This window comes from Nocardioides sp., assembly GCF_041913365.1.
In the GTDB taxonomy this organism is placed as follows: domain Bacteria; phylum Actinomycetota; class Actinomycetes; order Propionibacteriales; family Nocardioidaceae; genus Nocardioides.
Map to the genome: position 1 here is coordinate 33,160 of NZ_JAYSFM010000012.1, position 50,008 is coordinate 83,167.

The following is a 50,008-nucleotide window of genomic DNA, read 5'->3' on the forward strand; positions in this document are numbered from 1 at the left end:
CCGCGCGGTTCGCCGCGCCCCCACCCCGGGGGGGGGCGGGGCGGTCGGACCCCCCCCCACCGGGCCCGCCGGCCCCCCCCTGGGGGGGGGGCCCGTCGTCGTTCCGCCGCTGGGCGGTGGTCGAGGAGGATTCCGGGGCCGCAGAATCCCCCTCCATCACCGCCCGCCGGCGCGGCGTACGACACGCACAGTGGCGGTGACCCACCTACAGTCGCGCTGACAGAAGTGTGGGTGCACCACCGCCCACCGGCGCGGCGTATGACGACACGCGCGAGCGGTGTTCGAGGAGGATTCCGGGGCCGCCAGATCCCCTGGACCACCGCCCACCGGCGCGGCGTACGACGACACGCGCGCGAGCGGTGTTCGAGGAGGATTCTGCGGCCGCTGAATCCCCCTCCATCACCGCTCGACAGGTCAGCCGTGGTGGGGAGGGACCTGGTCGCGGTACCAGTCGTCGCCCTTGCCCGAGCGGTCCTCGCGGGCGTCGGTGTCGTCGGAGGTCTGGTCGGGACCGCCCTCACCGAAGACCGCGGCCAGCCGCCGGCGGCGCTTCCACTCCGGCTCCTGACCGGAATCGGGGTTGGACGGAGGCGGCACGTCGCTCACGCACAGACTCCGAAGATCCGGTCCTCCGGCTTGGTGGTCGCCGGCGCACTGGGCGTCTCGCTGGGAGTCTCCGTCGGAGTCTCGGACGCGGTCTCGCTGGGCGTCTCGGACGGCGTCTCCGACGGAGTCTCGGACGGGGACTCGGAGGCGGTCCCGCTCGGCGACTCGCTGCCGGACGGGCTCGGCGACTCGCTCTCGGCCGCGGACGCCGGGGCCTCCGCGCTGGTCGAGTTGCCGGCGAGGAGCCTGCGCGGGATCTCCTTGTCCTCGTTGAGCAGCTGCCAGATCTGGTCGGCCTGCTCGGTCCAGTAGACCCGGCCCCAGAACTCCGAGTCGCGCGGGTAGTAGGCGGTCGGGAGGGTGACGAACTTGACCTTGTCGAGACCGATGGACCGCAGCTGCATGGCGATCTTGCCGATGCGCGTGACAGAGTCGAACTCGTCGTCGGTGGTGAGCGCGTTGGTCGCGGCGTCGAGGAACTTCACGACCTTGTCGAGACGGGTCAGCGTGCCGGCCGACTGCACCTCGCGCACCAGGGCGCCGATGAACTCCTGCTGGCGGCGGATCCGCGAGATGTCGTTCTGCTGGATCAGGTCGCCGACGTAGCGCGCCCGGACGTAGTCGAGCGCCTCGTCGCCGGTGAGCAGCGAGGGGTTGCCCTTGGGCACGAAGATCGCGTGCTTGCGGTCGACGATGTCTTCGGGGACGCAGACCGGGACGCCGCCGACGGCGTCGACCATCTTGCCGAAGCTCCCGAAGTCGATCACGACGAAGTGGTCGACCAGGATGTTGGTGTTCTCCTCGACCTGCGCCAGCGTGCAGACCGGACCGCCCAGGTCGTAGGCGGCGTTCCAGATCACGTCGGACGCGGCCGAGCCCTCGCAGCCCTCGTCGGGCCGGTTGACGATCGAGTCGCGCGGGATCGAGACGGCGTACGCCCGCGAGCGGTCCGCGGAGAGGTGCACGAGGATGGTGGTGTCGGAGCCGCCGCCGCCCTCGGCGTCGATGTCGCAGCCCTCGCAGTCGCGGGAGTCCGAGCCCATCACGAGGATGTTCAGCGGCTCACCGTTGCCGGTGTAGACCTTCTCCGGGCGGTCGTCACCGAGCGCGTCGAGGGAGACACCCTCGATGTTGCCGTTGAGGTGGCGCACGAAGTACACCATCCCGAGCCCGGTGACCAGGGCGAGCACGACGGCACTGATCAGGATGACCCTGCCGACGGTGTGCTTCCGCGCTGCCTTGCCCTTGCGTTTGGGCGCGCCAGTGGGAGCCTCCGGGCTCGAGTCGTCGGACACGGGCTCACCTAATGCTTCGCGAGAGTGGGAACTGACCGGATCTGAACCTACTCGACTCCGGCAAGTTTTCCTCAGCCGCGACGCGGGTCGCCTGCCTCCGGGTGCGGGTCGGGGACCGTCCTCGTGGCATCATGCTGCCGGCCGTGTGCGCACGGCTCCGCCCCAGTAGCTCAGTGGATAGAGCAGCCGCCTCCTAAGCGAAAGGTCGCAAGTTCGACTCTTGCCTGGGGCACGCTCAACAGGAGACAGATTACCCCCGTTGACGGGCCAAGTGTAGCCAACCAGTCAGCCAAGTGGCTGACACGGAAGGCCGCAGAGCACCTACCATCGGCTCAACGCACAACCGGGGGAAGACCATGAACAAGCTCGTCGCCGCACTCGCCGCGCTCCTGCTCGGCACCATCCTGTCCACGGCCGGCTGCGCCAATGCCGGCGAGCCGCACCGCGCTGCTGTCGGCACTGCCGTCCCGCGGATCTTCACCGCGGGCGACTCCATCACCGCCGGCGGCCCGCCCTGGGCTCCACAGGAGACGTCGTACCCGGAGGCGCTGGCCGCCGCGTGCGGCAACGAGTGCCAGGTGACGAACCTCGGCCACCCGGGCGCTTGCCTGCTGCTCGACGGCTGCTTCTACCCGACCCGGCTGCGTGAGTCGCTCCGCGAGCAGGCGTGGCCCGGGGCTCGCCCGGGCGACATCGCCGTCGTGATGATCGGCGCCAACGACCTCGGCGGGTTCAACACGACCGACGCCTACGTCGACCGGCTGCGCGACATCCGCCGCGACGGCCGCAAGGCCGGGGTGCGAGTCGTGTTCGGGACGATCACGCCGGCGCACGAGTTCTGGCCGCCGCGGTGCGAGGAGCAGCGGCAGGAGATCAACGCCTGGATCCGCCAGCAGCCCGGCTCGATCGACTTCGCGTCCGTGCTCGAGTCGAGCACCGGCGAGCTGCGCGCCCGGTACGACTCCGGCGACGGCCTGCACCCCAACAGCCGCGCCTACCGCGCCATGGGTCGCTACGCGTGGAAGGCGCTGGCCGCGTGACGCGCCTCGTGGCTGCTGCCGCCTTGGCGCTGCTGCTCGCCGGCTGCTCGAGCGACTCCGACCCGAAGCCCGACGACGCCGCGCAGGAGCCGAGCGCGAGCGCTCTGCCGACCGTCTCGGCGGCGACCACCTGCGGCCAGTTGTTCGACGGCGGCGCTGCGCCCGTCCCGGACGTGATCGACCTGATGAAGCAGCCCGAGACGATGCCGAGCGACGCTGAGGATGCTCGCGGCCTCGCGGACGACCTCGAGCCGATCGGCGCGCAGGCGAACGACGAGCTCGCCCCGCACGTCGCCGTGGTGGTCGACGAGCTTCGAGAGTTCGCCGACACGGTTGACGACCTCGGCTCGTACGACACGGGCGACCTGGTGACGTCGCTGACCGAGCTGAACAACGTCTGTGGCGGCACTCCGCGCTTCTAGACATGACGACAACGCCCCCCGCCGAAGCGGGGGGCGCGTTGTCGATGCCGCGGTGGGGGCTACTGGTTGCGGACCAGGATGGTGAAGGAGCGCTCGGCGGTCCGGCTCTGGTTGGTGGCGATGCGGCAGCCGATCACGTAGTCCTCGCCGTCGGTGCCGCCCTCGAGCCAGATCGTGGCCGTAGTCGTCGTGTTGGACGAGGCCGGGACGCTGCTCTGGGTGATGCCGGCGGGCACTGACCAGGTGACCGAGCTGATGGTCTCCCCCTGTGCGAGCCAGTCGGCCCAGCCGCGCTCGTAGTCGAGCTTGTCGGCGGGATCCTTGACGAACGAGTGCATGGCTTCTCCTGTGGCGATGCGGGATTCGGCGGGGATGGTGCCGCTTCGGGACTCGGCGGGGACGTTCGCAGTCCTGGCTTCGACGGGGCGCGCGCTCGTGCGGGCCTCTCCGGCCACTGAGCCGCGCCGCTCGGGCGGCGTACGGCCTGCGGGCTCGGCTGCGACGCCGCTGGCTGCGATGGTCGCCGTCGCGGACACGCTGGCCGCCCGGGAGACGCCGAGGTGCCCGTCTGCGAAGAGCTGGGCGGTGGCGCCGACGCTGGCGAGCGAGAGGCGCGCGACCTGGCCGGCGGCCGTCACGACGCCCGCCGCGGCGATGGAGGTGCCCGCGTTCGGTCCCGCGCCGGTCGATCCTGCGGCCGTCGTCGAGCCTGTGGCAGCGATCGTGGCGCCCGCGCTGCGAGCGACGACGCCGACGGCGTTCACGGTGGCCGTGGTGCCGATCGTGGCGGCAGCGCTCCCGCCGGCGACGACTGAGCCCGCGGCCGATATGGTTCCTGTGCTGGCGATCGACGAGCTGCTCGCGCGCGCGACGAGGCCGGTCGCGGCGATCGCACCCGCGCTGGCGACGGCAGCGTCTGTGGTGGTGCCGAGCTGGCCGGCCGCCGAGGTCGATCCGGTCGCCGAGATGGTGGACGTCGCAGACGAGCCGGAGACGACGGAGCCGGTGGAGGTCGTGCTCCCGGTCTCCGTGATCGTCGCGGTCGCAGAGAGGCCGACGACGCCGGCCGCGGCGATGGCGACGGTGGCGGCGACGGCCGCCGTGGCGACCTTGCCAACCGCGCCGCCAGCCGCAACGGAGGCTGTCGCCGCGGCCGTGCTGGTAGCGACCTTGCCCACTTCGCCGGCACCGGTGACCGAGGCCGTCGAGGCAGCGGTCGACGTGCCGTTGTAGTTGGTCGCGCCGGAGACGCCCAGGATCTCCACGCCAGCGAGCACCCACCGCTGGTTGCTGGGCGCGGTGAGGCCCTGGGTGATCGAGCCGGCCGCGCCAGTGTCGGCGCGGTACCCGCCGTAGACGGTGTGGTGGGTGGCGTTGGTGAAGTAGACGGTCTCGGTCTCGGCTGCGCCGTTGATGGTGCGCCAGGTGCGAGCGGTCGACCGGGCCTGCCAGTCGTTGACCTGGCAGACGACCGCCGAGTTGGCCGAGCAGGTCGCGGACGCAGACGGCGCGCTGTCGGCGCCGGTGCCGTTGGTGCCACTGAAGGCCACGCCGACGCCGCCGTGAGCGGTGTAGACGGTGGCCGACATGCCCCACCAGAGCGTGGTGTCGCTCGAGGGGCGGTTGAGTGTGACCGTGATGCCGGTCGCGGTGGCGCCCACTACTCCGGTCCAGCACCAGGCTGCCGAGGTGCTGGCGTTGCTGGCGGCCGGCACGCGGGCCTGCTGGGTCCAGGTGACCGATCCGCCCGACGCCGACGGCGTCACGGCCGTCTGGGAGCCGCCGTTCTCCAGAGAGGCGAGGACGATGATGATGTCGCCGGCGGTGACGTCGAACGATGTCGTCGTTCTCGATGTGGCGGTCGACGAGAAGTTGCCCGTCGATGGGGCGTTGTAGCTGACGCGTGTGGGCGGGGTCGCCACGGCTCACCCCTCCTTGTCGAGCAGGATCAGGCCGCGATCGGCGAAACCGAGATCGTGAGCGAGGTCAGGGTGAAGGTGTTCGTCGACACCCATGCCTGCGAGGATGACAGCGCGCCGGAGCCGTTGAACGTGCCGGCGCTCGACGCGGTCCACAGGCTGATGTGGGACAGGGTCTCGGAGGTGCCGCCGTTGGTCCACGGGCCGACCGAGGCGGACGCGGCCTTCGAGCCGGCGGAAGCGCTCGCCATCGTGGCCTGCTTGCGCGTGGTGTCGCCGGCGGCAGCGGCGGTCGCTCCGGCCGCGCCAGGGTCGGCGGTGTGGAGCTTGACCCAGCACGTCGCGGTGGCGAAGGTGCCGTCGAGCCATCCGTTGACGACGGAGGCGGCGAGTCCAACGGTCATGAGGGGTCCTCTCCTAGGAGTGCGCGCGCCTCTTCGGCGGTGCAGGTGATGGTGCTCTCCACCGGGACGGTCTCGAGCAGGTTGCCGTCGGCGTCGCGTACTTCGCCGATGGCCTGGATCTTGATCTCGAACATCTGGCCGGCCATGCGCGTCAGTCCTGGCGGGTGAAGGTGGCGGGCGTGTGGGTGGTGGCGGTGCCGAAGCCGAGGGAGCCGAGCAGGAGGCCGGCGAACTCGAGCCAGTCGCCTTCGGCTGCCTTGTAGGCGGCGAGCGCGAGGGCGGCGAGGGTGAGCACGGCGTAGGCGTACTTCCGGAACCGTGCGGGGATCGCTTCGAGCGGGTTCATCGGTCGTCCTTCGGGTAGAGGAGCCCGCGGCCGTCGGCCGCGTTGGTGAGGTAGTGCGCGAGGGGGAAGACCCAGGCGGCGAGGCCGGCGCCGGCTGCGAAGCCGAGCGCGAAGCCTTGCCGCCCGGTCATCAGGACCGCTGGTGGTAGCAGGTGACGTTGGTCCAGTTGCCGATGCTGGTCCAGCCGTTGGTGTTGAAGTTCTGCCAGCGGCCGTCGGTGTGGATGCACAGGACGTTGAAGCCGACGCCGTCGTAGATGGCGTCGACGTCGCCGCAGGTGGCGCGCTGGCCGCGTGCGAGGGACTGGAGGGCGCCGGTGGAGCAGCGGACGAAGAACGAGCCGGCGTAGCCCGAGTCGTCGGCGGCGTGGGCGACGATGCCGCCGGGCCAGCCGGCCTGCGCGGGCGTGGTGCCAGCGACGAGGCCGGTCAGGGCGAGCAGGAAGGCGGCGACGAGCGCCGCGAGACGGGAACGGATCATGGGGGGGTGCTCCTGGTGCTACGCGGCCTTGGGCCACACGACGCGGGCGCCGTGGGCGTTGTGGCCGTCGATGGTGAGGTTGAGCGTCCAGCGCTCGGTGACGACGACGCGGCGGCCCTGCGGGGCCCACGCCTTCGCCTTGTCGATCCCGGCGTCGGTGACCGTCTTCTCGCCGGGGACGATGGTCGGCCAGCCGTGCCGCGTGTTCGTGTCGGCCAGCCACGCGCCGGCCTCGTGCTCCTGGGCGCGCGCACGGAGCGCCTGCCGGCAGTCGGCCCGCCGGTCCTGCAGCTGCTCGCGTACGTCGTCGCTGGCGTCGTCGGGGAGCCGCGGCAGATGGGTGTTGAGGATCGCGGGCGCGTGGTTGCGGCCGAGCTGGATCACGGCCTCGGTGACCACCCGGTTCGGGGTGAACTTCGCGAGGCCCTTGCAGGCCGGCTCGAAGTGCGCGGAGAACAGGCGGAGGTGGAACGGGACGAGGATCGGCACGGCGGTGTGGTCGCCGATGATGTGGTGCGTCATCCGGACTCGCTGCCGGATCAGGTCCATCTCCTCCGGCGCGTCGGCCTCGTCGATCTCCTGCAGCGCGTAGACGGCACGGCGGCCGCCTCGCTCGAGCAGCGCGTCGAGGTTGCGGAGGAACTCGGGCACCTCGACGCCGCGGCCGAGGTTCGCCTGCACGACCCTCACCGCTGGCCCTCCTTGACGCGTGCGCAGAAGCCCGTCAGGCCGTGGAGGAAGCCGAGCAGGGTCAGGCGCCAGTAGCCGTTGTCGTCCGGCTCGATGTCGTCCGGCGTCTTGCCGGTGTAGGGGAAGCGGCTCCGGTCGACCTTCTCGGCGTCGCTGCAGCGCCACACGGTGACGCGCAGCACGCGGAGCAGCCTCGGGCCCACGGGGAGCGTCCAGTGCCTGTGCCCGGCGGTCACTGGCTCAGGCCCTTCAGCTTGTCGCGCAGCTTCTTCAGCCGGCCTCGGATGCTGCGCGCCTCCGCGCGGGCCCGCTCGAGGTCGGCCCGCTGCGCGGCGATCCGCGCCTCGAGCGCCGCCCGGTGCTGGTCGTTGCGGAGCGCCTGCACGGTGTAGCGGACGTTCCCGACCCACCCGGGGTCGAGGTCGGGGCCGTTGCCCTTCAGCCCGTCCCGGTGGTTGAGGTACGCCGTGGTCTGCGCGGCGGCCGTCGGCGCGAGGTCCGGGTGCCCGATCAGCACGGCGTGGATGTGCGCCGACCACAGGCCCGGGATCGCCGGCCGGAACCAGGCCGCGAAACCGACCGCGCGCAGCGCCCGAACCTTGTTCTCCCGGTCCCACGGCATCAGGTCGACGGTGCCGCCCTTGTCGTGGGTGCCGCCCGACGCCCGAACCTTGCCGGGGTTGTAGGAGCCCTGCACGATCGTCAGCGAGTAGCCGAGGATCTTCTCGGCCCGCTTCAGGGCGCCGTCGGTGAGCGCATCGACCTTCTTGCCGTCGCGGACGAGGATGGCGAGCGGATCCGTCACGCCGCGCTCCCGAGCAGGGCGTCGAGCTCGAGACCCGGCGTCGGGTTGTAGTCGTGCCCGCCGAGCACGTCGTAGCGTGCGGCACGGTCCGCGAGGGCCGCGACCTCGGCGGCGCTCAGCGCCACGGTGGCGCTGGTCGTGGTGATCCAGTTCATGGGTCGGCTCCTCAGGGGTAGATGCCGGTCGGCCGGTGCGGAGGGCACGGGCACAGAAGAGGGACGGACAGCTCGTCGTCGTCGACGGCCGCCGCGCTGCGCTCGGCGTGACAGCGGGTGTAGACGTGCTCCTCGTGGTCACACAGGCGGCACGAAGGCTGACGGGAGACGAGCGGCGCAGACATCGGCCGCCACGGCCTACTGCCCGTAGAGGGCTTGGGCGAGGACGAGGAGCAGCGCGATCGCCGCGACGATCGCCGACAGCACAGCCGGCCACGACGTCTTCGGCGGCTTGGCCGCCTCGATCGCCGCGAGGATCTCGGCGCGCGACTCCTTCGCCTCCTGCAGGCTGCGATCCACGCGATGGCTGAGCCCGTCGATCGCGGTCCGGGTCACGGCCTGCTCGATCTCCACGGCACGCACGCGCTCGTCGATCTTCAGGTCCGCCTTCAGCTCGTCACGGACCTGGCCGAGGGTCGGCTCACTCGGAGGGTTCATCGGCGAAGCCCACCCTTCTTCCGGTCGTTCAGGAGCAGCACGAGGGCGTCCTCCGTTTCCTTCGGGTCGGAGTCGAGCGCGAGGGTCGCGACGTTGCCCTCCGACTGGTAGTCGACGGCGAAGATCCGGAAGATCCCGACGCCGTCGTTCGTGGAGGCGTTGAAGGCATCCGGGTAGGCCTCGACGCCACGGACTCGGACGAGCTCGCCCGCCTCGATCTCCCACGGCATCACCAGCGCGCCTGTGATGAGGTCGCGGATCGGGCGGGCGATCGTGAGGGTGCCGCCGTTCTTCGGCACGTTGTGCGAGTTGAGGAACGCGTCTCCGGCGGCCTCCGCCTGTGCGAGGGTGCCGGCCTCGGAGCCGAGCGCGATCGTCTCCGTGCGCGTCAGCCCCTGCGTGTCGAGCACCTTGCACGCCTTGGTGCGGAGCGTCGTACGCGTCCGGCCCACCTCGTCGCGCCAGCTGACCCACACCTGGTTGAACACGCCTTGGGTCGACAGCGGGAACGAGCCGCCGTCGTCGAGCGTTGCCTCGTAGCGGACCGTCGTCGGCCACAGGTCCCAGGAGAACTGGTACTTCCCGTCGATGTTCCGCGCGGGCTTGGTGTACCAGCGGTACGCCGGCGCGAACGTCATCATGTCCTCGAGCACCTGCGCAGCCGTCGTGCCATCGGGGTACACCAGGTGGGTAATCGCGAAGCTGCTGCCCTGGCTGACGGTGGCGTTGGTGCCGTCGAACTCGGGCAGGACGCGGCCGAGCAGGTCTTCGACGATCTTGTGCGGGACCGCCTGCCCGCCGTACCCGGCGGTGATCTCCGCGCCCGTCTTGTCGAGCCTCAGCATCTCGACGACGGGGATGATGAACGCCCAGGTGACCGCGCCCGTGACGGTCGCCGCTCCGCCGCTCCAGAAGGTGCGGAGGTCGACCACGTTCCGGCCGTTCGCGAAGTTCGCGACGACGATCGCGGCGCGGCTGCCGCCTGCAGTGTTGAACGAGTCAGCCGTGCCCGTGTTGGACAGGCCCCAATTGCCGTCGTTGGAGTAGACGGCGTCGATGATCCAGCCGGGGGCTGTCACGCCGGCGCCCCAATTGTAGGTGACGTAGGCGAGCTTCATGCCGGCCTGCATCGCCCGGTCGTAGCGGGACGCGACGAGGCTGTTCGTGACGACCGCAGTGCCGTCCTGCCACGACGCCAGGAGTCCCTGCGTGCCGCCGGTGGCGCCCGGGAAGGTGCTGCCGTCGAAGTTGACGCCGGCGGCGGTAGCGTTGTCCACGGCAGTCAGCCGCCAGCCGTCGAGCGACTTGTCGACGTACACGAGCGGGCGCCGGATCTCCGACGGGTGCTGGGCGGGGCCGAACGCGACAGGGCTCCACTGCTCGCCGGTGTCGGTGCTGGCGGTCCTACCCGTGTCCCCCAACCGGGCCTGCGCGATGCAGGTGCCGTTGCGGCCATCGTGGACGTAGACCTTCGACAGCGGATCCAGCCCATTCAGGTCGGTGAGCGGACGAGACAGGTCGAAGGCGATCGACCGGACGCCGCCGATCGCCTCCTTGCGGAAGGACAGCGCCTTGACCTGGCGGGTGACCCGACGGTTCCCGACCGTGACGTCGAGCGGGACTGGCAGGCTCACGTCGACACCGGCCGGACGTGCAGATAGCGGGGCCAGTAGTAGATCGTGATGGCGTTCGTCTCGGTCTTGACGTGTGTCCGCAGGCCAGTCGAGTCGTAGGTCGACGACGTGAGGAAGAAGAGCCGTGACGTGTTGTTGGGCCGGACCTGCGGGATCCGGCCAGCGACCCGCAGCGGGCCGGCTTCGGTGGCGAAGGTGGTCGGGTTGCCGCCACCGATGATCGCCGACGCGCGGTCGGCGACGCCATCGAACACGTCGTCGTCGCCGGCGGCGGTCGACGTGGCGTACGACGTGGCTTCCAGCATCGCGGAGTCGGCCGGCACGAAGAACAGGCAGTCCCACTCGAGGTTGCCGGTGCCGCTTTCGCGCTGCGCCCAGATCCGGTACAGGTTGCTGCCCTTGACGCGGCCGGCGAAGTTCTCGGTGCCGTCGGTGCTGAAGCGGCCGACGCGGACCAGCTGGCGGGCCGTGGACAGCGGGACTGTGGTCGTGTCGTCGGGCGCGGACGCGGTCGAGGCACTGCAACCGACCTTGATGACCGACGTCGCGTCGGTGCGGCGTACGGCGGCGTAGATCACGAACGAACCGACCTGGCCGGTGATGCCGGTGTTGATGTCGCCGGAGAGGCGGGACGCCATCGTCGCGCCGCTGAACGTGGTCCGCACGTAGTTGTTGGTGCCGGTGCCCGACATGGCGGCGTCCGGGCCGCCGCCCGGGTTCGCGGTGTCGGTGCCAAGCGTCAGCGACTCGCACTGGATCCACGGCCGGATGTCGCTGAAGGCGTCGTGCCGGATCGCCATGAGCGTGGCGGCTCGATTCGCGGTCTGGTTCCAGAAGATCGCGTCGGCCGCGACGTCGCCGATGACGCCGGAGATGTCGACATAGCCCGGGTTCGAGCCCGCAGCCGGGTCGTTGTTCACCGTGAACGGGCCCAGCGTCTCCATGAGGCCGACCGCGTGCGACTCGGCGAGGACCTCGATCGTGAAGGTCCGCATCGCCGCCTGGGCGACGACGTCCTCGAGTCCGGAGGTGTCTGAGCGCATGGTGCGGAAGAAGACCGGCTTCGTCGCGCCGGCGGGCTGGTACTGGAGCCAGTTGCTGGCTCGGTCGAGCTCGCGCCACAGCTTCTGGATCTCCGTCGCCGCGGCGTCCTGCGTCGACTTGCGGCACTCGAGCTCGATCACCAGCGTGCGCGAGTCGTACGACGCCGAGCCCACGTAGACCCCGTCGCGCATCGCGTTCGACGACATCGAGCGACGTAGCCGCGGCGGGGTCGCGGTGACCTTCTTCACCCAGAAGGACGTCTCGTCGTTGAGGTCGAGGCGGACCGTCGGCGAACTCGCGACCGAGGCTACGAAGCGGATCACGTCGGCCACGACGTCACCACGCTCCCTGGATGTGAGCGACCTTGCCGGCGCTCTTCCCGCCGGTCAGCTCGAGCTTCAGCCCCTCGAGCTCCTTGCGGATCTTCTTCGCCTGCTTGTCCGGGACGTCGTCCTTCAGCGCCTGGATGAGCTTGCCGATGTGCTGCTCGAGCGCCGCTTCGATGCGGTCGCCGAGGACAGCCTGCGCGGTCTTGTCGCCGATCCGGCCGGCAGCGGCGGCGTTCGCGTCGAAGGACGCCGACGCGGCCGCCGCGGCCGCGGGATCGTTCCCCAGAGCGGTCGCCAGGCCGACGTTTCCGGACTGCATCAGCGCAGACAGGAAGTTCTTCGACACCGAGCCCCTGAGCCGCTCCCAGACGGCCTCGAGGCCAGCGAGGGCCGACCCGTTGCCGGTAAGCGAAGCCATCAGCTCGGCGATCCCTCCGCCGAAGTCGGTCTGGTTGATCGCCGAGGCCACGGTCTGCGACATCGAGGCCATCTCGTCGCGGATCGCGCCCAGGCTCTCCCGGATCTTGTCGCGCCCCGACTTCAGCACCTTGTCGACCTTCTTGCCGCCGGCGTCGAGCCCGTCCGCGATGGCCTCCATGACGCGCTGCGCCATCGGCTTGGCGGTCTGAGCCATGCGCGGCAGGTAGGAGTCCGGGGAGTCGTCTCCGTCGCTGCTGCGGGTGCCGCCGACCCCACCCTTACGGCCGACGTACCTGTAGGCGACCGTGACGGTGACCGTCTTGTTCGGGATCTTCTTGATCCCGGCCGCCATCGCCTCCGCCTTGTCGGCAGCCTTCCCCATCGCCTCGGCGGCGTCCTTCGCCCACCCGAAGCCGGGCACCTTGCCGAGCACGGACAGCATCGACGACCACATGTCGAGGATCGACGCGACGCCGGAGACGATGAACTTGAACGTCGGCTGCAGGGCGTTGTTCCACAGCCACACGCCCGCCTTGGCGAGCAGGTCGAAGCCCTTCTTCACCCCGTCGAGCGCCGTGGTCACGACCGAGCGAAAGGTCTCCGACTTCTTGTAGGCCACCACGAAGCCGACGCCGAGGGCCGTCAGCGCCGTGATGACGATGCCGATCGGGTTCGCGCGCAGCGCCGCGTTCAGCGACCAGGTCGCGCCAGTGGCGCCCGCCGTGCCCGCGGTCTGGATGGCCGTCGCGGCAGCGGCAGCCAGGGTCGCCACCTTGTATGCCGTGAGGCCGGACACCACGACCCCCAAGGCCGGGGCGATGGTCCCCAGGTTGTCCTTCACGCCGGTGAGCACCGCGACGAGCTTGCCGCCGGCGCCTTCGCCGTTCTCCATCTGGCGGACGAAGGCGAGGGTCTTCGTCGCACCCTGCTCGAGGACAGGGATCAGCTTCGCGCCGATCGACTCCTTGGTCTCGTCGTAGATCAGCCGCAGCCGAGCCATCTTGCCCTCAGCGGTGCCGGCAGCAGCTGCGGCCTGGCCGCCGTGGAGGTCGGCGAGCTCCTTCGTCACCTGGGCGAGCGACTTCTCCTCACCGGCGGCGTCCTTCGTCGCCACACCGAGACGCGACAGGCCGCCGAGGCTGCCGTTCTGGGCCTTCTGCAGGGCCTCGGTGACGGTCTTCAGGCTCTTCCCGGTGCCAGCGCTGACATCCATCGCCAGCGAGGTGAGCTTCTGGGCCTTGCCCACGTCCCCGGTCACCAGCGCCAGCCGGGCAAGCGCCGGCCGAAGCTCGTCGTCGGCGACACCCTTCGCGACGCCCTGCTTCGAGATCCAGTCCTCGACCGCGCCGATCTGTGTCTTGGTCGCACCCGTCGTGTTCTGCAACGTCCGCGCCAGAGCGGCCTGCGACTTCTCGTCCTCGACGGCGGCCTGCGCCATGCCGATCATCGCCTTGCCGGCCATGACCGCGCCCGCGCCGACGGCCGCCGCCCCGATCAGCGCCCACTTCTTCAGGCGCCCAGACGAACGGTCGGCGGAGTCGCCGACCTTGTCGAAGGTGTTCGAGGCGCGGTCACGGGCGAGGATGTCGAAGGCGATGGCGCTCACAGGTCGCTACCCCCTTCCGCTTCGGCCTTCAGGCGCGTCTCGACGTACTCACGGACGAGGTCGTACTCGTCGACCGTCAGGCGGTCGACGGCACGCGGGTGCAGGTTGAGCTGCAGGAACGGGATCAGGAGTCGCTGTCGCTCGAGCTCGTGCTCGCCGGCTCTTTTGGGGCGTCGAGGTCCGCGGCCTGCTCGCGGCGCAGCTCCTCGAGCGCGTTCAGCTCGTCGTCGCTCAGGTCGCCGGTTCGGGCCTCGAGCGCTTCGATCGCCTGCGCCCGCTCCTCGGCGGTCGCGTCGAGCTCGTAGTCGTCCTCGCAGAACTCGACCTGGTTGATCTTCAGGTCCGAGATCTCGCGCTTCAACAGCACGAACAGGAAAGCCCGGGTCACCGCGGTGTCCTCCATGAACAGCCGGCCCTTGACCTGGGCCCACGTCATCCCGGTCTCGCGCTCGATGACGATCCGCTCGGCGCTCATGAACCGGCCGAACGAGATGGTCCACACTCGGGGCTCGGCGCCCTCGGGCTTGTACGTGATCTTGGGCATCAGCCCTCTACCTTCCGTGCGATGTCGTCGAGGACCCGCTGAATCCCGCGGGCGACCTCCGGCTTGCTCTTCTCGAATGACTCGTCCAGAAAGCCGGGGTCGACACCCTCGGTTTGCTGCACCCAGGCGCCCCGGTTGCCGAAGACGGGGTGACGCAGGCGGCCCTCGTTCATTCGACGCAGGTCGTAGTCGCGGTGGCGTGCGCGGATCCGTACACCGGCGCTGCGACCCGACGCGGCCTGCGTGGTCAGCGAGACCCGGGCCATGACGAGCGCCGCCAGTCCGCCGCGCGAGGGCAGCGACGGGCCGATGCTGGCCTTCATGTCCTCCCGGACGCCCTTCGTGACCCGGTTCAGGCCAGCGTTGAGCTCGCGACGCAGGGCCTTCGCGTCCGCGTGCGTGCGGATGCGACGGACCAGGGCGTCGACGTCGTCGGCGCCCCGGACCTCAAAGTCGCCCACGATCAGACGGCGGTGTCGGTGCTCATGTAGGCCGCGGAGACGACGCCGTTGGTCTCGTCCAGCTTGGCCTTGAACGGGATCGAGCCCTTGATGACGTCGGGGCCGCCGACCTCGCCGATCCCGGAGCCGAACTTGACCTTCGGGCAGGTGATCCGCAGCGTCGGGAAGAACGTCGACGCGATCGCCGTCGGGCCCACCCACTCGACGACAGCCGAGGTTGCCGTGTTGCCGGTCCAGCGGTCGTGGAAGTCGGCCTTCGTGACGAAGTCGACGTCGAACGAGCCCGACACGTCGATGAAGTCGTTCCAGATCGGCTCGGACTTCGACCCGCTGTTGCCGCCGTAGAAACGGTCGGTCGCCTGCGGACGGGTCATCGAGATCGTGACACCACGCACGCCCTGCACCGCGGCCTCGGCGCCGAACGTGCCGAGCTTCACGGTCATCTCGCCGAAGTGGAACGGCGGGTTCGACGTCAGGTACGACGGGGCGGCGAGCGCCTGCGCCTCCGTGTACGTCTTCCCGTCGATCTCGATCGTCGCCTGCACGAGGCCGTCGAGCTGGCAGGACAGCTCCAGCTTGGTGATCTTCGACCCGGTCGCCGTCATCGGGTTCACGGTGCCGGCCGCGTTGGGCAGCCCGCCCTGCATGGTCAGCGACTTGCCGAAGTTGTCGCCGAGCGCGTGGGTCTGCAGGTAGGCCGCGGTCGCGCCCTGCTGCACAGGGGTGGCCGAGGAGCCGAGGAACTGCGCGAGGATCAGCCCGAAGCCCTTGCGGAGAACGTCGAACTGCGCGCCGCCGGTCGCCCAGCTGGTCGTGACCACGTCGTCGACAGGGGCGGAGCGGCCCGCGGCCACCCCCGACGCCTCCACGACGTTCTGGCCCTTCTGGACGTTGAAGTTCGACGCCGGGAACCAGCGCGTCGGGGCGACGTACGTGCCGTACGTCGACTCAGCGGAGAAACCCACAGAGGAGCCGAGTCCAGATCCGATCGCCATGCGTCAGCCCTCCTGGCCGTAGGTGTCGCGCAGCTGGTCGCGCGACATGTCCTTGATGTCGTCCTCGGTCGCCAGCTCGGCGGCGAGCACGTACTCGGCCCACGCCTCGCGAGAGGCATTGCCGGGCGGCTTCGTCGGCTCCTCGAGCGCCGCGAGGGCGGCCTCGTGCGCAGCCTTCGCCTCGTCGTCAGCCGGAGCCCAGTTCGGCTCCTGGCAGGTGTAGGCGTAGACGTCTTCGACCTCGATGTCAGCGCCCGGAAGTACCAGGCGACCATCGGTGATGCGTGCCTCTCCGGACACGTTCTTGACCTTCACGATGGGGCTCCTTCTCAGATTCGGGCGCGGTAGTGGATGCGGAAGACGATCAGGGCCGACGAGCCGCCGGCGCCCTGCGCCTGGGACAGCTGCGAGGACGTGCCGAAGCTCGTCCACAGGACCGTCGGGAGGTCCAGCGAGGGATTCGCCCGTAGAGCCGTCTCCAGTGCGTCTGTGATGGCGTACACGGCGTCTCGCGCGGCCTTCTGGCCCTCGCTCCCCGACTCGCCGACCCAGCCGAGCGCGACGCAGGTGATGTCGCCCTCCTCGTCGCGGGCGGTGTAGTTCGCGGCCGCCCACTCCTGCTTGACGTCGGCGGAGAACGCGGCCCCCTCGAGGTCCGGGTCCTCGACGCCGACCATGAGGAAGTTGCCCGGGTCGTCGGTGACCCCGATGCCGTCAGAGACGATGACGCCGGAGAGGTTGGCGTTGGCGAGGGACACCAGCGCGTCGATCACCTCGGGAATCGCGGAGGTTGCCATCGAACCTAGTTCCCGACCTGAACGTACGGCGCGACCAGTTCCGTCACCCGGAACGGCCAGGCGTGCGCCGCTCCCGGGATGGTGTTCGCGGCGCCTTCCGAGGCGCGGGAGCCGGGCCGCATAGTTGGTCCCCGCTGCGTCTCCCAGAAGTGGCGCACGAGCTCGGCCACGCCGAGCAGGAGATCCTTGGGAACTTCGACCCGGCCGGCCTGATAGACCACGACGTAGCGCCCGCGGGTGAATCGCTGGCCGTTGGCCCACTCGATCACACCCGCCGACTCGTCGATCTCCAGTCCGCTCAGCGAGTACGCGCTTCCGCCGACCGGGGTGACGCTGGTCAGAGCGATGACCGGGGTCGTGCGCAGCACCAGCCCTCTGCCACCGGAGCTGGCCACTCGTTCGGTCACTTCGACCGGCGTCAGCGGTCCGCACTTCTCCTTGATCGCACCTTCGGCGCGGTCGATGAAGTCCTGCAGTTCGCCGTCGTGCCCAGTGCCTGAGATGTTCAGGTGGGCCTTCGCCTTGGCCAGGTCGAGGACGGACACGGTCGGGTCAGACCTGCTCGGACTTCGGCCCGCTGTCCGACTTGGCCGGCGCGTCGGCGGACTTCTTGGCAGGCGTGGCAGCCTTCTTCGCCGCCGGCTTCTTGGCGGTGGTCTTCTTGGCGGCCGCCTTCTTCGCCGGACGGCTGCGCTCGCGGCGCTCACCGGGGGCGGCGGTGGCGGACTCCACCCGACCGCGGGACGGGATCGCCTCGGCGGGCTGGAAGTGGTGCTCCCGGCCCTTGACGACGGGGTCGTTCTCGTCGACCAGGCGGCCCGGGTTGTAGACCTCGAAGGTTCGCATGTCGGCGAATCCCTCGGTGACAGTGAGCAGAGCCATGGCTCAGGGTTCCTCTCTGATGAAGCGGGGTGCAGCGGGGTCGTGCCGGGGGACGCAGGGCGGGCCTCGCGGCCCGCCCTGCGCCGTGGTGCTCGATCAGGCCGCGGAGGGCACGTCGAGCAGGCGGAACGCGGCGTCGTTCACCGAGTCGGCGCCGACCCGGTACCAGGCGTGCCATCCGCGCTGACCCGACGGGCGGTTGTTGCCCGTGTGGAACAGCGTCTGGATGAACTCCACGCGGGTGCCGACACGGTCGGCGATCACGTAGTTCTGGAAGTTGCCGAACACGAGGGCGAAGTTGCTCACGGCGCCGGTGGTGGTGATGGTGCCGTCCATGGCCTCGGCCTCGAGGACGGGCTTGCCGAGCAGCGCCTCGGGGCGGTCGCCGTTGAGGTTGGCCCAGAAGCCGCCGCCACCGGCCGTGTCGAAGGCCCGGATCAGCGTGTAGATGCTGTTGTTCGCCAGCCACGACGCCCGGGCCCGGTGCTTGCCCGGCAGGGCGTTGTAGAGCGACCGCACGTCGGCGACCGCGAACGTGTCGTCCGCCGCCGCGTTGATCTCCGACGACGTGCCGGCGAGCGCGGTGACGATGCCCGTCGGCTGGCCGGAGCCGGTACCCAGGGTGAAGGCCACGGCCTCGAGGTCGTCCTTGCCCTCGGCGAGCAGCCGGCCGATCTCCTGCGTCACGTTCGCGGCGTCCTCGAACGCCTCGATCGAGATCGGCACGAAGCCCTGGGCCTTGTGGATCGGGATCGAGGGCTGGGCGAAGGTCGGAGCGTCGTCGCTGACCTCCGCGCCCTCCGCGTCCCACGACCACGACACGGCCGGAGCCGACACGCCGTTCCACACGTCACCCGTCGCGACGACCTGGCGGGCCGCCTTCCGGATGTCGTTGACCGACCCGTTCGACGTCACGATGACGCTCGGGTCGAGCTGGAAGGGCACGAGGTAGCCGCCGGCGGCGTCGGTGAGCGACATCGCGCGCTGCTCGTCCGCGGTCATCGTGTGACCCTTGCCGGCGGCGAGCTTCGACCAGCCGCGCAGGTAGGCCGGGCTCGAGGTGGTGAGCACCTGCCGGGCGAACGCGGCGGGGTTGTCGGCCCGCTCGAGCATCGACTGAGCCGCCTGGCGGATCTCGTCACTGGTGCCCTGCATGCGCTCGATCGCGCAGGTGGCGCGCGCCTGCAGCTCGGTGGCGAGCTCCTCCTCGGAGCGGCCGAAGGTCCGCACCTCGGTGAGGTCCCACGGGTTGCGGAAGCGGGCGTCCTCGATCGAGTCGGGCTCGAGGACGGCGTCCCGGTCGTAGTCGCCACGACCGCCGGCAGCGCCGCCGACCGTGCGGGTGTCATCGCGACGCGTGCCGCTGCCGCCCTGGACGCCGGTCGCCATGGAGCGGATCTCGGCCAGGTCCGCAGCGCGCTCGAGCTGGCGCCGGTGGAGGTCGAGGGCCTTGTAGGTGTCGCGCAGGTCGGCGAACTCCTGGTCCTGCTCCGGCGTGGTGTCGGTCAGGTCGGCGAAGCGCTCGAGCTCCGCGCTGATCTCGTCCATGCGGGCGAGGGTCTGCGAGTGCGTGAGCGCCGTCGGGCTCTCGAGCTCCATGACGAAGCCGGCGTAGCGGGCCTTGTTGCGGGCCATGATCTCGTCGACCTTCGCGGCGATGTCCGCCGGGACGATGGACGAGGTGGTGACGCGGGGGCGCGCCGAGGCGTAGACGGCCAGGCCGACCAGCACCAGGGCGAGCACGAGGAGAAGCAGCGAGGTCATCGCTTGTTCCTTTCGTGGATTCGGGTCTGGTTCGCACGCACGAGCTCGAGGTCTGCCTCTCGCTGCGCGCGGCGTGCTGCCGACTCGTGCTCCTCGGCCGCGCTGCGCGCGGTGATCGGCGGCGTGTCGTTCGACGGGTCGGAGTGCTCCTCGGCCTCGGGGGTGAGGGGCGGCTCTTCACTGTCAGCCCGGTCCGCCATCAGGACGGCCTGGGCGAGCTTGGTGCGCTCCTCGGGGTCTCCGAGGTTCGCGAGGTCGATCACGACGGTGGTGGGCTCACCGGAGCGCACGCCCACCGAGGTGTCGACGTAGGCCGGCCACACGACGGGGCCGAGCTCAGGGACGCGGAGCTCCTGCAGAGTGCGGCGCAGCAGCTCCTCGTCGGGAACATCCTCGAGCCACGAGCGGCGCAGCAGCTGCCGCAGCTCCTCCTCGTCACGGATGACCTTCCCCGTGTGGTCGCGCCACTGCTCGCGGACCACCGAGAAGCGGAACGACATCCCGTCGATGGTCCCCGAAGCGATCGCGTCTCGAACCGGCTGGATCAGCCAGTTGTCGTGCAGCCGGGCGAGGACGTGCGCGCCACCCTCGGGGGCGAGCACGGGGTCGACCTCCTCGCGGGGGTAACCCTTCTCGAGCTTCGCGATCGGAATGGAGCCGATCATCATGTGCCGGCCGTGGTCGAACTGGACGCGCGGCGGGTTCTCCCGGAACGACTTCTTCATCGCGCCCGGGGCGATGTCCTCCTTGAAGCGGCCCTCCCAGGAGTCGATGATCGTCTCCCGATTGAAGACGGCGGCGTAGCCGTCGAGGGTGAGACCGTCGCCGGCCTCACCGTCGTCCTCGGCACGCAGCGTGAACGGCGCCTCGCGGCACAGGTCAGCCAGCGGCGGGCGTGCTGCCCGCTGGATCGCTTCGGTGGTCATGTCGTCACCTCTCCTGCCGGTGTCGGTTCGTTGGCGCCCGGCCGCTGCAGCTGGACGGAGAACAGGCCGGTGTGCTCGAGGACGCGGAAGTCATCGGCGGTCATGAGGAACTTCGCCGCCGACTCGGGCGTGTACCCGGCCTGGACGAGCGACGCGAGGGTGGCCGCCCGGATCTGCGTGATCGCGGCCGCGTCCTTCTCGTCCTCACGAAGGAACGGGATGTCGTCAGCGTCGTACCAGAGCCGAGCGCCGGCCTGCGTGGGCATGATCTGCCCGAGCGCGCCCGCGGCCGACATCCACAGCGGGTGCATGGTGCCGTCGGCGAACCGCCGGCGGGCGAAGGGGTACTCCGCGTACTTCGCCTCCGTCAGGCCCAGCAGCACCGGCGGCACCTGGGCTGCGGCGGCGATGCGCGTCTCGCCGGCACCCTGAACGGCCGCGAAGTCGAGCTGCTCCATGTTCGACCCGACGACCGTCGCGTCCGCACCCGGGTACAGATTCAGGGTCTTGCCGGCGTTGTCGATGCCACCGTGCTCCGCCTCGAGCCGCTTGGCGAAGTCCAGCACCTTGTTTCGGTCCGCGCCGACCGGGTGCTTGATGATCATGTTCGGCGTCGCGCCGTTCTCGAAGAAGCGGCGCTTGTGCATGTTCATCAGCCCGTCGTTCTCGATCTCGCGGGCGACTGGCGTCAGCCAGGACATGCCCCGGAAGGTCGCGAGCGGGTCGGGGATCGGGGCGAAGTGGGCGACCTCGTCGAGGAGCAGCGGGACCGGGTCGTTGCCCGAATGCTTGCCGCCTTCGGTGTAGACGTAGCCGACGCGCTCCCAGCCGAGTTGCCCGTCGACGCGCATCCGCTTGCGCACGACGATCTCGATCCAGTCAGGGCGCAGCCGCAGGACGTTCTTCGACCTGTCGTCGCCACCGAGCCTGGTCAGCGGCGTGTCGAGCACCTGATAGGCGTTGCCGGCGAGGTCGGCGTCCTGGATCATCCGCGACAGCAGGTTCTGGGTCGTCTCGCCCGCGCCCGGGACCTCGAGCAGGGTCAGGTCCGGGGTGCCGAACATGTCCGACGGCTTCCCGTCGCGCAGCCGCTGGTAGCGCAGCCGCACCGACGAGAACACCAGCTGTCGAATCGCCATGCACGAGAACAGGACCGAGTTTCCGTACATGCCGCCCGACGCGTGCCCGGCGTACGACGTCGGCAGAGACTCCGCGCTGATGTGCGGCATGCTGCTGTTCACGCTCGGCTGGAAGCCGTACTGGCTGACCGCGGCGATGTAGTCGTTGATCGACACCACGCTGCGCTCGCTCGAGGACGGCGCGGCAGTCATCCGCCGCAGAAGGCTAGTCAAGGTCAACCACCAGGCCGGCGACGATCGCCACGATCCCGCCGACGAGCAACGTCACACCGGCACCTGCCCCCGGGTGCACGAGATCGGCCACCAGGTAGAGACCGGCGAGGGCCGCGACGAAGCCGACCAGCACCGCGACGACCGGGACGGCGCTCACGGGGATCCGCTTGAGTCGGGTCATGTCCACGCCTCCCAGGGGTCGAGGTCCAGACCGGCAGCCCACAGGGCAGCGATCCCGGCTTCCAACATGTCGATGTCGCCCGACGACGCCTTGCGTCCCGGGACTCGTCGGCCGTCTCCCACGGACCGCCACTTCGCTGCGACCACGGCCGCGTCGAGGTCGTCGGTGCTCTGATGCGTGACGCGCTTGTCCTTCGTCCGCTGGACCAGGTCGGAGGTCGTCTCGACGAAGTGCGCGAGGGTCATCACCTGCACGGCGACACCGGCCTCGATCAGCGCCGGCAGCAGGCCAGCGTCGGGGCACTTCTCGTCGAGCGCGACTGCGCACTCGCGTTCCTCCTGGATCCGCTTCGCCTCCGACACCATGTAGCTGCGCGAGTAGACGCGGCGCTCGACGGCGCCGAGGTTCACGCGGCCGTCCTCCCACACGCGAGCGGAGCAGATCGAGCCGAACTCCTCGCCGAGCGAGACAGCGAGCCCGATCGCGGTGACCTCGTCCGGCATCTCGTCGGTCTGGCACGAGGGCCACTTCGGGAAGATCAGCTTGTGGTCGGCATTGTCATACTGGCCGGCGCCCTCGCGGCAGAAGGATGCGGAGCCGAGCTTCTTTCGCATCCGCAAGATCGCCTCCCGCGGCGTGTCCTCGGGGAACGACGGGTTCGCCTTCGCGATCTGCTTCCAGTCGGCTTCGCTCAGCGGAGCAGGCAGCGGCGTGAACTCGTGGTCCTCGTCGGCCCCGAACTCCACCCAGCCCGTGTCGTCGTCCTCGCCGGACAGCGCCTCCTCGCGCATCCGCATCCAGACCTCGGACGGGTCGGCCGGCTTCGGCGGCGTACCCATGAACAGCAGCAGCGCCGACTCCGGCTGGCGCGACTGGTTCGTCGCCGGGATCATGTCGTCGAGTGCCGCGTCCGTCAGAATCTGCGCCTCGTCGAAGATCAGCACGTCGACCTCGTCGAAGCCGCGACCGAAGCCCTTAGCTCGAGCGCCGAAGAGGATCCGAGATCCGTTCCGGAAGGCGATCTCCTCTTCGCCCGAGCCCAGCACGATCTTCTCGACGTACGGCGCCACGCGGCGCCGGCCAGCGAAGGCCTGCATCTTGCCGAAGGTCTCCTCGGCCGTCCGCACCCGGTGCGCCGTCCAGATCACTGTGAGCTTCGGACGGAGCAGGCACAGCGCGAAGACGATGGCGCCGACCAGGAACGTCTTGCCCACTTGGCGCGGGATCGACAGGCCGGTGCCGCCGATGGTGGACGCGTACTTCCCGTCGGCCCGCTTCGCCAGGATGATCTTGCCGATCGGCTTCTGCCACCACCGGAAGCGGACACCCAGGTCCGCAGCCTTCGACTCGACCGCCGGCCAGCCGGTCGACACCGCGCCCTTCGGCGCGACAACGTGCCGAGCGACCTCAGAGAGCTTCGGAGTCGAATGCCTCGTCGGACTCGCCGGTCGCTTCGCCACTGCCGGCCTCCTCCTCGGCCGCCGCGGCGGCCTCAGCCTCGAGGGCCGCGATCTCCTTCGACAGCAGCGCGATCTGCCGATGCATCGCAGCCAGCGCTGGGCCGCTAGCACCCTTCAGGTCCGCGACCATCTGCCGGCGCTGCGCCTTCAGGATGTCGAGGTAGACGCCCGACTCGATCGCCTCGAGCAGCGTCTGCACCTTCGGCGGGTCAGGCTCCGGCGGCGGCTCGTCCGGAGGTACGGCCCGAAGGTTGGTCTTCGTCGCCTTGCCCGCCATGCCGCCACCCCCGCGCCGCGCGTCAGAAAAAAGCTCGTAGATAGGCCACGCGCGACTGCTGGGGTCGTTCGCGTCGCCGTGGTCGTGGTTGACCCCACCCCCCTTGTTCAGAGGACTTCGCGTCGCAGGCGTGGGGGTCGGTGGCGTCTGCGTCCGCCGTCGGCTTCGTTGCACCATTGGTGGGCGGGTCCGAGGATGACGGTGCCGGTGTCGTCGTGTGCGACGTGCGCCTTGTCGGTGGGGGCGATGTCGCGGGTTGGGTGCATGCAGATGTCCTGCACGCACCAGAGCCACTTGCCTGCCTTCTGGTCTCGGACCAGCTGGCGGTAGGCGGCGCGGTACTCAGGCGTCCGGTGCTGCGGCCCGGCCATCGTCGGTGTCGTCCTCGATGGTGACGGTGGGTGGCTCGGTGGTGGTGGGCATGTCTGCCCAGCTGATGATGCTGCCGTCGGTGTGCTGGATGAGTCCTCGGCCTACGTCGAGGTAGCGGACGCTGCAGCCCTGCGCGAGGCAGGCGAGCCAGGTGCAGGTGGGGTTGGTGTCGGGGCAGTGTGGGGTGAGGGGCTGGCTGCAGCTGGTGCAGCGCACGGTGCCTCGGGCCATCGGACTACCTCCTGACATGCAGGACGCCCGGACCTCCTCGAGGTCTCGGGCGCTGTCAGGGGACGCTTCCGCCACGTCCACTAGCGACAACGGTAGCGCGCTCATCCCACGCGCTGGTGGTAGGTGCGCTGCACCAGGCGTGTCGCGCCCTCGGTGGCGAGGGTGTCGAGCACGTCTCCGAGGCGGTAGAGCTTGGGGCCGATGGGGTCGCCGTCCTCGTCGAGGCGGCGGGTGGTGGGGATCTTGGGTGGCGTGGTGAGGGTGATCTCCTGGCCGTCTCGGATGACCTTCCGCTTGCGGGTCTCGCCCCACTTGCTGATCCGCTTGTAGAGCCGGTCGACGGAGTGCTCGGTGTCGACGAGGACGACGACGGCTTCGGCGATCTGGCGGGGCGGGGCGGTCCAGTCGCGGGCCTCGGTGAGGACGACGTCGACGTGGGCGGATGCGTGGGTGGTGGCGCCGCATCGGTGGCAGGTGACCCAGGTGAGGCCGGGGACGACGTAGGTGTTGGCGCCGCAGACGTGGTGGTTGCCTTCCATGTCGCGGCCGGCGGGCTGCTGGCAGGTGCCGGCGTACCAGCCGGGGACGATGGTCTCGGTGAGGTTGCGGAGGGCGTGCTCGTGGCGGGCGATGTCGCGGACGAACCGGCCGGCGCCTTCGTGGGCGGCGATCCTGGGCAGGGCGTGCTCGAGGCGTTCGCAGAGGGCGGCGAAGGTGTCGGCTTCGGTGGCGGCTTCGGGGATGCTGAGGCTGAGCTTCTCGGCCCAGGTGTGGAGGGTCGCGGAGGCGCGGGCGAGGGCGGGCTCGATCGCGCCGCTCTCGGCTTCGCCGCGGCGGAGCATCCACTGGCCGGCGGTGCCGAGGCTGCCGTTGGGGCGGCCGGGGCGGCGCCAGCGGGCGAGGTTGGCGTAGTAGATCGGGAGGAACTCGAGGTAGGTCAGGACTGCGGCCTGGGCGGTCTCGCAGAGGCCGAGTCCGTTGCTGGTGGGGGCTCCGCAGTGGAGGCATTCGGTCACGGGAGCTGCTCACCTCCGCAGACCCAGCAGGGCTCGTCGCCGCGCCAACGGACGCCGCAGGTCGCGCAGGAGCGGGTGTAGTCGCCGGGGCTGGCGCCTTCCTCGGCGGGCGGGCGCCACCAGGGCGGCGGGGTGCCGGTGTCGGCGGCGAGGATGGCTGCGCGTTCGTCCTCGCGCATGAACACGTTGGCGAAGCCGCTCGTCCCCTGGTCGGGGGCGTAGGGGTTGGGGTCGCCGGGCTCCCACTCGACCTCGGCGGCGCTCATCGGTTCCTCCGTCGGCGTGCGTACTCGTGGCCGTTGATCGGGAGCGGCCTGGGGTGGTGCTGGTCGTAGCCCTCAGCGAGGTCGACGAGGCGCTGCAGCTGCGGCCAGTCGACGCGGGCGAGGGCTTCGGTGACGCGGCGCATCTGGCGCTCGAAGTCAGCGGCGGCCGCGATCATCCGGACCATGGGGCTGTCGGTGGTCATGCGTGGGTCTTCCTCTTGTGCATGCGGCGGGCGAGGGGGCTGTAGAACGGGTGCTCGGCCTTGCAGGTGCGGGCCTTCGCGCGGGCTTCGGCGGTGAGGCCGTCGTGCCCGATGTGCCAGTGGTCGCCGCACGGGTAGGCGGCGATCGTGGTGCATCCGGGCGCGGTGAGCTTGTGGAGCTCGACGGCGTTGTCGGCGAGCATCTGGGAGAGGTAATCGACCTTCTCGACGTCGTCGCACATCACTGCTCCTCGTCGGCGTCTTCGCAGTGGCGGCCGTGGTTGCCGAGGTCGTCGGATGCGGCGGTGTGGGTGCCGCCTCCCCATGTGGGTGAGTCCCAATCGACGGGGCCGGTGGTGGTGGGTCGGGTCACCTCCCGGGCGATGCGAGCGACGAGGGTGTCATCGAGAGCGTCGAGGATCCGTGCGCGGACGGCGGGGGCGTAGAAGCCGTCTCTGTGCAGGCGCGCGTTCAGCGTCTGCCGCTCGTCCTGGCTCAGCGGCTCACTCGCGCTGGTGCTCGCGGCGGGGAGCGGCGGGCAGGTGCAGCGTGCCGACGACTTCAGGCCGCGATCCTCGTCGTCGTGGCGGTCGCATTCGCCGATCCGCCGCTCGCTCGCGTCCCCGGCGTCCGGGGTGGCGGGGAGGTCGAGCAACGTCGCGGCACCATGCAACGCGCCCGCCCAGCCATCAATGATCGAGCGCAGCGCCTCGTCGGACACGTCGGTCTGGTGCAGCATCCGGTCGGCCATGTGCCGCAGCACCTTCGCCACCCGCTCGCCTGCCGTGGGGTCAGCCTCAGGGGCGAGGTACTGCCGGATCAGCGGGTACGGGCAGGGCTTGCCATCGCCGAACGGTCCATGAGCCTGACAATCGCCGCTGTGGTCGAACCAGCAGTCCTCGCCCGCGTCAGCCTCGCAGGCGCGGCGCAGGAGCGACTTGAGTTCGTCGATGATCGAGTTCAGGTGCAGCGTCTCGCGGTTCGTGCGCTCGACGTGCTCGGCGTGGACCTGCCATCCGGTCGCCTGGTGCTCGTCAGCCTCGGAGGCAGGGTGAGCGGCGAGGAGGGCGCGGAGTACGGTGGCGGCATCCTCGGGCGTGCCCTGCACCTTCGGGCCGGGGCGCTCCCACTCGTCGGCCAGCGCCTCCACGGCCTCTCGCAGCCCGCCCGCCTCACTCATGCCGTGCGCGCCCGGTGCGTGCCCTCGGGGCGGCGGGTTCAGGTCGTCGACCTGGCGGTCGCTGGACTCGTTGCCGCGGCTCATCGCTGCACCCAGGGCCAGGCGCCGGGGACGACCCGGACGCGGTCGGTGACGCCCCTGCAGCCGGGCCGCACGCAGACCTCGGCGCGGACGTCGTACGGGCGGCCGTGGGCGGCGACGTGCTGCGTGTAGCCGAGCTGCCAGTCGTGGAGGCCGAGCAGGCACAGCAGCGCGCCGAGGAGCTCGACGAGCCAGTCCCACGCGCGCCTCATGACGCGTGGGCCTCTCCGCGGAGGTGGGCGAGGGTCTTCACGATCGCGCCGAGCCAGTGCATGCGGAGCACGTCGCGGGCGTCGTCGGTCGACGCGGTGAGGATGCCGTTCACGCACGCCCAGGCGGCGCGATCGGCGACGCGGATCATCTCGTCGTCGGTGGCGGTGGACTGGTGGCAGACGTCGATCGGCTGCAGGTAGCCGCCGGCGGCGCCGAAGCCGCCCTGATGGAACGCCTCAGGGGTGATGTGCCGCGGGGGCTCGCCGGGGTTGAGGGCGATCACGGCCAGCTCGTGGGTCGCGCCGGGGAAGTGCAGCTTCGCCGGCGCGACGCCTTCGCGCTCCTCGAGGGTGACGACGGTCAGGCTGAACTGCTGCCAGAGCGGGTGCCAGAAGCCGGTCAGGAGCCACCAGGCGATGGTGGTGTGGTCGTCGTTGACGGGCGAGGTGGCGACGTCGAGCTCGACGGCGTTGCCGAGGGGGCCGGCGTGGACGGTGTTCACCGGACGTTCTCCGCGCCCGGGATGGCGTCCCAGATCGCGCAGCCGAAGGGCTGGACGACGTGGCCGTACTGCGCCAGCTCGATGAAGCCGCCGGCGTTGAGCTTGGCAAGCTCGGCCTCGGTGGGGCGGAAGTAGGCGTAGAAGCGGCGGGCGACGAAGCCGGTCATCTGCTCTTCCTCGCCAGAGACGAGCATCTCAGCGGTGCCGCACTCCTCGTCGGGCACGCCGGGCGGCGGGCCCATGCTGACGACGCGGCAGTCGGGCCGGGCGCGGCGGGCCTCGATGGGGATCTCAACGGGGTTCATGTGGTGCTCCTCTGCTCGGCGGCGCGCGTCATGGCGGCGCGCACTCGGTCGTGGTTGATGTCGGCGGACGTGAACCGGCGGGGCGGCTCGGGGCTGGGCTCGGGCCGCGTGTGGGCTCGTGCGCGCTCGTTGGCCTGCAGGCGTTCGATCAGCGCCTGGTTGGCGGCCTGCTCGTCGAGGGCGATCGCATCGGCCCTGCAGCGGTCGCAGATGCCGTCTCGGGTGGGCCGGAAGCACCCGGGCGCGAGGCAGGCGGTCTCGGGGCGGTCAACCGGCCCGGGTTGCGGGGACGTCTCCCTACCCGGGCCGGCCGTTTCGGGGGTGGCGGACGCGATGAGCGCCTCGCCGTACTTCGTCAGGCCGAGCGGGGCCTGACGGCGTGCGCGGATCTCGGCGAGCAGGGCGCGGCCTGCAGAGCGGTCGTCGTCGACGAGCTCGACGTCGCCCCACTGGCTGGGCAGCACCTCGACGGCGCAGGCACGGCAAGAGCCGACGTACTCGCCGGGGTGGCGCTTGCAGTCCTCGCCGGCCTTCGCTGGCTGCCGGCGTGCGGGTTCGGTATCGCGCTTCGGGATGAAGGGCCGGCGGATGGAGCCCGGGGTGCGGGCCTCAGGGTCGAGGGCGTGGCCGACGACGCGGTGGACGACCTCGCTCAGCGACTGGCCGCGGAGCTCGGCGAGGACGGCGTAGGTGCCGTTCTGGTCCCACTTGCCGCAGCCGGGGGTGTCTTCGCGGAGACGGGTGGCGAGGTAGGTCAGCGCCTGGGCGTCGCGTTGCGTGAAGGTCACGATCCGCTCCCGTCGACGAGGTTCGACGTGGTGTCGATCCAGTGCTGGAGGAGGGAGTCGGCGATCGCCGTGGCCGCGTTCGCGTGGCAGGGGTGGTCGGTCCAGCCGTCGGCGCAGGCGCGGATCCAGGCGATGGTGTCGCTGATCGAGATCATCAGCTCGCCGTCGGCGTTGATCTCGCCGTCGATGGCCTCGTGCTGCTCCCAGCGGCTCATGATCGACCTCCGAGCATCGCCGCGAAGCGGCCATCCATGAGCTCGGCCGACCCCCTACCTGAGGTCATGGATGCGGCCTTCGGCCGGTTCTTACTCCCGCTCCTCCTCCTACTCCTACTCAGGGCAGAAGTTCTCCGGAGGAAGTCGTGAGGAATTCGTGAGCGCCTCATGAGTTCTGCCCCGCTTCCTCGGGAGGCGGGATGGTGCTCGGCGTCGGGTGCGGCGGAGTCTGGTGGCGCGCCCAGCCGCGCAGCCAGCCGTAGGTGCCGCCGTTCACCCGGTAGACCACGACCATGCCCTCGGCCTCGATCTCGGCCAGCCAACGCTTGATCCGAGCTGGAGGCAGGTCGTCGTGCGGGTAGATCGCTCCACCGATCGCCTGAGGTGTCGCGAGGAAGCGACCCTCGTCGTCGGCGTGCATCGTGATGAGGCCGGCGAGCGTGAGCCGTGCGTCGCGGGACAGGCGGCAGACCTTGTCGTCCGACCAGAACGACGTCTTGAGTGGGCGGGACTTGCGGGCCATCAGACGTCTTCCTCGGTGGCCAGGATCTGCTTCGCGGTCTCGTGTAGCGCGGAGACCTTCCTCCAGCAGACCCCCATGAAGTAGTTGAACGGGTCGTAGATGCCGGTCGCCTTGCCTGCGTAGTGCGCAGCGGCGCACATCTCTTCAGCGGGCAGCCCGGCATCGAACAGGCGACCTAGGCTCCACTCGGCCTCGTCCGGCACCGAGAGGCCGCTCGGCTCCCACGCCAGCACGAACCAGGCGTAGTAGTCGGCCCGCTTCTCGCGTTCTGCCGCCAGTACCTCGGCGGCGCGGGCCATGGCGGCGGCCCATTTGATGTCAGCCTGCTTCACGTCCTCGACGAGAGCGGCATCGGGCGTCGTGCTCGACTTGCCCGCGTTGCAGTCCTTGCAGGCCGCGACGAGGTTGCTCGGATCGTCGGTGCCGCCGAGCGCCACGGGGGTGACGTGGTCGACGGTGAGCACGACGTCGGGCGCCTTGCCGCCGCAGTAGCGGCAGGTGTGGTTGTCGCGGCGAAGTACCTCGTAGCGGGTGCGCTTGCTGACGGCCATCAGGCGGGCTCCTCGAGGTACTCGATGTCGGCGCACGCGCAGTCGCCCGGGTGGCCGGCGGGGAGGCAGCAGGTGAGCCGTGCGCCATGCGGGCCGACCTCGGGCCAGATGGCGGTCTTCGGGCAGGTCATGCGGCTTCCCTCCTGGCGACAGTGCGGCAGTCCTGGCAGAGGTCGCCGCGGCCGCGGTAGACCTCGCGGACCACGCCACAGCGCGCGCATGCGGCGTGATCGGCGCTGTCGTAGGTGCGCTCCCTGGCCGGCTCTCGCGTCGCGACACCGATCCCTGACGCGACGGCTGCGGGGTCGTCGATGAGGTCGTCATCCCACGCGAGCGGTGGCGGCCAGCCTTCCCGTTCAGCGTGCCCGGCGATCCGCGACGACCAGCGCGTCCATGGCGGGCGCTTCATGCTCAGCTCGGCGTACGCGAGTGCAACACCGTCCCGCAGGTCGTCGCGGCCCACCCATCGCCGCGCGTCATGGTCGCGAAGGCGGGCGATCGTGGTCGCGGGGATCCCGGCGACGTCTGCGATCTGAGGGCAGGACCATCCGAGTCGAGCGAGGGCCCGGACTCGGCGGACGGTGCCCACGTCGGTGGGGATGCGCACGGAACGGAGCCGCGCGATCGTCTCGGGGTAGGCGCGCGCCTTCGCTCCTCGCTTGCGCATGTTCTGCAGGGCGCAGATCGAGACGCCGGCGCGCTGCTCGAGCGTGCGGTCGCTGTAGCGGTCGAGGATCACCCAGACGTCATCGGGGACGGGACGGAGCGCGGGGCCGAGGACTCGGCGCCTCTTGTCGTCGCGGAGCTTGGCGCGCGTGCAGTCGTCGCACGGCCGCTGACCGGCGCGGCCGTGCGCGGAGTAGCCGGCTTCCGTGCCGTGGCGGGGGTCGTCGGGGCTCACGTGGACCGACCTCCGGCCGCGGCCCATCCCTTGTCGGTGAGCCAGTAGCGGACCGACTGGCGCTCCTCGGTGTGCCTCGGGCGGGTCGAGGTCTCGACGGTGTGGGCGGTGTCGCGGACGTGCTGCTCGGCAGCCTTGTCGCCTTCGCCGCACGCGGTGCAGGTGCGGCAGTACCAGTGGATGGTCATGACTCCTCCTGGGCGTCGGCTCGGATGGCGTGCTCCCAGCAGGCGCCGCATCCGACGCCGCCGACCTTCGGCGAGCCGCGGTGGCTGCAGATGCGGCGGACGGTGCTGGCGAGCGGGTGGGTGTCGCCGAAGTACGGCTTCGTCTTCGCGCCCTTCGGCCGGCCGACCGGGCGGGCCTCAGCGCTCTCGCGGCGGCGTTCGGCCTCGCGGGCGTTCCTCACCAGGTGTTGGGCGTGCGTGATCGTGTAGTGCCCGGCCCGCAGCTCCTCCTGCTCCTCGAGGGGGAGCTCGAGCAGCATCAGCCGGTTGGAGACGTGCGAGGCGGCCTTGCCGACCCTCTTGGCGGTGTCGGTGATCGTGAGGCCGCTGCGGACGAGGGCGCGCAGCGCGCGGGCCTCCTCGATGGGGACGACGCGGATGCATCGGGGGCTGAGCTTGAGGAGGCATCGTGCTTTGCCGGGGCCGAGGTCTTCGTCGAAGGTGGCGAGGAGCCAGGTGCGGCGGCGCCGGCGGGACTCGTTGTTGCCGCGCTTGTCGATGTACCCGGGCCGGCTCATCGCTGCCACCACCTACGGCGCGGCGGGCCGGCGAGGTGCGCGGCGAGCGGCGCGAGCGCACCGACGAGTCGCTCGCCGAGCTGCTCCTGGACTGCGAGGAGGTTGCGCGAGAGGCTCATGATCCGGCCGGCGACGTCGACGCGGAGTTCGACGCGGTCGCGGTGCCGGCGCTGGCCGAGGATGCAGGCGCCGAGCTCGCAGGCGATGACGTCGTGCGCCTCGGGCGTGTGGTCCTCGACGGCGCTCACGACTCGCCCTCGATCCACTCCGCGAGACGCATCAGGTTGTGGGCGTTGTCCACGACGGCGTGGGGGTTCTGCAGCACTGCCTTCGCGGCCTGCAGCGCGCCGATCCTTCGCTGCTGGGCGACGGTCATCGTCGAGCGCGGGATGACGTCTCGCACGTCGCTCACGACTCGGCGCTCGCGGGCTGCTCGACGACCTCTCCCTCGACGGGTTCCTCGTCGGGCGGCGGCTGCTCGGCGTTCAGGGCGGCGCCCAGGCCGCCGGTGCGCCGCGAGGCCGGCTGCCGCTGGTCGCGCTCGAGCTCGTCGGTCGTGTAGACGCCGGCGAGGTCCATGGGGAACGCCTTGCGGAGCGCGAGGGCCTCGGCGCACTTCGCGAGCTGCCCGGCACCGCGGGTCGCCCACATGTGGGTGACGTTCCCGTCGCGCTTCGTCTGCACGTACTCGCGCCACAGCGCGGTGCCGGGGAACGCCTGGCCGTTGCGGTAGACGGTGACGCGGGCGGCCGCTGGCGGGCCCTCAGCGAGCCACACGTCGCGCCACTGGCCGTCGTCGGCGCACCACTCGGAGGGCCCGATCGCGAGGGTCTCGCCGGCCCGGTCGACCGCCCGGCGGGCGACCAGGCGGAAGCCGTCGATGCCGGTCTGGATCGTCCACTTCCCCTGCCGCTCGATCATGTGGATCTGGCGGGCGAAGGGGTCGAGGCCGGTGCGCTGGGCGACGTGCATGAAGACCGCGAGGTCTCCGTTGGAGGCGCCGGCGACGCCGAGCTGGCCGAGCGCGGCGATCTGCTTCTCGCTCCACCACGCCTGGTCGGTGGTCAGGGTCAGCTGGGAGCCGCCCCGGTGCTGTTCGATCTCGCTCATCAGATGACTTCCTCGTAGTAGGTCTGGTCGGTGAGGGACAGCCGGGCGGCGGTGTCGTCCGGCAGGTAGGCCGGCCAGCGGTCGGCGGCCGTGCAGTCGCGGAAGCGCTCGAGGGCGGCGCGGTTGTGCTGGCGGGCCTCGGCGAGGTCGGCGTCGTCGACGTAGGCGACGGTGACCTGGTAGGGCGGCGTCTTCTCCTGGAAGATGAACGCGAAGGCGGCGGCGGGGTGGTCGAGGGCGCGGGCGAGGTCGGTGTACCAGGCGGCCTGGCAGTCGTAGCCGTACTTGTGGACGGTGCCGTAGCGGCCGGCGAGGTCGCGCGGGTTGGCCGACGCGCACGTCTTGTAGTCGGTGAGCACGACCGGGCCGAGCCAGTCGAAGCGGCCGCGGCGGAGGACGCCGGTGTCTTCGTCGAGGGCGTATGCGGAGACCTCGGGCTCGCCCTCGGCGAGGAGCCGCATCGCGAGCTGGTGCTCCTGCAGTCGGGCGGCCATGGCTTCGACGACGGCGTACTCGTCGGGGAGGAGGAGCACGGCGCCGGTCTTGCGGGCGGCCTCCTGCTCGGCCTTCCACGCATTGGTGGCCTTCGGCGACTTCACCTTCTCGGGGTCGTACTGGTGGACGATCAGCTCGGCGCCGACGCCGAGGGCCTTCGCGTGGGCGGCCGAGCCGAAGTCCCAGACCTTCCGGTAGGTCGGGTGGTCCTGCTCCTGGCGGAACAGGGCCGGCGATCGCATGAGGAGCTTGGCGCCGGACACGGAGAGGCTGCCTCGGTCGGCGTGGTAGGTCTCCTCGTCGAGGTCGCGCACGAAGCCGTGGCGGTGGTCTGTGGCGCCCTTGTGCTGCTGGTCGGCTTCGCGTCCCTCGGACAGCGTCTCAGCGTCCGGCGCGCCGCCCGGACTCTCATTGTGGGTGGGCTTGCGGGAGGTCATTACTCGCCTCGCTCTCGGAGGACGCACGCCTTGTGCGCCCAGCCGGCTCGCATCTGGATCAGGGGGTTGGTGCGCTGGTTGCCGCCACCGAGGGGCTGGTCGCAGAGCACGCAGGTGCCGTCGAGCGGGTGGTCGGCGAACACGCGGCGGGGGCGTCGGCGCGGGGACTGGCGGGCCATCAGGCCGCCCTCCATCGGGTCTTCGGGCCGGTCGGGTGCTTGTCGACGCGCTCGCGGTTCGGGCGCGCCCACGTCTCGGCCTTGACCTCGACGTCGCGGACCCACCCGGCCGCGTGCAGCGACCGCCCTTCCTCGGTGGCGAGGGTGTAGGTGAAGATCCGACGCGGCGGGTAGCCCAGGTTGATGGCCGCCCGACGCATCGCGCCGTAGAGCTTCGAGCAGGCGTTGGGCGTGCCGTCGGTGCAGCAGCGGGTGACCTCGAAGCTGATCCCGTCATCGAGGCCGCGGGCGACTGGTCGGCCGCCGATGGCGACGCCGTGCAGGCCGTGCTCTTCGCAGCCGACGCCCACGCTGATGCGATGCCCGACGACGGGTCCGTGGTGGCGGTGCTCGCGGCCGACGAAGGCGTTTGCTTCGCGCAGGGTGACGGGGACGAGGAGAAGGCGGCAGGTCATGACCGCTCCCGCATGGCGTCGAAGGCGACCTGCTCGGCGCGGTCCTCGGCAGCCTCGAACCGCTTGTCGCGGGTCAGCCGGTCGTCGTCGACGCGCTTGACACAGGGGCAGCGCCGGTCGACGTCCTTGCCGTGGGGCATCGGGTCGCGGGTGCGGATCGTGTTCCCGCAGGCGCCGGCGTGGGGACGGTGTCCGCACCAGGTGCACGCGCCGGGCTCGATCCGCCGGTAGCCGGTCTCGGTCATCGGACGGCCTGGATCCGGTAGAAGGCCCGCAGGTTGGGGTACTTCGCCCTGGTCGCGGCGTCGAACGACTGGGTCACGATCTGGCGGTGGCCGGTGGCGCGCGCTCGGGCGTTGGCCTCGGCGATCGCGGCCTGGTGCCCGTACTTCGTGGCGTCCGCGTGCTCGTCGTACGGCGGTCGGCTCTCGGCGAGGGTCTTCGGCTCGGGGCCCAGGAGGATCATCAGAACCTCCCGGGCTTGCGGTTGCTCGAGCTGCGCGGCCGCGCGATGTAGCTGGCAGCCTCGGCGTCGAGCCGGTCGTGGTTGCTGCCGAGCTCGAGGCGCTGCCGCTTCGGCCGCGCGAGGCCGGCCTGCAGCACGATGAGGAGGGCGGTCAGCGCCGCGCCGAGAACGACGCCGACGCACAGCGCCTGGATCTGGTCGTAGGTGAGGTTCATGACGCGATCACCGTCACGAGCCAGATCAGGAAGGCGCACTCGATCACGCCGCCGATCGCGTCGGCCCAGGTGTAGTGCCGGGTGCCCTGGGTGGCGCCGCGCCAGAAGATGACGATGCCGGCGAGGGCGAGGTCGGCGATCAGGATGATCGCGGCGATGTGCGGGCTCATCGGCGTGCCGCCTTCCGGGCGCGGATCCGGGCCTTGCCGCGGAGCGTCCGGTCGCGGTCGGCGTTCCGGTGCGGGCGCTGCCGGCCGCGGCGGTCACGGTCGACCTTCTGTACGGCCGCGCGGGTGACCGGACTCTCGACGCCGAGCTGCTCGGCGAGCCGCGCGAGGGCTCGGAGGCGGCCGCCCTGGGGGCCGGCCTTCCGCTTCTCCTCGCGGGCCTCGGCGGCGCGCTTCTCGGCGGCCTGGACGCGGCGCTCGTGCCAGTCGCGGTTGGCGGCGGCTGCCTCGCGCTGGGCGGTGAGACGGCTCCGCTGGCTCGGCGTTTCGACGCCGCGCTGTCGCTTACTCAGGGTTGTGCGCATGAGATACTGCCTTTCGGTTGGGGCCAGTCGTCGGGGTCGAAGTCGCGCGGCTGGCTCTGCTGTTTTGACTGCTGGGTGACCCAGCCGCCGCGGTCGGGGGATCGCCGCGACGGCCGGGCAGATCAGGCGTCGTCGAGCTGGTCGAACCAGGCGTCGAGGTCCTCGACGCGGTACCGACGACGGCCGCCGAGCGTCTTCGCACGGAGAGTCCCCGCGGCCTCGGCTCGACGGAGAGTGGCTTCGGAGACGCCGTACATCTCCTGCGCTTCCTTGCGGGTCACGACGACCTTCTTGACGGTGGTGCTCATGCGTTCACCGCCTCGGTGGAGCCGACGATGTCGAAGAGCTCCTCGAAGGGCTGCCCGCTGACGTCCATCAGGCCGGCGATGAACGCCGGCGACGGCTCGACCTTCCCGGCATCCACCCGGTAGGCGGTCGACGTCGCGACCTTCATCCGCCGAGCGAGTTCGTCGCGGCTGATGTCCAGCCGCTTCGTGACGCCGTAGAGAGCGCCTTCTCGGAGAACGATCTTCCTCATGTCTGATGATATGCATGCACACATGCATGAGCGCAAGGGCTCAGGCATCAGTAGTTCCACTTATATGCACGCATGCACACGAGCCCCTACGCTTGACGCCATGGATGCACCGAAGATCTGGGCGCACTACGTCCGGACCGTCGCCGAGAGCGAAGAGCCCGGCTCCGACCAGGCGGCCATCGCCGCACGCGTCGGTGTCTCGCAGGGCACCGTCAGCCGCTGGCTCGGCGGCCGCTACCTCCCCGACAAGGCCGCTGTCGTCGCAGCGTTCGCGAAGGCGTACGGCCACAACGTGCTCGAGGCCTTCGTCGCTGCCGGCATGCTGACCGAGCTAGAGGCGGGCCGCGGCCTCCCGGCCACCAGCCGGCGCTTCCTGCAGCAGTTGTCGGAGGGGACATCTACCGTCTACGACGCGATGGCCGCTCACCCGGACCAGGGTGACATCGCCGGAGAACAGGATCGCCACCACGAGACGTGAGATTGGATCTGCTGTTCGCCCACTGTTCCGACTTGGGTGTCGAGGTCGAGTGGGAGGACTTGGGGGAACGGGACCGAGGCTTCTACCTGGACGATCGTCGGGTGATCGTGCTGAACCGGCGGCTGACACGGGCGCAGGCGACAGCAGCGCTCGCGCACGAGGTCGGCCACGCGGTCTTCGGCGACCGCTGCTCGACGCCGCGGCATGAGCGGCGAGCGAGTGAGTACGGCGCGTCGCTCATCATCACGCCGCGCCAGTACGCCGCGGCCGAGGCGCTCGTGGGTCACCATCTGGGCGCGCTTGCGGCCGAGTTGGGCGTCACGCCACACCTGATCGAGGCGTGGCAGCGGTGGGCGGACCGCCGCCTCCCCCTCGAGCGGCGGCGACGTCTGGGGATTGAGAAGACGCTGACAGCACCTTGAGAATTCCTCCTGTGTGATTCGGACCAGCGTCAGTCACGCTTGTTCTTAACCGAGACCGCAGGAAGGGGGTGAGAGCAGTGAAGGGTGACATCGAGACGTACCACGAAGGCGACCAGTGGAAGAACCGGGCGCAGGGCAACGAGCGAGCGTCCAGCACACACAGCACGAAGGCTGAGGCGCAGCAGGCCGGCCGAGACATGGCCAGGTCACGCGGCGTCGAGCACGTCGTGAAGAAGATGGACGGCACCATCGGGGAGCGCAACAGCTACGGCAACGACCCCCGCAGGAGCAAGGGCTGAGCCCTGACGCGAGAAGAGGCGCTGGTCCCGACCAATCGCAGTGGTCGGGGTCAGCGCCTTCGCACATGCTTGGGGGCGTGTGCCCGGGTGTCAAACCCCGCGCTAGACCAAATCCGCTGTCGGTGGCTTCACCTAGCGTTCCCACCATGGCCGAGTTGAACGACGAAGAGCGCGCGATCCTCGACTTCGAGGGCGGTGGCTGGTGGAAGCACGCCGGCGCGAAGGAAACCGCGATCCGCGAGACGTTCGGCGTCTCGGCGACCCGCTACTTCCAGCAGCTGAACGGGCTCATCGACCGGCCCGAGGCGCTGCCGTACGCGCCCCTCCTGGTGAAGCGCCTGCAACGGCAGCGGGCCGCGCGCGCCCGCCAGCGTGACGCGCGCCGCCTCAGCGTCTAGCCGAGCTGGAGCCGCTCGCCGACGCGCTGCATCGCGTCGAGCAGCGGCCCGCGTCGACGGGTGCGGTAGCGCAGCGACGTCGCGACCGTCGAGTGGCCCAGAAGGTCGGTGACGACGTGCTCGGGCACCTCGGCCTCGAGGAGCATCGTCGCGGCAAAGTTGCGGCACTCGTGGACGTGGTACGGCCGACCGGACGGGTGCGCGACCTTGGCGCGCTTCTGCAGCTCGTGCCACTCGGCGCGGTCGTGCTTGTCGTTGCGCGGCCTGCCGTCGGGCCCGGGCCAGACGAGGTTGTGGGGTGACTCGGGCGCGACGTCGCGCCAGGCGAGCAGGGCGTCGCGGACGGGCGCGAGCAGCGGCGCCACCCGGTAGCCGGCCCGGGACTTCGGCCGCACCAGGTGGTAGGCGTCGACGAGGTGGATCGACTCGTGCCCGTCGGGGACCCGGAAGCGACGCCGCGGGCAGGAAGCCGCGCGCTTCTTCCCGCACGACGGGGCAGCATCGCCGCCGTCGCAGCCGTGCTCGTAGGGCAGCGGCTGCAGCTGCCACTCGATGACGGCCTCGCCGAAGGGTGCGTCGTCGCGGCCGTGGAAGTCGACGGCGTCCCACGTCAGGCCGAGGCACTCCCCCAGGCGCTGGCCGTAGACGAGCGTGAAGAGCCAGCGCACGCCGTTCGGCATCCGGCTGGCCTCCTCGATGCACGCGAGGCCCTGGTCGATCGTCATCGCCTGCCGGTCGGACTTGCTGACGGTCGGGGCGTCCATGTGGAGCAGCCGTTCGGGCACAGCGTGGCCCTCCTGGATCGCGGCCTTCAGCATCGTCTTCAGCACGCGGTGGGTGTCGGCGGGCTGACGGCCGGCGGCGCGCTGGGCGTCGGCGACGGCGCGCACGTCGGCGGGGGTCAGCTGGGCGAGGCGACGGTGCCCGATGGTCGGGACGACCCACTTCCGGATCGGCGAGGCCGCGGCGTTCCAGCCCTTCGGCGAGAGCTCGCGGCGTCGCATCTCGAGGTAGGTCTCGGCCCAGGCCTTGACGGTGGTCCGGTCGGAGGTGCCGACCTCGCCGCGGTCGACGGCGATCTTCTTGTCGCGCAGCTTGCGCTTGATCTCGGCGCGGTGAGGGCACTTCGCGGCGCACCCGCCTGCGCAGCCCTTGCTGGTGGCGGTGGCGCGGCGGCGGGTGCCCTGGGCGGTCCAGCCAGCCTCGAATGTACCGACCCACCGCCAGTCGGACGAGCGCTGGTAGAGGGAGCCCTCGCCGTAGTCGCGGCGCTTCCCTGTCTGACCCTGTCCTGTCACGCCTAGTCACTCCTAGAAATGTTAGCCATTCCTGTAGCCAAGTTCAGTCAGAGTCAGGTAGGCTCAGTCACGCTCAGCAAGGTCTACGCGGGCCCCAGGACTCCATCGAACACGGGTATCCTATCGCCTCCTAAGCGAAAGGTCGCAAGTTCGACTCTTGCCTGGGGCACCGGGTGCCCGTCCCGCCCACGTCAGGGCGAGGTCGGGTCGTCCCGCTCGAGGAGGTCCAGCAGGGCGCGCGCGGCCGCGTCGGCGGCACCGAGGTCGACGTGCTCGTCCTCGCCCTGCCCGGTCGTGACGCGTACGACGTGCCCGCCGGACCGCGCGGTGAGGCTGACGAAGGCCCGGCCGAGCAGGTCGATGAGCTGGTCGAGGCGGGGCAGCCAGATCGCCTCGTGCTCCTCGACGTCGTCCAGCGCCCACTCGGTCGTGCCGTTGAAGGCGAGGACGCGGCTGTGGGGGTGGTCGCGCACCTCGACCACCATGTCGCTGACGGTGAACACCATGTCGTCGAGGTCGCGCTCAGGCACCCAGAACTGGTCGCCGTTGCGGGGCGACCAGGCGACGCCGGCGTCGTGCAGTCGGCGGGCGAGCTCGAAGCTGATCACCTCACCAGTGTGACGCCGTCCCCTCGGTCGGCCAACGAGGACGCCGGCCCCCGGTCACGCCAGCGGGCCGCCGTCCGGCTCGCGGGGGTCCGACACGTCGGGGAGCACGAGGTTGAAGCGGCGTCGCTGGGCACTGATGACGACGTCCTCGGACTCCGCGACCCCGGTGCGCGGGTCGAGCGCGGTGAGCACGTAGCGGCCGATCGGCGGCAGGCCGATCTCGTAGTGGCCCTCGTCGTCGGTCCGGGTCGCCCCTGCGGACTCCCCCGACGAGTCGGTCAGCACCACGAGCGCGTCGGAGATGGGCCACCCGTCGCGCGAGATGACCCCCGCGACCGTGAGTCGCCGGTCGAGCTGCAGCACCGGCACGGCGTCCGGGGAGAGCTGGCGCAGCTCCGACCGCGCCGCCCAGCCCTCCGCCGAGCAGACCACGAGGTACTCGCCGGCCCCGGGCAGCACGACGGACCAGCGACCCTCGTTGTCCGCACGTGCCCAGTCGGCCTGGCGTCCGGTGGGGTCGAGCATCGAGACCACGGCCAGGCGCGCCGGCTTGCCGTCCCCGCGCTGCACGCGACCCCGGACGACGACCTCGGCCCCTCCGGTCCGGCGCACGGTGTCGCCGCGTACGGCGGCAGGGGGCGCCCCGGGGTGGACGGCAGCGCCCGCGAGGACCGGGGCGGTGCGAGCCGGGATCAGCGACCCGACGGCGGCGGCGAGGAACGCCGCGCCCGCGGCGAGCCAGCTCATGGAGTGCAGTGCCGCCTCGGAGGGGTACGCCGTGCCGGCGACGGCGCCGGCGGCCAGGACCGCCGCCACGGTGGCCGAGCAGGTGGAGGTGCCGATGGAGCGGACCACCGTGTTGAGCCCGTTGGCCGCGGCGGTCTCGCTGATGGGCACCGACTGCATGATGAGCACCGGCATGGCCGCGAAGCTCACCGCGATGCCGATCGAGACGATGCAGACACCGAGCACGAGCTGGGCGAGGGTGGCGTCGAGCAGGACGCGGACGACGTAGCCGAGGCCGGTGACGGACAGCCCCGCCACCAGGGTGGTCCGGGCACCGAAGCGCCGGGTGATCGAGGCTGAGGCCGGGGCCATCAGGACCATCAGCACGCCGCCGGGCAGCATGGCGAGCCCGGCCTGGGTGACGTCGAGCCCGAAGCCCACGCCCGTGGCGGTGGGGATCTGGAGCTGCTGGGTCGCGACGAGCAGGTTGGTGAACATCGCGAACCCGGCGAGGAGCGAGGCGATGTTGGTGAGGAGCACGGGCCGGCGCGTCGAGGTGCGGAGGTCGACCAGCGGATCCCCGGTCCGCAGCTCCCACGGTGCCCACAGCGCGAAGAAGAGGATCGCGACGGTGAAGGACAGCAGGGTCCACTGCGACGTCCAGCCCCAGGCGCCGCCCTTGGAGATGGCCAGCAGGAGCGCGGTGAGCGCGACGGACATCAGGACGGCCCCGGTCCAGTCGAAGCTCCCCGGGGTCCTGACGCCGGACTCGGGCACCACGACCAGCACCAGGAGGAGCATCACCGCGGCCATCGCCACGCTCCCCCAGAACACCGCCTGCCAGCCGAACGCGTCGTAGATGACGCCCGACAGGGGCAGCCCCACGGCGCCGCCGATGCCGAGCGTCGCGCTCATCAGGGCGACCGCACCGCCGATCCGCTGCGGCGGGAGCTCGTCGCGCATCATCGAGATGCCGATCGGGATCAACGCGGGCGCGAACCCCTGCAGGCTGCGAGCGGCGATGAGCACGGCCAGCGAGTCGCCGACGGCGCCGAGCAGCGAGCCGACGAGCAGCACGATCAGGGACACCACGACCATCCGCCGCTTGCCGTGCATGTCGGCCAGGCGGGAGAGGATCGGGGTGGCGACCGCGCTCGTCAGCAAGGTGACGGTGACCAGCCACGACGCGTTGTCCGATGTGGTGTCGAGCAGCCGCGGGAAGTCCGGCAGGAGCGGCACGACCAGGGTCTGCATGAGCGACACGGACGTGCCGCAGAGAGCCAGCACCAGCACGATCAGGCTCGAGCGACTCGACTGCGCGCGCTGCGTCCCGGCGTCGGGCTCGGCCGTCACGGTCACCGGCAGGACCGCGCTTCAACACGCATGGAGCCGACCCTAGTCGCGGCCCTCCGCCTGCGGGGGCGGCGGGTCGAGGCCGTCACCGGCGCAGCGCGCCGAACCCGCTGCGGTGGAACACCAGCGGGCTGCCGAGGCCCTCGGGCTGGTGCAGGGCGTGGAGGCGCAGCAGGGCGAGCACGTGGTCGCCGGCCTCGACCTCGCGGTAGATCGTGCAGTCGAAGCTGGCCAGCCCGTCGTCGAGCGTCACGGCGCCCTCGGGGGTCGTGGAGTAGGCGATCTCGTCGAAGCGGTGCTCGACCGGGCCGGCGAGCGCGCGACAGACCTCGGCGTGGTGCTCGGCGAGCACCGTGACGCCCAGGTGGGACGACCGACGCAGGTCGGGCCAGGTCTTCGAGGTGGTCGCGAGGCTGACCGAGACCAGCGGCGGGTCGAGGCTCACCGAGGTGAACGAGCTCGCCGCCAGGCCGACGGGTCGTCCGTCGATCTCGGCGGCCAGCGCCACCACGCCGCTCGGGAAGGTGCCGAAGGCGTCGCGCAGCAGACGCGGGTCGAGGTCCTGGTTGGTGGTCAGGCTGGTCATGACAGTCATCGGGATCCGTTCGAGGAGGCCAGGAAGGCGGTGACCAGCGGCCGGGTGGCCGCCAGCCAGTCGGCGTACGCCGTGGGGTCGTCGTGCCGGTCGTCCACGAGGTAGAGGGCCCGACCGGGGACCGTGCCGCCGATCTCCGTGAGCACCGGGCGCAGGGTCGTCTCCGGTGCGAGCGCGTGGGCGGGGCTGCCCCCGAGCATGAGCGGCACCGCGAGGCCCGAGAGACCGGTGCCGCCGGCGAACCGGTCGAGGAAGAGCTTGAGCAGCCCGGTGTAGGCGGCCTTGTAGGTGGGGCTGGCGACCACGACGAGGTCGGCCGCGCCGACCTGCTTGACCAGGTCGGCGACCTCCGAATCCGACCAGTCGAGGACGGCCGGTCCCAGCGTGGCCAGGTCGACGACGAGGTTCGGCTCGGCGCCGCTGAGCTCGCGCGCCACGTAGGTCGCCGCCGCGAGGGTGCGGCTCGCGGGCTTGGGGTTCCCGACGACGACGGCGGTGACGCTCATCGTGCTGCCCCCGCGGGCACGAGCACGGGCGGCAGCTCCGCGCCCAGCTTGAGCGACTCGAGGAAGAGCACGACGGTCGCGGCGACCGAGCGGTGCGAGACGTCGTTGAGGATGTCGTGCCGACCGCCCTCGACCAGCCACACCCGGGCGTCGGCGGCACCGAGGTAGGGCTCGGTCGCCGCGGCTGCGGAGGTGATCCGGTCGGCCGTCCCGTGCACGACGAGCACCGGCTTGTCGGGCGCGGACAGCTCGACGGTGGCCCACGGCAGCGGACGGTCGAGTGCGTCGCGGTCGAGGAGCAGGTCGCCGTCGAGCACGGAGCGGTGCACCGGACACGCGGTGCGGGCGTCGACCTGCTCCTCCCACGTGCCGTCGGCGGTCGAGCCCGGCAGCGCCACACCAGCTATCACCGCCGCGTCGGCGGCCACCTCCCCCACGAGGGTGGCCGCCAACGTGGCCCCGGTGTCGGCCCCGACGAGGACCTTCGGCGAGGGCAGCGACTCGTCGGCCAGCACCTTCTCGACGCGCTCACGCGTCGCGGTGAGGTCGTCGAGGTCGACGGGGACCAGGCGCACCTTGTAGGCGTCGGCGGACAGCCGGGTGCCGAAGCGGGCGTACGACGCGTCGGTCTCGCCGCGTCCGGGCAGGACGACGAGCGTGCCGCGCGGCGTGGCGCCGGCGGGCTCGTCCCAGGCGGTGACAGTCATGAGCGATCTCCTTCTGTCCGGCGGGCTCAGGCCCAGCGCGAGGTGAACCAGTGCACGGCACCGGTCTCGGGGTCGTAGCTGCGGCGCGGGAGGGTCCCGATGTCGGCGCCGTAGACGTGGATGCCGACGACCGGCTGGTCGCCGCCGCACCGGACCTGGTGCACGTCGTCGTCGGTGGTGCAGCAGACGGTCACCTGGCCGGCACCCCACTCGTCGGTGCCCTGACCGACCAGCGGGACGTCCGGGGTGGTCGGCTTCTCGTAGCGGGTCTCGACCTCGACGCCGGAGTAGATCCCGACGACGCCCCAGGTCTCGTGCCCGTGGACGGGCGTCCCCTGGCCGACGTCCCAGACGGCGCTCGCGATCGAGAAGCTGCCGTCGGCGGCCACGTGGAGCGGGTACATCACGTAGCGCACCGGGTCGGGAGCCACCTGCTCCGCGGGCAGCTCGAACCCCTCGGCCAGGGTGCGCTCGAGCTCGGTGCGGACGGCGGCGGTGAGCGCCTGCTCGTCGAGCCCCTGGCCGATGAGGTCCTCGACGGTCTGGGCGAGCGCCGCGATCGCGGGCACCTCGCTCTGGACCGGGACGATCTCCTGCTGCGCGGTCATGCGATCTCCTTCTTCATGGTCTGGGCGGCGTACGCCGTGATGCGGGCGTGGAGCCCCGGGACGGACACGGAGCGGGCGAGCGCGCTCACCTCGGCATCGCTGTCGTGGTGAGGGCGGGTGGGTCGTGGGGCGGTGAGCGCGGCGTCGAGGTCGGCCGGCACACCGGTCGACCACGCGCCCGCGAGCTCGGCCCGGCGGACGGTCCCGAGCGCGACGCCGAAGGCCGACCCGGGGAACCGGAGCGTCACCGACGTGTCGACGAGCCGGTGGTCGCAGGCGAGGACGAGGTCCGCACCCGCGCCGACGGCGGCGCCCTGCACGACCGCGACGGTGGCGTACGGCGCCGCGATCAGCCGCTCGAGCAGGTCGGCGATCCGCAGGAACCGCAGGGCCAGGGTCGCGTCGGTCTCGTCCTCGAGCCCGCCGAGGTCGAAGCCCGCGGCGAAGTGCCGCGCGTTGCCGCGCAGCACGAGGGCGTCGGGACGGGCGGCCTCGGCCTCGTCGAGGGTCGCGTGCAGCGACTCCACGAGTGCCACGGAGAGGGCGTTGGCCCGCTCGGGTCGGTCGAGGGTGACGGTCCACACCGGGCCGCGGTCGACGATGATGCTCACCGGCTCCACTCCTCCGCCCACTCCTCGAGGACCTCGGGGTGCGCGCCGAGCCCGGGCGCACCGCGGTCCAGCCGGGGCGCGTGGCCGGAGATCCGCACCGGGAACACCACGGTGGGGGTCTCCCCCGCCACCGGCACGTCGAGCCGGGCCACCAGGCCGGTGGACTCGACGTGCGGGTCCGCGAGCGCCTCGCCGAACGTGTTCACCGGCCCGCACGGCACGCCGCGCGCACGGAGCTCGGTGAGCCAGTGCTGCCGCTTCTCCTGAGCCAGCTGCTCGCCCAGGAGGTCGGCGAGCTCGCGCTGGTGGGTCACCCGGTCGCCCTGTGTCACGAAGCGCGGGTCGTCGACCAGGTGCGGCAGGCCGACCACCTCGGCCACGGCGGCCCAGAGCCTGTCGTTGCCGGCCGCGATGGTGAGGTCGCCGTCGGCGGCAGAGAAGCCCTGGTAGGGCGCATTGCGCGGGTGCGCCGTGCCGAGGCGCTGCGGCTCGCGGCCGGATCCCCAGTACTCGCTGGTCTGCAGGGCCGAGACGCCGATCAGGCAGTCGAGCATCGGCACGTCGAGCCGCACCGAGGTGCCGCTCGCGCGGACCTGCGGCAGCATCGCGGCGATCGTGTACGCCGCGTAGAGGCCGGCGGTGAAGTCACCGACGGGCACGCCCGACTTCACCGGGTTGCCGTCGGGCTCGCCGGTCACGCTCATCAGGCCGGACATCCCCTGGATCACGACGTCGTACGCCCCGTCGTTGACGTAGGGGCTGCTCAGCCCGTAGCCGGAGATGGAGGCGTAGACGAGACCGCGGTGGTCCGCGGACACCTCGTCGTAGCCCAGGCCCAGCCGGTCGAGCACGCCCGGGCGGTAGTTCTCCACGACGACGTCGGCTGCGGCGATCAGCGCGCGCACCTCCGCGAGCTGGCCGGGGTCCTTGAGGTCGGCGGTGATGCTCCTCTTGTTGCGGTTGACCGAGGCGAAGTTGTGGCTGAAGGACGCGCCGTCGTCGGCCCGCGCGAACGGCGGCCACGCGCGCATCTGGTCCCCCGTGGGCGGCTCGACCTTGACGACGTCCGCGCCCATGTCGGCGAGCAGCATCCCCGCGAAGGGGCCGGCCGCGACGTGGGCCAGCTCGACGACCCGGACTCCGTCCAGCGGGAGGCGAGGCTGCTCAGGAGGCACGGGCGGTCCCGGCGCGGTGGGCGAGCTCCTGGCGGACCAGCGGCAGCAGGTCGCGGCCGTAGTCGATGGCGTCCTGCAGCGGGTCGTAGCCGCGGATCAGCACCGTGTTGACCCCGATCTCGACGTAGTCGAGGATCGCCGCCGCGACGGTCTCGGGCGAGCCGACCAGGGCGGTGGAGTTGCCGCCGCCACCGACGGCGGTCGTCGTGGGGGTCCAGAGGCACCGGTCGTGCACGTCGCCCTTCTCGGCGACGGCGAGCAGCCGCTGCGAGCCGGCGTTCTGCGGGCCCTTGCCCTGCGGGTGGATCCGCCCGACCTTCTCCTTGAAGGCCGTGCCCACGGCGCCGTTGATCGTGTCGAGGATGCCGTGGGCACGCTGCCACGCCTCCTCGTCGGTGCGGCCGAGGATCGGGCGGAAGGAGACGGAGATGCGCGGCGGCGTCGTACGCCCCGCGGCCGCGGCCTCGCGCGCCACGGTCGCGATCTGCTCGCCGGTCTCGGCGAGCGGCTCGCCCCACAACATGTAGGTGTCGGCCCGCTTGGCGCCGACGGTGTACGCCGCCGGGGAGCTGCCGCCGAAGAACAGCTCGAGGTGGCGGTCCTCGTAGGGGTGGACCTGCGGGTCGAACCCCTCGAAGCGGTAGTAGCTGCCCTCGAAGTCCCGCGGGCCCGTGGTGTCCCACGACTGGCGGAGGACCTGGAGGTACTCGTCGGTCCGCGCGTAGCGCTCGTCGTGGGGCAGGTAGTCGCCCTCCCGTCGCTGCTCCGTGTCGTTGCCGCCCGTGACGATGTTGAGCGCGACGCGCCCCTTCGAGAAGTGGTCGAGGGTGGTGAAGGTCCGCGAGGCCAGGGTCGGGTGCACGACGCCGGGCCGGTGGGCGACGAGGAGGCCGAGCCGCTCGGTGTGGGCGGCGGCGAACGCCGCGACCTGCGTGCCCTCGCTCCAGCTCGAGCCGTAGCCGATGAGGACCCGGTCGAAGCCGCCGTCCTCGTGGGCCTTCGCGAAGCGGGCCGTGTAGTCGGGGTCGACGACGGGTCCGGAGGCGGGCCGGATCTCGGAGGCGTCGGCGGTGCCGATCATGCCGAGGATCTCGACGGAGTCGTAGGGAGCGGGAGTGGTGGTCATGTCATTCCTTCTCTATGTCGGTGATCTGGGCGCGCCACTCGCCGGCCACGTGGCACGCGGCCTCGCGGTCGTCGGACAGCGCGACGGGCCGCGGCTGCACGGCGCACGCGTCGTGGGCGAAGCGGCAGCGGTTGGCGAAGACGCACGCCTCGGCGGCGGTCCACACGCGCGCGCCCGGAGCGGGTCGCAGCTGGTCGGGCCGGAGGCGGTCGACGTGGGTGACGCTCGGCGCGGACGCCGTCAGCAGGCCGGTGTAGGGGTGTGCGGGCCGTTCGAGGACGGCCTGGATGGGTCCTTGCTCGACGACGCGGCTGCGGTAGAAGACCGCCACCCGGTCCGCGATCCCGGCGAGCGAGCTGAGGTCGTGGGCGATGATCACGACCGCCAGGTCGAGCTCGCGGCGGAGCCGGTCGAGCAGGCTGAGCACCAGGTTGCGGTTGGAGACGTCGAGCGCGGAGACGGGCTCGTCGCAGAACAGCAGCTGCGGACGGGTCGAGATGGCGCGGGCCAGCGAGATCCGCTGGCGCTGGCCGCCCGAGAGCTGCCGCGGCCTCCGGCCGAGCATGGAAGCCGGCTCCAGCCCGACGAGGCGGAGCGACTCGGCCACGCGCTCGTCCCGCTCGGCGCGCGACAGCGTGCCGGCGATGTCGAGCGGCTCACGGACCAGCTCGGCGACGGTGAGGTCGGGGTCCAGCGAGCGCAGCGGGTCCTGGAAGACGAGCTGGACCTGGCCCGAGCGGCGGAAGTCACGCAGGGCGCGGCCCTTGAGGGAGCCCATGTCCTGGCCGTTGAACTCGATGCGGCCCGCCCGCGGCCGGACCAGGCCGACCGTGGCCCGCGCCAGGGTCGTCTTGCCCGAGCCTGTCTCGCCGATGATCCCGACGATCTCCCCGGGACGGACCTCGAGGCTGGCCTCGGTCAGCGCGGCGCCGGTGCCGAGGTGGGTGCCCTTGCGGGGTCGGGCGTAGGACACCGACAGGTCGGTCACGCGCAGCAGCGGGGCCACGCGTGCCTCGGACTCCTCCACCGCACCGACGTGCTCACGGGTCGCGGTCATGCGAGTGCTCCTTCCAGGACGTCGACGCGGGCGCAGCGCGCCGAACGGCCGCCGCCGAGGTCGGCCAGCGGGACCGGTCCCGACGTGCACTCGTCGGTGGCGTACCGGCAGCGGGGGGCGAACCGGCAGCCGGGCATGTCCTCGCCGACGGTCGGCGGCTGGCCCGGGATGATCTCGAGGGAGCGACGCTCCCAGGTCCCGATCGTCGCGACGCCCATCAGCGCCTGCGTGTAGGGGTGCCGGGGACGGGCCAGCACCTCCTCCGTGGTGCCGCTCTCGACGATCTCGCCGCCGTACATCACCAGGATCCGCTCGCACGTCTCGGCGACGACCGCGAGGTCGTGGGTGACGAGCAGCAGCGAGAGGCCGTGGGTCTCCCGGAGCCGGCCGAGCAGGTCGAGGATCTCGGCCTGGATGACGACGTCGAGGGCGGTGGTCGCCTCATCGGCGATCAGCAGCTCGGGCTCGCAGGAGACCGAGATGGCGATGAGCACGCGCTGCTGCATGCCGCCGGAGAGCTGGTGGGGGTACTGGTGGAAGACGCCCTCGGGGTCGTGCAGGCCCACCTCGGTGAAGAGCTCGACGGCGCGGCGGTGGGCCTCGCCCCGGGACAGTCCCCGCTTGACGCGGAGCTGCTCGGCGAGCTGGTGGCCCACGGTCAGCGACGGGTTGAGGTAGGACGCGGAGTCCTGGAAGACTGCGCCGAGGCGGGTGCCCCTCACCTCGTTCCACGTACGCCGGCTCGCTCCGGTCAGCTCGGTGCCGCCGAGCACGATGCGCCCGTGGTCGACCTCGCCGGTCTTCGGCAGCAGACCGAGGACCGAGCGGCAGGTGAGGGTCTTGCCGCTGCCGGACTCGCCCACCAGGCCGACGGACTCGCCGCGGCCGATCGTGAAGGAGACGTCGTGCACGGCGACGAGGTGGTCGCCGACGGACACCTGCAGGCCGGTGACCTCCAGGACCGGGCTGGGGATCGGGCTGGCGATCGGGCTGGGGATCGGGTCAGGCATCGATGGTCTCCTTCCGCGCAGCCCGCGGAGCGGTGCGCGACGGGGTACGCCGACGGGGTGCGTCGCCGGTCGCCTCGCGGACCGCGTCCGCGAGCAGGTTGAGGGAGCCGACCGTGGCCATCATCAGCAGGCCGGGGAACACCGGAGCCCACGGCTGCTGGGCCAGGTAGTCCAGGTCGGAGGCGAGCATCCCGCCCCAGGTGGGGGCCGGCGGTGAGACACCGAGGCCGAGGAACGACAGGGACGCCACGACCAGCAGGGCGGACCCGGTGGCCTGGGCCGAGGTGACCGCGACGTTGGGCAGCACCTTGCTCCAGATGTGCTTGCGCAGGGTCCACCACTCGGTGGCGCCCATCAGCTCGGCCGCCTCGACGTACTGCTGGCGGCGCATGCCGAGCGCGACGGCCCGGGTGACGCGGTAGAAGATCGGGCTGATCAGCACGCCGATCGCGAACATCGCCTGCTGGAGGCCGTTGCCGAGCGTGCCGGCCACGGCGATCGCGAAGACCGTGAACGGCAGGATCACCAGGGTGTCGCTGATCCGCAGCGTCATCCACTCCAGCCGTGGGCCGAGCCACGCGGAGGCGAGGCCGGACGGCACGCCCAGCGCGCCACCGATGAGCACCGCCTCGAACGCGCCCACGACGGAGAGCCGGGTGCCCGCCATCAGCCGGCTGAGCACGTCGCGGCCGACGTAGTCGGTGCCGAGCCAGTGAGCTGCGGACGGTCCCTCGAGGACGTGGTCGGTGTACTGCTGGAGCGGGTCGTGCGGGGCGAGCGCACCGCCGAAGAGCGTGAGGAAGGCGATGCCCGCGAGCACGACCAGCGCGAAGCGGGCCGACGGGATGCGCCACAGGTTGCGCACGGCGGTCATCGGAGCACCCCCTGGCGGCGGACGGTCGGGTCGAGCGCCTTCTGGAGGACGTTGACCACCGAGCTCGCGACCACCACCACGACGGCGGTGACCAGGAGCGTGCCCAGGACGACCGGCACGTCACCACGCTCGGCCGACTGCAGCGCGAGCTGCGCGACGCCGGGGAGGCCGAAGAGACGCTCGGTGATCACGGCACCGCCGACGATCAGCGGGATCGCCAGGCCGATGACGGCCAGGGTCGGGCCGGCTGCGTTGCGGAGCACGTGCCCGAAGAGCACCCGGGAGCGGCCGTAGCCACGCATCTC

80 protein-coding genes and 2 tRNA genes (1 of these 82 cut by a window edge) are annotated in these 50,008 nt (G+C 71.3%); 9 read left to right on the forward strand and 73 right to left on the reverse strand.

Going from position 1 to position 50,008, the window contains the following annotated elements; translation table 11 throughout:
- Nucleotides 1-414: 414 nt before the first annotated feature.
- Both ACE3QY_RS19355 and ACE3QY_RS19360 read right to left on the reverse strand, forming a co-directional pair.
- Nucleotides 415-606 carry a hypothetical protein gene (locus tag ACE3QY_RS19355; protein WP_374457691.1) on the reverse strand — a complete coding sequence of 64 codons (192 nt, stop codon included), beginning with the start codon at nt 604-606 and terminating at the stop codon, nt 415-417.
- Nucleotides 603-1,901, reverse strand: a complete 1,299-nt coding sequence (locus tag ACE3QY_RS19360) for an LCP family protein (protein ID WP_374457692.1) — start codon at nt 1,899-1,901, stop codon at nt 603-605. Before ACE3QY_RS19360 ends, ACE3QY_RS19355 begins: the two co-directional genes overlap by 4 nt.
- Before the next feature lie 159 nt (nt 1,902-2,060).
- On the opposite strand from ACE3QY_RS19360, the gene ACE3QY_RS19365 reads away from it, so the two are divergent.
- From ACE3QY_RS19365 to ACE3QY_RS19375, 3 genes are all read left to right on the forward strand, one after another.
- A tRNA-Arg gene (locus tag ACE3QY_RS19365) sits at nt 2,061-2,133 on the forward strand.
- A gap of 124 nt (nt 2,134-2,257) precedes the next feature.
- Nucleotides 2,258-2,941: an SGNH/GDSL hydrolase family protein gene (locus tag ACE3QY_RS19370; RefSeq protein WP_374457693.1), complete on the forward strand. Its 684-nt coding sequence runs from the start codon at nt 2,258-2,260 to the stop codon at nt 2,939-2,941.
- Nucleotides 2,938-3,363 carry a hypothetical protein gene (locus ACE3QY_RS19375; protein ID WP_374457694.1) on the forward strand — a complete coding sequence of 142 codons (426 nt, stop codon included), beginning with the start codon at nt 2,938-2,940 and terminating at the stop codon, nt 3,361-3,363. The genes ACE3QY_RS19370 and ACE3QY_RS19375 overlap by 4 nt, the downstream gene beginning before the upstream one ends.
- A 59-nt stretch (nt 3,364-3,422) precedes the next feature.
- On the opposite strand, the gene ACE3QY_RS19380 is transcribed toward ACE3QY_RS19375, so the two are convergent.
- The gene (locus ACE3QY_RS19380; protein WP_374457695.1) at nt 3,423-4,952 is read right to left on the reverse strand and encodes a hypothetical protein; all 1,530 of its coding nucleotides are present in this window, start codon (nt 4,950-4,952) and stop codon (nt 3,423-3,425) included.
- Here ACE3QY_RS19380 and ACE3QY_RS19385 point away from each other — a divergent pair.
- Nucleotides 4,951-5,259, forward strand: a complete 309-nt coding sequence (locus ACE3QY_RS19385; protein ID WP_374457696.1) for a hypothetical protein — start codon at nt 4,951-4,953, stop codon at nt 5,257-5,259. The genes ACE3QY_RS19380 and ACE3QY_RS19385 overlap by 2 nt on opposite strands.
- 52 nt (nt 5,260-5,311) lie before the next feature.
- Here ACE3QY_RS19385 and ACE3QY_RS19390 read toward each other — a convergent pair whose 3' ends face one another.
- From ACE3QY_RS19390 to ACE3QY_RS19665, 56 genes are all read right to left on the reverse strand, one after another.
- Nucleotides 5,312-5,686, reverse strand: coding sequence for a hypothetical protein (locus ACE3QY_RS19390; protein WP_374457697.1), 375 nt, complete (start codon nt 5,684-5,686; stop codon nt 5,312-5,314).
- Nucleotides 5,683-5,832, reverse strand: a complete 150-nt coding sequence (locus tag ACE3QY_RS19395) for a hypothetical protein (RefSeq protein ID WP_374457698.1) — start codon at nt 5,830-5,832, stop codon at nt 5,683-5,685. The genes ACE3QY_RS19390 and ACE3QY_RS19395 overlap by 4 nt, the downstream gene beginning before the upstream one ends.
- Before the next feature lie 5 nt (nt 5,833-5,837).
- On the reverse strand, nt 5,838-6,032 hold the full coding sequence (locus ACE3QY_RS19400; protein ID WP_374457699.1) for a hypothetical protein: 195 nt from the start codon (nt 6,030-6,032) through the stop codon (nt 5,838-5,840).
- Entirely contained in the window at nt 6,029-6,163 is a 135-nt protein-coding gene (locus ACE3QY_RS19405; protein WP_374457700.1) for a hypothetical protein, read from the reverse strand. The genes ACE3QY_RS19400 and ACE3QY_RS19405 overlap by 4 nt, the downstream gene beginning before the upstream one ends.
- Entirely contained in the window at nt 6,163-6,513 is a 351-nt protein-coding gene (locus tag ACE3QY_RS19410; protein WP_374457701.1) for a hypothetical protein, read from the reverse strand. Before ACE3QY_RS19410 ends, ACE3QY_RS19405 begins: the two co-directional genes overlap by 1 nt.
- Nucleotides 6,514-6,531: 18 nt before the next feature.
- Nucleotides 6,532-7,203 (reverse strand): hypothetical protein, encoded by a 672-nt coding sequence (locus ACE3QY_RS19415; RefSeq protein WP_374457702.1) that lies wholly within the window; start codon nt 7,201-7,203, stop codon nt 6,532-6,534.
- Entirely contained in the window at nt 7,200-7,385 is a 186-nt protein-coding gene (locus tag ACE3QY_RS19420) for a hypothetical protein (RefSeq protein ID WP_374457703.1), read from the reverse strand. The genes ACE3QY_RS19415 and ACE3QY_RS19420 overlap by 4 nt, the downstream gene beginning before the upstream one ends.
- A gap of 50 nt (nt 7,386-7,435) precedes the next feature.
- Nucleotides 7,436-8,008 carry a hypothetical protein gene (locus ACE3QY_RS19425; RefSeq protein WP_374457704.1) on the reverse strand — a complete coding sequence of 191 codons (573 nt, stop codon included), beginning with the start codon at nt 8,006-8,008 and terminating at the stop codon, nt 7,436-7,438.
- On the reverse strand, nt 8,005-8,163 hold the full coding sequence (locus ACE3QY_RS19430; RefSeq protein ID WP_374457705.1) for a hypothetical protein: 159 nt from the start codon (nt 8,161-8,163) through the stop codon (nt 8,005-8,007). The genes ACE3QY_RS19425 and ACE3QY_RS19430 overlap by 4 nt, the downstream gene beginning before the upstream one ends.
- A 198-nt stretch (nt 8,164-8,361) precedes the next feature.
- Nucleotides 8,362-8,661, reverse strand: coding sequence for a hypothetical protein (locus tag ACE3QY_RS19435; RefSeq protein WP_374457706.1), 300 nt, complete (start codon nt 8,659-8,661; stop codon nt 8,362-8,364).
- On the reverse strand, nt 8,658-10,295 hold the full coding sequence (locus tag ACE3QY_RS19440; protein WP_374457707.1) for a hypothetical protein: 1,638 nt from the start codon (nt 10,293-10,295) through the stop codon (nt 8,658-8,660). Before ACE3QY_RS19440 ends, ACE3QY_RS19435 begins: the two co-directional genes overlap by 4 nt.
- The gene (locus ACE3QY_RS19445) at nt 10,292-11,671 is read right to left on the reverse strand and encodes a hypothetical protein (protein ID WP_374457708.1); all 1,380 of its coding nucleotides are present in this window, start codon (nt 11,669-11,671) and stop codon (nt 10,292-10,294) included. The genes ACE3QY_RS19440 and ACE3QY_RS19445 overlap by 4 nt, the downstream gene beginning before the upstream one ends.
- A 4-nt stretch (nt 11,672-11,675) precedes the next feature.
- Nucleotides 11,676-13,694, reverse strand: a complete 2,019-nt coding sequence (locus ACE3QY_RS19450; RefSeq protein ID WP_374457709.1) for a hypothetical protein — start codon at nt 13,692-13,694, stop codon at nt 11,676-11,678.
- 124 nt (nt 13,695-13,818) lie between these two features.
- Complete coding sequence (locus tag ACE3QY_RS19455) at nt 13,819-14,238, reverse strand: hypothetical protein (protein ID WP_374457710.1); 420 nt, start codon at nt 14,236-14,238, stop codon at nt 13,819-13,821.
- Nucleotides 14,238-14,699: a hypothetical protein gene (locus ACE3QY_RS19460; RefSeq protein WP_374457711.1), complete on the reverse strand. Its 462-nt coding sequence runs from the start codon at nt 14,697-14,699 to the stop codon at nt 14,238-14,240. The genes ACE3QY_RS19455 and ACE3QY_RS19460 overlap by 1 nt, the downstream gene beginning before the upstream one ends.
- Nucleotides 14,700-14,701: 2 nt before the next feature.
- Nucleotides 14,702-15,664, reverse strand: coding sequence for a phage tail tube protein (locus tag ACE3QY_RS19465; RefSeq protein ID WP_374457712.1), 963 nt, complete (start codon nt 15,662-15,664; stop codon nt 14,702-14,704).
- A 33-nt stretch (nt 15,665-15,697) separates the two neighbouring features.
- Nucleotides 15,698-16,009 (reverse strand): hypothetical protein, encoded by a 312-nt coding sequence (locus tag ACE3QY_RS19470; protein ID WP_374457713.1) that lies wholly within the window; start codon nt 16,007-16,009, stop codon nt 15,698-15,700.
- 14 nt (nt 16,010-16,023) lie between these two features.
- Complete coding sequence (locus tag ACE3QY_RS19475; protein ID WP_374457714.1) at nt 16,024-16,491, reverse strand: hypothetical protein; 468 nt, start codon at nt 16,489-16,491, stop codon at nt 16,024-16,026.
- 5 nt (nt 16,492-16,496) lie between these two features.
- Nucleotides 16,497-17,036: a phage head-tail connector protein gene (locus tag ACE3QY_RS19480; RefSeq protein WP_374457715.1), complete on the reverse strand. Its 540-nt coding sequence runs from the start codon at nt 17,034-17,036 to the stop codon at nt 16,497-16,499.
- A gap of 7 nt (nt 17,037-17,043) precedes the next feature.
- The gene (locus tag ACE3QY_RS19485) at nt 17,044-17,373 is read right to left on the reverse strand and encodes a hypothetical protein (RefSeq protein ID WP_374457716.1); all 330 of its coding nucleotides are present in this window, start codon (nt 17,371-17,373) and stop codon (nt 17,044-17,046) included.
- A 96-nt stretch (nt 17,374-17,469) separates the two neighbouring features.
- A complete protein-coding gene (locus tag ACE3QY_RS19490; RefSeq protein ID WP_374457717.1) occupies nt 17,470-19,137 on the reverse strand; it encodes a phage major capsid protein in 1,668 nt (555 codons plus the stop codon).
- Nucleotides 19,134-20,063, reverse strand: a complete 930-nt coding sequence (locus ACE3QY_RS19495; protein ID WP_374457718.1) for an HK97 family phage prohead protease — start codon at nt 20,061-20,063, stop codon at nt 19,134-19,136. The genes ACE3QY_RS19490 and ACE3QY_RS19495 overlap by 4 nt, the downstream gene beginning before the upstream one ends.
- A complete protein-coding gene (locus ACE3QY_RS19500; RefSeq protein ID WP_374457719.1) occupies nt 20,060-21,394 on the reverse strand; it encodes a phage portal protein in 1,335 nt (444 codons plus the stop codon). The genes ACE3QY_RS19495 and ACE3QY_RS19500 overlap by 4 nt, the downstream gene beginning before the upstream one ends.
- A gap of 13 nt (nt 21,395-21,407) precedes the next feature.
- Complete coding sequence (locus ACE3QY_RS19505; protein ID WP_374457720.1) at nt 21,408-21,596, reverse strand: hypothetical protein; 189 nt, start codon at nt 21,594-21,596, stop codon at nt 21,408-21,410.
- Complete coding sequence (locus ACE3QY_RS19510) at nt 21,593-22,969, reverse strand: hypothetical protein (RefSeq protein WP_374457721.1); 1,377 nt, start codon at nt 22,967-22,969, stop codon at nt 21,593-21,595. The genes ACE3QY_RS19505 and ACE3QY_RS19510 overlap by 4 nt, the downstream gene beginning before the upstream one ends.
- Before the next feature lie 34 nt (nt 22,970-23,003).
- Nucleotides 23,004-23,333 carry a hypothetical protein gene (locus tag ACE3QY_RS19515; protein WP_374457722.1) on the reverse strand — a complete coding sequence of 110 codons (330 nt, stop codon included), beginning with the start codon at nt 23,331-23,333 and terminating at the stop codon, nt 23,004-23,006.
- Between the two features lie 342 nt (nt 23,334-23,675).
- A complete protein-coding gene (locus tag ACE3QY_RS19520; RefSeq protein WP_374457723.1) occupies nt 23,676-23,936 on the reverse strand; it encodes a hypothetical protein in 261 nt (86 codons plus the stop codon).
- A gap of 101 nt (nt 23,937-24,037) precedes the next feature.
- A complete protein-coding gene (locus ACE3QY_RS19525; protein ID WP_374457724.1) occupies nt 24,038-24,952 on the reverse strand; it encodes a hypothetical protein in 915 nt (304 codons plus the stop codon).
- A complete protein-coding gene (locus ACE3QY_RS19530) occupies nt 24,949-25,218 on the reverse strand; it encodes a hypothetical protein (RefSeq protein ID WP_374457725.1) in 270 nt (89 codons plus the stop codon). Before ACE3QY_RS19530 ends, ACE3QY_RS19525 begins: the two co-directional genes overlap by 4 nt.
- The gene (locus tag ACE3QY_RS19535) at nt 25,215-25,421 is read right to left on the reverse strand and encodes a hypothetical protein (protein WP_374457726.1); all 207 of its coding nucleotides are present in this window, start codon (nt 25,419-25,421) and stop codon (nt 25,215-25,217) included. Before ACE3QY_RS19535 ends, ACE3QY_RS19530 begins: the two co-directional genes overlap by 4 nt.
- Nucleotides 25,418-25,663, reverse strand: coding sequence for a hypothetical protein (locus tag ACE3QY_RS19540; protein ID WP_374457727.1), 246 nt, complete (start codon nt 25,661-25,663; stop codon nt 25,418-25,420). Before ACE3QY_RS19540 ends, ACE3QY_RS19535 begins: the two co-directional genes overlap by 4 nt.
- Nucleotides 25,663-26,685, reverse strand: coding sequence for a hypothetical protein (locus tag ACE3QY_RS19545; RefSeq protein WP_374457728.1), 1,023 nt, complete (start codon nt 26,683-26,685; stop codon nt 25,663-25,665). The genes ACE3QY_RS19540 and ACE3QY_RS19545 overlap by 1 nt, the downstream gene beginning before the upstream one ends.
- Nucleotides 26,682-26,894, reverse strand: a complete 213-nt coding sequence (locus tag ACE3QY_RS19550) for a hypothetical protein (protein WP_374457729.1) — start codon at nt 26,892-26,894, stop codon at nt 26,682-26,684. Before ACE3QY_RS19550 ends, ACE3QY_RS19545 begins: the two co-directional genes overlap by 4 nt.
- Nucleotides 26,891-27,397: a hypothetical protein gene (locus ACE3QY_RS19555; RefSeq protein ID WP_374457730.1), complete on the reverse strand. Its 507-nt coding sequence runs from the start codon at nt 27,395-27,397 to the stop codon at nt 26,891-26,893. Before ACE3QY_RS19555 ends, ACE3QY_RS19550 begins: the two co-directional genes overlap by 4 nt.
- Nucleotides 27,394-27,702 (reverse strand): hypothetical protein, encoded by a 309-nt coding sequence (locus tag ACE3QY_RS19560; RefSeq protein WP_374457731.1) that lies wholly within the window; start codon nt 27,700-27,702, stop codon nt 27,394-27,396. The genes ACE3QY_RS19555 and ACE3QY_RS19560 overlap by 4 nt, the downstream gene beginning before the upstream one ends.
- Nucleotides 27,699-28,490, reverse strand: coding sequence for a hypothetical protein (locus ACE3QY_RS19565; RefSeq protein WP_374457732.1), 792 nt, complete (start codon nt 28,488-28,490; stop codon nt 27,699-27,701). Before ACE3QY_RS19565 ends, ACE3QY_RS19560 begins: the two co-directional genes overlap by 4 nt.
- A complete protein-coding gene (locus ACE3QY_RS19570; RefSeq protein WP_374457733.1) occupies nt 28,487-28,705 on the reverse strand; it encodes a hypothetical protein in 219 nt (72 codons plus the stop codon). Before ACE3QY_RS19570 ends, ACE3QY_RS19565 begins: the two co-directional genes overlap by 4 nt.
- Before the next feature lie 166 nt (nt 28,706-28,871).
- Nucleotides 28,872-29,228, reverse strand: coding sequence for a hypothetical protein (locus ACE3QY_RS19575; protein WP_374457734.1), 357 nt, complete (start codon nt 29,226-29,228; stop codon nt 28,872-28,874).
- The gene (locus ACE3QY_RS19580; protein ID WP_374457735.1) at nt 29,228-29,779 is read right to left on the reverse strand and encodes an HNH endonuclease; all 552 of its coding nucleotides are present in this window, start codon (nt 29,777-29,779) and stop codon (nt 29,228-29,230) included. The genes ACE3QY_RS19575 and ACE3QY_RS19580 overlap by 1 nt, the downstream gene beginning before the upstream one ends.
- Entirely contained in the window at nt 29,779-29,910 is a 132-nt protein-coding gene (locus ACE3QY_RS19585) for a hypothetical protein (protein WP_374457736.1), read from the reverse strand. Before ACE3QY_RS19585 ends, ACE3QY_RS19580 begins: the two co-directional genes overlap by 1 nt.
- Nucleotides 29,907-30,518, reverse strand: a complete 612-nt coding sequence (locus ACE3QY_RS19590; RefSeq protein WP_374457737.1) for a hypothetical protein — start codon at nt 30,516-30,518, stop codon at nt 29,907-29,909. The genes ACE3QY_RS19585 and ACE3QY_RS19590 overlap by 4 nt, the downstream gene beginning before the upstream one ends.
- A 158-nt stretch (nt 30,519-30,676) precedes the next feature.
- Nucleotides 30,677-30,868, reverse strand: coding sequence for a hypothetical protein (locus tag ACE3QY_RS19595; RefSeq protein ID WP_374457738.1), 192 nt, complete (start codon nt 30,866-30,868; stop codon nt 30,677-30,679).
- Nucleotides 30,865-31,425 (reverse strand): hypothetical protein, encoded by a 561-nt coding sequence (locus ACE3QY_RS19600; protein ID WP_374457739.1) that lies wholly within the window; start codon nt 31,423-31,425, stop codon nt 30,865-30,867. Before ACE3QY_RS19600 ends, ACE3QY_RS19595 begins: the two co-directional genes overlap by 4 nt.
- Nucleotides 31,422-31,673: a hypothetical protein gene (locus ACE3QY_RS19605; RefSeq protein ID WP_374457740.1), complete on the reverse strand. Its 252-nt coding sequence runs from the start codon at nt 31,671-31,673 to the stop codon at nt 31,422-31,424. Before ACE3QY_RS19605 ends, ACE3QY_RS19600 begins: the two co-directional genes overlap by 4 nt.
- Complete coding sequence (locus ACE3QY_RS19610) at nt 31,670-31,837, reverse strand: hypothetical protein (RefSeq protein WP_374457741.1); 168 nt, start codon at nt 31,835-31,837, stop codon at nt 31,670-31,672. Before ACE3QY_RS19610 ends, ACE3QY_RS19605 begins: the two co-directional genes overlap by 4 nt.
- Nucleotides 31,834-32,535: a recombinase RecT gene (locus ACE3QY_RS19615; protein WP_374457742.1), complete on the reverse strand. Its 702-nt coding sequence runs from the start codon at nt 32,533-32,535 to the stop codon at nt 31,834-31,836. The genes ACE3QY_RS19610 and ACE3QY_RS19615 overlap by 4 nt, the downstream gene beginning before the upstream one ends.
- The gene (locus ACE3QY_RS19620) at nt 32,535-33,467 is read right to left on the reverse strand and encodes a PD-(D/E)XK nuclease-like domain-containing protein (RefSeq protein WP_374457743.1); all 933 of its coding nucleotides are present in this window, start codon (nt 33,465-33,467) and stop codon (nt 32,535-32,537) included. Before ACE3QY_RS19620 ends, ACE3QY_RS19615 begins: the two co-directional genes overlap by 1 nt.
- Entirely contained in the window at nt 33,467-33,646 is a 180-nt protein-coding gene (locus ACE3QY_RS19625; protein ID WP_374457744.1) for a hypothetical protein, read from the reverse strand. Before ACE3QY_RS19625 ends, ACE3QY_RS19620 begins: the two co-directional genes overlap by 1 nt.
- Nucleotides 33,646-34,101, reverse strand: coding sequence for an XF1762 family protein (locus tag ACE3QY_RS19630; RefSeq protein ID WP_374457745.1), 456 nt, complete (start codon nt 34,099-34,101; stop codon nt 33,646-33,648). The genes ACE3QY_RS19625 and ACE3QY_RS19630 overlap by 1 nt, the downstream gene beginning before the upstream one ends.
- On the reverse strand, nt 34,098-34,346 hold the full coding sequence (locus ACE3QY_RS19635; protein ID WP_374457746.1) for a hypothetical protein: 249 nt from the start codon (nt 34,344-34,346) through the stop codon (nt 34,098-34,100). Before ACE3QY_RS19635 ends, ACE3QY_RS19630 begins: the two co-directional genes overlap by 4 nt.
- Nucleotides 34,343-34,567 (reverse strand): hypothetical protein, encoded by a 225-nt coding sequence (locus ACE3QY_RS19640; protein ID WP_374457747.1) that lies wholly within the window; start codon nt 34,565-34,567, stop codon nt 34,343-34,345. Before ACE3QY_RS19640 ends, ACE3QY_RS19635 begins: the two co-directional genes overlap by 4 nt.
- Nucleotides 34,567-34,782 (reverse strand): hypothetical protein, encoded by a 216-nt coding sequence (locus ACE3QY_RS19645; RefSeq protein WP_374457748.1) that lies wholly within the window; start codon nt 34,780-34,782, stop codon nt 34,567-34,569. Before ACE3QY_RS19645 ends, ACE3QY_RS19640 begins: the two co-directional genes overlap by 1 nt.
- Entirely contained in the window at nt 34,779-34,952 is a 174-nt protein-coding gene (locus ACE3QY_RS19650; protein ID WP_374457749.1) for a hypothetical protein, read from the reverse strand. The genes ACE3QY_RS19645 and ACE3QY_RS19650 overlap by 4 nt, the downstream gene beginning before the upstream one ends.
- The gene (locus ACE3QY_RS19655; RefSeq protein ID WP_374457750.1) at nt 34,949-35,314 is read right to left on the reverse strand and encodes a hypothetical protein; all 366 of its coding nucleotides are present in this window, start codon (nt 35,312-35,314) and stop codon (nt 34,949-34,951) included. The genes ACE3QY_RS19650 and ACE3QY_RS19655 overlap by 4 nt, the downstream gene beginning before the upstream one ends.
- Nucleotides 35,315-35,436: 122 nt before the next feature.
- Nucleotides 35,437-35,622, reverse strand: a complete 186-nt coding sequence (locus ACE3QY_RS19660; protein ID WP_374457751.1) for a helix-turn-helix domain-containing protein — start codon at nt 35,620-35,622, stop codon at nt 35,437-35,439.
- Nucleotides 35,619-35,852: a helix-turn-helix domain-containing protein gene (locus ACE3QY_RS19665; RefSeq protein ID WP_374457752.1), complete on the reverse strand. Its 234-nt coding sequence runs from the start codon at nt 35,850-35,852 to the stop codon at nt 35,619-35,621. The genes ACE3QY_RS19660 and ACE3QY_RS19665 overlap by 4 nt, the downstream gene beginning before the upstream one ends.
- A 100-nt stretch (nt 35,853-35,952) precedes the next feature.
- On the opposite strand from ACE3QY_RS19665, the gene ACE3QY_RS19670 reads away from it, so the two are divergent.
- The 4 genes from ACE3QY_RS19670 to ACE3QY_RS19685 all read left to right on the forward strand — a co-directional run bounded on the left by ACE3QY_RS19670 (nt 35,953) and on the right by ACE3QY_RS19685 (nt 37,449).
- Complete coding sequence (locus ACE3QY_RS19670) at nt 35,953-36,330, forward strand: helix-turn-helix domain-containing protein (protein ID WP_374457753.1); 378 nt, start codon at nt 35,953-35,955, stop codon at nt 36,328-36,330.
- A 2-nt stretch (nt 36,331-36,332) separates the two neighbouring features.
- Complete coding sequence (locus ACE3QY_RS19675; protein ID WP_374457754.1) at nt 36,333-36,752, forward strand: ImmA/IrrE family metallo-endopeptidase; 420 nt, start codon at nt 36,333-36,335, stop codon at nt 36,750-36,752.
- 68 nt (nt 36,753-36,820) lie between these two features.
- Nucleotides 36,821-37,051 (forward strand): DUF2188 domain-containing protein, encoded by a 231-nt coding sequence (locus ACE3QY_RS19680; protein ID WP_374457755.1) that lies wholly within the window; start codon nt 36,821-36,823, stop codon nt 37,049-37,051.
- A 146-nt stretch (nt 37,052-37,197) separates the two neighbouring features.
- The gene (locus tag ACE3QY_RS19685; RefSeq protein WP_374457756.1) at nt 37,198-37,449 is read left to right on the forward strand and encodes a DUF3263 domain-containing protein; all 252 of its coding nucleotides are present in this window, start codon (nt 37,198-37,200) and stop codon (nt 37,447-37,449) included.
- Here the strand turns inward: ACE3QY_RS19685 and ACE3QY_RS19690 are convergent.
- Nucleotides 37,446-38,747, reverse strand: a complete 1,302-nt coding sequence (locus ACE3QY_RS19690) for a tyrosine-type recombinase/integrase (RefSeq protein WP_374457757.1) — start codon at nt 38,745-38,747, stop codon at nt 37,446-37,448. The genes ACE3QY_RS19685 and ACE3QY_RS19690 overlap by 4 nt on opposite strands.
- A gap of 91 nt (nt 38,748-38,838) precedes the next feature.
- Here ACE3QY_RS19690 and ACE3QY_RS19695 point away from each other — a divergent pair.
- Nucleotides 38,839-38,916, forward strand: a tRNA-OTHER gene (locus ACE3QY_RS19695).
- Between the two features lie 22 nt (nt 38,917-38,938).
- Here the strand turns inward: ACE3QY_RS19695 and ACE3QY_RS19700 are convergent.
- The 13 genes from ACE3QY_RS19700 to ACE3QY_RS19760 all read right to left on the reverse strand — a co-directional run.
- Nucleotides 38,939-39,355: a pilus assembly protein CpaE gene (locus ACE3QY_RS19700; RefSeq protein WP_374457758.1), complete on the reverse strand. Its 417-nt coding sequence runs from the start codon at nt 39,353-39,355 to the stop codon at nt 38,939-38,941.
- A gap of 54 nt (nt 39,356-39,409) precedes the next feature.
- Complete coding sequence (locus ACE3QY_RS19705) at nt 39,410-41,440, reverse strand: MFS transporter (RefSeq protein ID WP_374457759.1); 2,031 nt, start codon at nt 41,438-41,440, stop codon at nt 39,410-39,412.
- A 79-nt stretch (nt 41,441-41,519) separates the two neighbouring features.
- The gene (locus tag ACE3QY_RS19710) at nt 41,520-42,020 is read right to left on the reverse strand and encodes a flavin reductase family protein (RefSeq protein ID WP_374457760.1); all 501 of its coding nucleotides are present in this window, start codon (nt 42,018-42,020) and stop codon (nt 41,520-41,522) included.
- Between the two features lie 5 nt (nt 42,021-42,025).
- On the reverse strand, nt 42,026-42,535 hold the full coding sequence (locus tag ACE3QY_RS19715) for an NADPH-dependent FMN reductase (RefSeq protein WP_374457761.1): 510 nt from the start codon (nt 42,533-42,535) through the stop codon (nt 42,026-42,028).
- On the reverse strand, nt 42,532-43,242 hold the full coding sequence (locus ACE3QY_RS19720; RefSeq protein WP_374457762.1) for an alpha/beta hydrolase: 711 nt from the start codon (nt 43,240-43,242) through the stop codon (nt 42,532-42,534). Before ACE3QY_RS19720 ends, ACE3QY_RS19715 begins: the two co-directional genes overlap by 4 nt.
- Nucleotides 43,243-43,268: 26 nt before the next feature.
- Complete coding sequence (locus tag ACE3QY_RS19725; protein WP_374457763.1) at nt 43,269-43,850, reverse strand: hypothetical protein; 582 nt, start codon at nt 43,848-43,850, stop codon at nt 43,269-43,271.
- On the reverse strand, nt 43,847-44,461 hold the full coding sequence (locus ACE3QY_RS19730; protein ID WP_374457764.1) for an enoyl-CoA hydratase/isomerase family protein: 615 nt from the start codon (nt 44,459-44,461) through the stop codon (nt 43,847-43,849). Before ACE3QY_RS19730 ends, ACE3QY_RS19725 begins: the two co-directional genes overlap by 4 nt.
- Nucleotides 44,458-45,636 carry a CaiB/BaiF CoA transferase family protein gene (locus ACE3QY_RS19735; protein WP_374457765.1) on the reverse strand — a complete coding sequence of 393 codons (1,179 nt, stop codon included), beginning with the start codon at nt 45,634-45,636 and terminating at the stop codon, nt 44,458-44,460. Before ACE3QY_RS19735 ends, ACE3QY_RS19730 begins: the two co-directional genes overlap by 4 nt.
- On the reverse strand, nt 45,626-46,762 hold the full coding sequence (locus ACE3QY_RS19740; protein WP_374457766.1) for an LLM class flavin-dependent oxidoreductase: 1,137 nt from the start codon (nt 46,760-46,762) through the stop codon (nt 45,626-45,628). Before ACE3QY_RS19740 ends, ACE3QY_RS19735 begins: the two co-directional genes overlap by 11 nt.
- Before the next feature lies 1 nt (nt 46,763).
- Nucleotides 46,764-47,819, reverse strand: coding sequence for an ABC transporter ATP-binding protein (locus tag ACE3QY_RS19745; protein WP_374457767.1), 1,056 nt, complete (start codon nt 47,817-47,819; stop codon nt 46,764-46,766).
- The gene (locus ACE3QY_RS19750; protein ID WP_374457768.1) at nt 47,816-48,829 is read right to left on the reverse strand and encodes an ABC transporter ATP-binding protein; all 1,014 of its coding nucleotides are present in this window, start codon (nt 48,827-48,829) and stop codon (nt 47,816-47,818) included. Before ACE3QY_RS19750 ends, ACE3QY_RS19745 begins: the two co-directional genes overlap by 4 nt.
- Complete coding sequence (locus ACE3QY_RS19755) at nt 48,822-49,703, reverse strand: ABC transporter permease (RefSeq protein ID WP_374457769.1); 882 nt, start codon at nt 49,701-49,703, stop codon at nt 48,822-48,824. Before ACE3QY_RS19755 ends, ACE3QY_RS19750 begins: the two co-directional genes overlap by 8 nt.
- Nucleotides 49,700-50,008: the end of an ABC transporter permease gene (locus ACE3QY_RS19760; RefSeq protein WP_374457770.1), read on the reverse strand. It continues 756 nt past the right edge of the window; the window shows 309 of its 1,065 coding nt (coding positions 757-1,065); its start codon lies off the right edge, out of view; its stop codon occupies nt 49,700-49,702. Before ACE3QY_RS19760 ends, ACE3QY_RS19755 begins: the two co-directional genes overlap by 4 nt.

Bases quoted from the DNA above. Each gene is read 5' to 3' on its own strand.
- ACE3QY_RS19370 (WP_374457693.1), top strand. From the start codon at position 2,258: ATGAACAAGCTCGTCGCCGCACTCGCCGCGCTCCTGCTCGGCACCATC.
- ACE3QY_RS19385 (WP_374457696.1), top strand. From the start codon at position 4,951: ATGCCCCACCAGAGCGTGGTGTCGCTCGAGGGGCGGTTGAGTGTGACC.
- ACE3QY_RS19380 (WP_374457695.1), bottom strand. From the start codon at position 4,952: ATGTCGGCCACCGTCTACACCGCTCACGGCGGCGTCGGCGTGGCCTTC.
- ACE3QY_RS19390 (WP_374457697.1), bottom strand. From the start codon at position 5,686: ATGACCGTTGGACTCGCCGCCTCCGTCGTCAACGGATGGCTCGACGGC.
- ACE3QY_RS19395 (WP_374457698.1), bottom strand. From the start codon at position 5,832: ATGGCCGGCCAGATGTTCGAGATCAAGATCCAGGCCATCGGCGAAGTA.
- ACE3QY_RS19400 (WP_374457699.1), bottom strand. From the start codon at position 6,032: ATGAACCCGCTCGAAGCGATCCCCGCACGGTTCCGGAAGTACGCCTAC.
- ACE3QY_RS19405 (WP_374457700.1), bottom strand. From the start codon at position 6,163: ATGACCGGGCGGCAAGGCTTCGCGCTCGGCTTCGCAGCCGGCGCCGGC.
- ACE3QY_RS19410 (WP_374457701.1), bottom strand. From the start codon at position 6,513: ATGATCCGTTCCCGTCTCGCGGCGCTCGTCGCCGCCTTCCTGCTCGCC.
- ACE3QY_RS19430 (WP_374457705.1), bottom strand. From the start codon at position 8,163: ATGAACTGGATCACCACGACCAGCGCCACCGTGGCGCTGAGCGCCGCC.
- ACE3QY_RS19435 (WP_374457706.1), bottom strand. From the start codon at position 8,661: ATGAACCCTCCGAGTGAGCCGACCCTCGGCCAGGTCCGTGACGAGCTG.
- ACE3QY_RS19455 (WP_374457710.1), bottom strand. From the start codon at position 14,238: ATGCCCAAGATCACGTACAAGCCCGAGGGCGCCGAGCCCCGAGTGTGG.
- ACE3QY_RS19475 (WP_374457714.1), bottom strand. From the start codon at position 16,491: ATGGCAACCTCCGCGATTCCCGAGGTGATCGACGCGCTGGTGTCCCTC.
- ACE3QY_RS19485 (WP_374457716.1), bottom strand. From the start codon at position 17,373: ATGGCTCTGCTCACTGTCACCGAGGGATTCGCCGACATGCGAACCTTC.
- ACE3QY_RS19490 (WP_374457717.1), bottom strand. From the start codon at position 19,137: ATGACCTCGCTGCTTCTCCTCGTGCTCGCCCTGGTGCTGGTCGGCCTG.
- ACE3QY_RS19495 (WP_374457718.1), bottom strand. From the start codon at position 20,063: ATGACCACCGAAGCGATCCAGCGGGCAGCACGCCCGCCGCTGGCTGAC.
- ACE3QY_RS19500 (WP_374457719.1), bottom strand. From the start codon at position 21,394: ATGACTGCCGCGCCGTCCTCGAGCGAGCGCAGCGTGGTGTCGATCAAC.
- ACE3QY_RS19505 (WP_374457720.1), bottom strand. From the start codon at position 21,596: ATGACCCGACTCAAGCGGATCCCCGTGAGCGCCGTCCCGGTCGTCGCG.
- ACE3QY_RS19515 (WP_374457722.1), bottom strand. From the start codon at position 23,333: ATGGCGGGCAAGGCGACGAAGACCAACCTTCGGGCCGTACCTCCGGAC.
- ACE3QY_RS19520 (WP_374457723.1), bottom strand. From the start codon at position 23,936: ATGGCCCGAGGCACCGTGCGCTGCACCAGCTGCAGCCAGCCCCTCACC.
- ACE3QY_RS19530 (WP_374457725.1), bottom strand. From the start codon at position 25,218: ATGAGCGCCGCCGAGGTCGAGTGGGAGCCCGGCGACCCCAACCCCTAC.
- ACE3QY_RS19535 (WP_374457726.1), bottom strand. From the start codon at position 25,421: ATGACCACCGACAGCCCCATGGTCCGGATGATCGCGGCCGCCGCTGAC.
- ACE3QY_RS19540 (WP_374457727.1), bottom strand. From the start codon at position 25,663: ATGTGCGACGACGTCGAGAAGGTCGATTACCTCTCCCAGATGCTCGCC.
- ACE3QY_RS19545 (WP_374457728.1), bottom strand. From the start codon at position 26,685: ATGAGCCGCGGCAACGAGTCCAGCGACCGCCAGGTCGACGACCTGAAC.
- ACE3QY_RS19550 (WP_374457729.1), bottom strand. From the start codon at position 26,894: ATGAGGCGCGCGTGGGACTGGCTCGTCGAGCTCCTCGGCGCGCTGCTG.
- ACE3QY_RS19560 (WP_374457731.1), bottom strand. From the start codon at position 27,702: ATGAACCCCGTTGAGATCCCCATCGAGGCCCGCCGCGCCCGGCCCGAC.
- ACE3QY_RS19570 (WP_374457733.1), bottom strand. From the start codon at position 28,705: ATGAGCCGCTGGGAGCAGCACGAGGCCATCGACGGCGAGATCAACGCC.
- ACE3QY_RS19575 (WP_374457734.1), bottom strand. From the start codon at position 29,228: ATGGCCCGCAAGTCCCGCCCACTCAAGACGTCGTTCTGGTCGGACGAC.
- ACE3QY_RS19580 (WP_374457735.1), bottom strand. From the start codon at position 29,779: ATGGCCGTCAGCAAGCGCACCCGCTACGAGGTACTTCGCCGCGACAAC.
- ACE3QY_RS19585 (WP_374457736.1), bottom strand. From the start codon at position 29,910: ATGACCTGCCCGAAGACCGCCATCTGGCCCGAGGTCGGCCCGCATGGC.
- ACE3QY_RS19595 (WP_374457738.1), bottom strand. From the start codon at position 30,868: ATGACCATCCACTGGTACTGCCGCACCTGCACCGCGTGCGGCGAAGGC.
- ACE3QY_RS19600 (WP_374457739.1), bottom strand. From the start codon at position 31,425: ATGAGCCGGCCCGGGTACATCGACAAGCGCGGCAACAACGAGTCCCGC.
- ACE3QY_RS19615 (WP_374457742.1), bottom strand. From the start codon at position 32,535: ATGAGCGAGATCGAACAGCACCGGGGCGGCTCCCAGCTGACCCTGACC.
- ACE3QY_RS19620 (WP_374457743.1), bottom strand. From the start codon at position 33,467: ATGACCTCCCGCAAGCCCACCCACAATGAGAGTCCGGGCGGCGCGCCG.
- ACE3QY_RS19625 (WP_374457744.1), bottom strand. From the start codon at position 33,646: ATGGCCCGCCAGTCCCCGCGCCGACGCCCCCGCCGCGTGTTCGCCGAC.
- ACE3QY_RS19630 (WP_374457745.1), bottom strand. From the start codon at position 34,101: ATGACCTGCCGCCTTCTCCTCGTCCCCGTCACCCTGCGCGAAGCAAAC.
- ACE3QY_RS19635 (WP_374457746.1), bottom strand. From the start codon at position 34,346: ATGACCGAGACCGGCTACCGGCGGATCGAGCCCGGCGCGTGCACCTGG.
- ACE3QY_RS19640 (WP_374457747.1), bottom strand. From the start codon at position 34,567: ATGATCCTCCTGGGCCCCGAGCCGAAGACCCTCGCCGAGAGCCGACCG.
- ACE3QY_RS19645 (WP_374457748.1), bottom strand. From the start codon at position 34,782: ATGAACCTCACCTACGACCAGATCCAGGCGCTGTGCGTCGGCGTCGTT.
- ACE3QY_RS19650 (WP_374457749.1), bottom strand. From the start codon at position 34,952: ATGAGCCCGCACATCGCCGCGATCATCCTGATCGCCGACCTCGCCCTC.
- ACE3QY_RS19655 (WP_374457750.1), bottom strand. From the start codon at position 35,314: ATGCGCACAACCCTGAGTAAGCGACAGCGCGGCGTCGAAACGCCGAGC.
- ACE3QY_RS19660 (WP_374457751.1), bottom strand. From the start codon at position 35,622: ATGAGCACCACCGTCAAGAAGGTCGTCGTGACCCGCAAGGAAGCGCAG.
- ACE3QY_RS19665 (WP_374457752.1), bottom strand. From the start codon at position 35,852: ATGAGGAAGATCGTTCTCCGAGAAGGCGCTCTCTACGGCGTCACGAAG.
- ACE3QY_RS19670 (WP_374457753.1), top strand. From the start codon at position 35,953: ATGGATGCACCGAAGATCTGGGCGCACTACGTCCGGACCGTCGCCGAG.
- ACE3QY_RS19685 (WP_374457756.1), top strand. From the start codon at position 37,198: ATGGCCGAGTTGAACGACGAAGAGCGCGCGATCCTCGACTTCGAGGGC.
- ACE3QY_RS19710 (WP_374457760.1), bottom strand. From the start codon at position 42,020: ATGACCAGCCTGACCACCAACCAGGACCTCGACCCGCGTCTGCTGCGC.
- ACE3QY_RS19715 (WP_374457761.1), bottom strand. From the start codon at position 42,535: ATGAGCGTCACCGCCGTCGTCGTCGGGAACCCCAAGCCCGCGAGCCGC.
- ACE3QY_RS19720 (WP_374457762.1), bottom strand. From the start codon at position 43,242: ATGACTGTCACCGCCTGGGACGAGCCCGCCGGCGCCACGCCGCGCGGC.
- ACE3QY_RS19725 (WP_374457763.1), bottom strand. From the start codon at position 43,850: ATGACCGCGCAGCAGGAGATCGTCCCGGTCCAGAGCGAGGTGCCCGCG.
- ACE3QY_RS19740 (WP_374457766.1), bottom strand. From the start codon at position 46,762: ATGACCACCACTCCCGCTCCCTACGACTCCGTCGAGATCCTCGGCATG.
- ACE3QY_RS19745 (WP_374457767.1), bottom strand. From the start codon at position 47,819: ATGACCGCGACCCGTGAGCACGTCGGTGCGGTGGAGGAGTCCGAGGCA.
- ACE3QY_RS19750 (WP_374457768.1), bottom strand. From the start codon at position 48,829: ATGCCTGACCCGATCCCCAGCCCGATCGCCAGCCCGATCCCCAGCCCG.
- ACE3QY_RS19755 (WP_374457769.1), bottom strand. From the start codon at position 49,703: ATGACCGCCGTGCGCAACCTGTGGCGCATCCCGTCGGCCCGCTTCGCG.